The organism is Blastococcus sp. SYSU D00868, assembly GCF_054050575.1.
Genome location: NZ_JBJGZO010000002.1, coordinates 1 through 55702, shown reverse-complemented (window position 1 = coordinate 55702; position 55702 = coordinate 1). Strand labels below are relative to the sequence as shown.

At 76.5% G+C, this 55702-nt stretch carries 56 protein-coding genes (1 of these 56 cut by a window edge); 27 read left to right on the top strand and 29 right to left on the bottom strand.

Features of this window, described 5'->3' with window-relative positions; all coding sequences use genetic code 11:
• The 8 genes from ACI79F_RS02005 to ACI79F_RS01970 form a co-directional block, all read left to right on the top strand.
• On the top strand, positions 1-601 hold the 3' portion of the coding sequence (locus tag ACI79F_RS02005) for a helix-turn-helix transcriptional regulator (protein ID WP_456543561.1). Its footprint begins 377 nt before the window's first position; 601 of the gene's 978 nt are visible here — the last part of the coding sequence; its start codon lies off the left edge, out of view; it ends in the stop codon at positions 599-601.
• Entirely contained in the window at positions 598-1575 is a 978-nt protein-coding gene (locus ACI79F_RS02000) for a helix-turn-helix transcriptional regulator (RefSeq protein ID WP_456543562.1), read from the top strand. The genes ACI79F_RS02005 and ACI79F_RS02000 overlap by 4 nt, the downstream gene beginning before the upstream one ends.
• A gap of 10 nt (positions 1576-1585) precedes the next feature.
• Positions 1586-1810 carry a hypothetical protein gene (locus ACI79F_RS01995; protein ID WP_456543563.1) on the top strand — a complete coding sequence of 75 codons (225 nt, stop codon included), beginning with the start codon at positions 1586-1588 and terminating at the stop codon, positions 1808-1810.
• Between the two features lie 76 nt (positions 1811-1886).
• On the top strand, positions 1887-2201 hold the full coding sequence (tatA, locus tag ACI79F_RS01990; RefSeq protein WP_456543564.1) for a Sec-independent protein translocase subunit TatA: 315 nt from the start codon (positions 1887-1889) through the stop codon (positions 2199-2201).
• 82 nt (positions 2202-2283) lie between these two features.
• A complete protein-coding gene (gene tatC / locus ACI79F_RS01985) occupies positions 2284-3159 on the top strand; it encodes a twin-arginine translocase subunit TatC (RefSeq protein WP_456543565.1) in 876 nt (291 codons plus the stop codon).
• Positions 3160-3167: 8 nt separating this feature from the next.
• On the top strand, positions 3168-4103 hold the full coding sequence (locus ACI79F_RS01980; RefSeq protein ID WP_456543566.1) for a diacylglycerol kinase family protein: 936 nt from the start codon (positions 3168-3170) through the stop codon (positions 4101-4103).
• A gap of 333 nt (positions 4104-4436) precedes the next feature.
• Positions 4437-7304 carry a DEAD/DEAH box helicase gene (locus tag ACI79F_RS01975; RefSeq protein WP_456543567.1) on the top strand — a complete coding sequence of 956 codons (2868 nt, stop codon included), beginning with the start codon at positions 4437-4439 and terminating at the stop codon, positions 7302-7304.
• A gap of 127 nt (positions 7305-7431) precedes the next feature.
• Positions 7432-8097 (top strand): DUF4333 domain-containing protein, encoded by a 666-nt coding sequence (locus ACI79F_RS01970; RefSeq protein ID WP_456543568.1) that lies wholly within the window; start codon positions 7432-7434, stop codon positions 8095-8097.
• Positions 8098-8118: 21 nt separating this feature from the next.
• On the opposite strand, the gene ACI79F_RS01965 is transcribed toward ACI79F_RS01970, so the two are convergent.
• Positions 8119-9036 carry a 5'-3' exonuclease gene (locus ACI79F_RS01965; protein ID WP_456543620.1) on the bottom strand — a complete coding sequence of 306 codons (918 nt, stop codon included), beginning with the start codon at positions 9034-9036 and terminating at the stop codon, positions 8119-8121.
• Between the two features lie 90 nt (positions 9037-9126).
• Between ACI79F_RS01965 and ACI79F_RS01960 the strand changes: the two genes are divergently transcribed.
• Both ACI79F_RS01960 and ACI79F_RS01955 read left to right on the top strand, forming a co-directional pair.
• Positions 9127-10266 (top strand): M24 family metallopeptidase, encoded by a 1140-nt coding sequence (locus ACI79F_RS01960; RefSeq protein ID WP_456543569.1) that lies wholly within the window; start codon positions 9127-9129, stop codon positions 10264-10266.
• Positions 10241-10705 carry an Lrp/AsnC family transcriptional regulator gene (locus ACI79F_RS01955; protein WP_456543570.1) on the top strand — a complete coding sequence of 155 codons (465 nt, stop codon included), beginning with the start codon at positions 10241-10243 and terminating at the stop codon, positions 10703-10705. The genes ACI79F_RS01960 and ACI79F_RS01955 overlap by 26 nt, the downstream gene beginning before the upstream one ends.
• A gap of 20 nt (positions 10706-10725) precedes the next feature.
• Here the strand turns inward: ACI79F_RS01955 and ACI79F_RS01950 are convergent, their stop codons facing one another.
• Positions 10726-10974, bottom strand: coding sequence for a glutaredoxin family protein (locus tag ACI79F_RS01950; RefSeq protein ID WP_456543571.1), 249 nt, complete (start codon positions 10972-10974; stop codon positions 10726-10728).
• Positions 10975-11098: 124 nt separating this feature from the next.
• Between ACI79F_RS01950 and ACI79F_RS01945 the strand changes: the two genes are divergently transcribed.
• Together ACI79F_RS01945 and ACI79F_RS01940 are read left to right on the top strand one after the other, a co-directional pair.
• Positions 11099-11509: a nitroreductase/quinone reductase family protein gene (locus ACI79F_RS01945; protein WP_456543572.1), complete on the top strand. Its 411-nt coding sequence runs from the start codon at positions 11099-11101 to the stop codon at positions 11507-11509.
• A gap of 48 nt (positions 11510-11557) precedes the next feature.
• The gene (locus tag ACI79F_RS01940) at positions 11558-13711 is read left to right on the top strand and encodes an intein-containing Rv2578c family radical SAM protein (RefSeq protein ID WP_456543573.1); all 2154 of its coding nucleotides are present in this window, start codon (positions 11558-11560) and stop codon (positions 13709-13711) included.
• Here the strand turns inward: ACI79F_RS01940 and ACI79F_RS01935 are convergent, their stop codons facing one another.
• Positions 13712-14557 (bottom strand): hypothetical protein, encoded by an 846-nt coding sequence (locus ACI79F_RS01935; protein WP_456543574.1) that lies wholly within the window; start codon positions 14555-14557, stop codon positions 13712-13714.
• A gap of 143 nt (positions 14558-14700) precedes the next feature.
• On the opposite strand from ACI79F_RS01935, the gene ACI79F_RS01930 reads away from it, so the two are divergent.
• Positions 14701-15861: a carboxylate-amine ligase gene (locus ACI79F_RS01930; protein ID WP_456543575.1), complete on the top strand. Its 1161-nt coding sequence runs from the start codon at positions 14701-14703 to the stop codon at positions 15859-15861.
• A 44-nt stretch (positions 15862-15905) separates the two neighbouring features.
• Positions 15906-16766: a lysophospholipid acyltransferase family protein gene (locus ACI79F_RS01925; protein ID WP_456543576.1), complete on the top strand. Its 861-nt coding sequence runs from the start codon at positions 15906-15908 to the stop codon at positions 16764-16766.
• A 4-nt stretch (positions 16767-16770) separates the two neighbouring features.
• On the opposite strand, the gene ACI79F_RS01920 is transcribed toward ACI79F_RS01925, so the two are convergent.
• Entirely contained in the window at positions 16771-17301 is a 531-nt protein-coding gene (locus ACI79F_RS01920; protein ID WP_456543577.1) for a GNAT family N-acetyltransferase, read from the bottom strand.
• Between the two features lie 63 nt (positions 17302-17364).
• On the opposite strand from ACI79F_RS01920, the gene ACI79F_RS01915 reads away from it, so the two are divergent.
• The 3 genes from ACI79F_RS01915 (at position 17365) to ACI79F_RS01905 (ending at position 21578) form a co-directional block, all read left to right on the top strand.
• Positions 17365-18885 (top strand): amidohydrolase, encoded by a 1521-nt coding sequence (locus tag ACI79F_RS01915; protein ID WP_456543578.1) that lies wholly within the window; start codon positions 17365-17367, stop codon positions 18883-18885.
• Between the two features lie 468 nt (positions 18886-19353).
• Positions 19354-21000 (top strand): apolipoprotein N-acyltransferase, encoded by a 1647-nt coding sequence (lnt, locus tag ACI79F_RS01910; RefSeq protein WP_456543579.1) that lies wholly within the window; start codon positions 19354-19356, stop codon positions 20998-21000.
• 77 nt (positions 21001-21077) lie between these two features.
• On the top strand, positions 21078-21578 hold the full coding sequence (locus ACI79F_RS01905) for an FxsA family protein (RefSeq protein ID WP_456543580.1): 501 nt from the start codon (positions 21078-21080) through the stop codon (positions 21576-21578).
• Between the two features lie 93 nt (positions 21579-21671).
• Here ACI79F_RS01905 and ACI79F_RS01900 read toward each other — a convergent pair whose 3' ends face one another.
• The 5 genes from ACI79F_RS01900 to ACI79F_RS01880 form a co-directional block, all read right to left on the bottom strand.
• Complete coding sequence (locus ACI79F_RS01900) at positions 21672-22016, bottom strand: RNA polymerase-binding protein RbpA (protein ID WP_456543581.1); 345 nt, start codon at positions 22014-22016, stop codon at positions 21672-21674.
• A gap of 184 nt (positions 22017-22200) precedes the next feature.
• Complete coding sequence (locus ACI79F_RS01895; RefSeq protein ID WP_456543582.1) at positions 22201-22968, bottom strand: thymidine kinase; 768 nt, start codon at positions 22966-22968, stop codon at positions 22201-22203.
• Positions 22965-24320, bottom strand: coding sequence for an MFS transporter (locus ACI79F_RS01890; RefSeq protein WP_456543583.1), 1356 nt, complete (start codon positions 24318-24320; stop codon positions 22965-22967). The genes ACI79F_RS01895 and ACI79F_RS01890 overlap by 4 nt, the downstream gene beginning before the upstream one ends.
• Before the next feature lie 25 nt (positions 24321-24345).
• Entirely contained in the window at positions 24346-25224 is an 879-nt protein-coding gene (locus tag ACI79F_RS01885) for a lysophospholipid acyltransferase family protein (protein WP_456543584.1), read from the bottom strand.
• The gene (locus ACI79F_RS01880) at positions 25221-25997 is read right to left on the bottom strand and encodes a glycerophosphodiester phosphodiesterase (RefSeq protein ID WP_456543585.1); all 777 of its coding nucleotides are present in this window, start codon (positions 25995-25997) and stop codon (positions 25221-25223) included. The genes ACI79F_RS01885 and ACI79F_RS01880 overlap by 4 nt, the downstream gene beginning before the upstream one ends.
• A 149-nt stretch (positions 25998-26146) precedes the next feature.
• On the opposite strand from ACI79F_RS01880, the gene ACI79F_RS01875 reads away from it, so the two are divergent.
• Positions 26147-26557, top strand: a complete 411-nt coding sequence (locus ACI79F_RS01875; protein WP_456543586.1) for a hypothetical protein — start codon at positions 26147-26149, stop codon at positions 26555-26557.
• 7 nt (positions 26558-26564) lie between these two features.
• Here ACI79F_RS01875 and ACI79F_RS01870 read toward each other — a convergent pair whose 3' ends face one another.
• Positions 26565-26789, bottom strand: coding sequence for a hypothetical protein (locus ACI79F_RS01870; RefSeq protein WP_456543587.1), 225 nt, complete (start codon positions 26787-26789; stop codon positions 26565-26567).
• A 969-nt stretch (positions 26790-27758) separates the two neighbouring features.
• On the opposite strand from ACI79F_RS01870, the gene ACI79F_RS01865 reads away from it, so the two are divergent.
• Entirely contained in the window at positions 27759-29258 is a 1500-nt protein-coding gene (locus ACI79F_RS01865) for a DHA2 family efflux MFS transporter permease subunit (RefSeq protein ID WP_456543588.1), read from the top strand.
• Entirely contained in the window at positions 29255-31438 is a 2184-nt protein-coding gene (gene helR / locus ACI79F_RS01860) for an RNA polymerase recycling motor ATPase HelR (RefSeq protein ID WP_456543589.1), read from the top strand. The genes ACI79F_RS01865 and helR overlap by 4 nt, the downstream gene beginning before the upstream one ends.
• Here helR and ACI79F_RS01855 read toward each other — a convergent pair.
• Complete coding sequence (locus ACI79F_RS01855) at positions 31383-32027, bottom strand: CGNR zinc finger domain-containing protein (protein WP_456543590.1); 645 nt, start codon at positions 32025-32027, stop codon at positions 31383-31385. The genes helR and ACI79F_RS01855 overlap by 56 nt on opposite strands.
• Positions 32028-32079: 52 nt before the next feature.
• Between ACI79F_RS01855 and ACI79F_RS01850 the strand changes: the two genes are divergently transcribed.
• On the top strand, positions 32080-33468 hold the full coding sequence (locus ACI79F_RS01850; protein WP_456543591.1) for an MFS transporter: 1389 nt from the start codon (positions 32080-32082) through the stop codon (positions 33466-33468).
• Here ACI79F_RS01850 and ACI79F_RS01845 read toward each other — a convergent pair.
• Genes ACI79F_RS01845 through ACI79F_RS01835 form a run of 3 tightly spaced genes read right to left on the bottom strand, consistent with a single transcriptional unit; the run spans position 33452 to position 34712 of the window.
• Positions 33452-33895 (bottom strand): SRPBCC family protein, encoded by a 444-nt coding sequence (locus ACI79F_RS01845; RefSeq protein WP_456543592.1) that lies wholly within the window; start codon positions 33893-33895, stop codon positions 33452-33454. The genes ACI79F_RS01850 and ACI79F_RS01845 overlap by 17 nt on opposite strands.
• A gap of 14 nt (positions 33896-33909) precedes the next feature.
• Positions 33910-34257 carry an ArsR/SmtB family transcription factor gene (locus tag ACI79F_RS01840; RefSeq protein ID WP_456543593.1) on the bottom strand — a complete coding sequence of 116 codons (348 nt, stop codon included), beginning with the start codon at positions 34255-34257 and terminating at the stop codon, positions 33910-33912.
• Entirely contained in the window at positions 34254-34712 is a 459-nt protein-coding gene (locus ACI79F_RS01835; protein WP_456543594.1) for an SRPBCC domain-containing protein, read from the bottom strand. The genes ACI79F_RS01840 and ACI79F_RS01835 overlap by 4 nt, the downstream gene beginning before the upstream one ends.
• 136 nt (positions 34713-34848) lie before the next feature.
• Here ACI79F_RS01835 and ACI79F_RS01830 point away from each other — a divergent pair, with 136 nt between their 5' ends.
• Together ACI79F_RS01830 and ACI79F_RS01825 are read left to right on the top strand one after the other, a co-directional pair.
• Positions 34849-35691, top strand: a complete 843-nt coding sequence (locus tag ACI79F_RS01830; protein WP_456543595.1) for a helix-turn-helix domain-containing protein — start codon at positions 34849-34851, stop codon at positions 35689-35691.
• Positions 35688-36284 carry a TIGR03086 family metal-binding protein gene (locus tag ACI79F_RS01825; protein ID WP_456543596.1) on the top strand — a complete coding sequence of 199 codons (597 nt, stop codon included), beginning with the start codon at positions 35688-35690 and terminating at the stop codon, positions 36282-36284. Before ACI79F_RS01830 ends, ACI79F_RS01825 begins: the two co-directional genes overlap by 4 nt.
• Before the next feature lie 5 nt (positions 36285-36289).
• On the opposite strand, the gene ACI79F_RS01820 is transcribed toward ACI79F_RS01825, so the two are convergent.
• Both ACI79F_RS01820 and ACI79F_RS01815 read right to left on the bottom strand, forming a co-directional pair.
• The gene (locus tag ACI79F_RS01820; RefSeq protein WP_456543597.1) at positions 36290-36937 is read right to left on the bottom strand and encodes a LysE family translocator; all 648 of its coding nucleotides are present in this window, start codon (positions 36935-36937) and stop codon (positions 36290-36292) included.
• 55 nt (positions 36938-36992) lie between these two features.
• A complete protein-coding gene (locus ACI79F_RS01815; protein WP_456543598.1) occupies positions 36993-38396 on the bottom strand; it encodes an alkaline phosphatase PhoX in 1404 nt (467 codons plus the stop codon).
• Positions 38397-38628: 232 nt separating this feature from the next.
• Between ACI79F_RS01815 and ACI79F_RS01810 the strand changes: the two genes are divergently transcribed.
• Positions 38629-39336, top strand: a complete 708-nt coding sequence (locus ACI79F_RS01810; RefSeq protein WP_456543599.1) for a M50 family metallopeptidase — start codon at positions 38629-38631, stop codon at positions 39334-39336.
• 17 nt (positions 39337-39353) lie between these two features.
• Here ACI79F_RS01810 and ACI79F_RS01805 read toward each other — a convergent pair whose 3' ends face one another.
• Both ACI79F_RS01805 and ACI79F_RS01800 read right to left on the bottom strand, forming a co-directional pair.
• On the bottom strand, positions 39354-41717 hold the full coding sequence (locus ACI79F_RS01805) for a glycoside hydrolase family 65 protein (RefSeq protein ID WP_456543600.1): 2364 nt from the start codon (positions 41715-41717) through the stop codon (positions 39354-39356).
• Between the two features lie 73 nt (positions 41718-41790).
• Positions 41791-42534, bottom strand: coding sequence for a beta-phosphoglucomutase family hydrolase (locus ACI79F_RS01800; RefSeq protein ID WP_456543601.1), 744 nt, complete (start codon positions 42532-42534; stop codon positions 41791-41793).
• Between the two features lie 167 nt (positions 42535-42701).
• Here ACI79F_RS01800 and ACI79F_RS01795 point away from each other — a divergent pair, with 167 nt between their 5' ends.
• Positions 42702-43247, top strand: coding sequence for a YbhB/YbcL family Raf kinase inhibitor-like protein (locus ACI79F_RS01795; protein WP_456543602.1), 546 nt, complete (start codon positions 42702-42704; stop codon positions 43245-43247).
• Between the two features lie 3 nt (positions 43248-43250).
• Here ACI79F_RS01795 and ACI79F_RS01790 read toward each other — a convergent pair whose 3' ends face one another.
• Positions 43251-44051, bottom strand: coding sequence for a GNAT family N-acetyltransferase (locus ACI79F_RS01790; RefSeq protein ID WP_456578865.1), 801 nt, complete (start codon positions 44049-44051; stop codon positions 43251-43253).
• A gap of 115 nt (positions 44052-44166) precedes the next feature.
• Between ACI79F_RS01790 and coaA the strand changes: the two genes are divergently transcribed.
• Positions 44167-45126: a type I pantothenate kinase gene (coaA, locus tag ACI79F_RS01785; RefSeq protein WP_456543621.1), complete on the top strand. Its 960-nt coding sequence runs from the start codon at positions 44167-44169 to the stop codon at positions 45124-45126.
• A 622-nt stretch (positions 45127-45748) separates the two neighbouring features.
• On the top strand, positions 45749-45949 hold the full coding sequence (locus ACI79F_RS01780; RefSeq protein WP_456543604.1) for a DUF5999 family protein: 201 nt from the start codon (positions 45749-45751) through the stop codon (positions 45947-45949).
• A 43-nt stretch (positions 45950-45992) separates the two neighbouring features.
• On the opposite strand, the gene gcvP is transcribed toward ACI79F_RS01780, so the two are convergent.
• From gcvP to ACI79F_RS01730, 10 genes are all read right to left on the bottom strand, one after another.
• Positions 45993-49022 (bottom strand): aminomethyl-transferring glycine dehydrogenase, encoded by a 3030-nt coding sequence (gene gcvP / locus ACI79F_RS01775; RefSeq protein ID WP_456543605.1) that lies wholly within the window; start codon positions 49020-49022, stop codon positions 45993-45995.
• Positions 49023-49160: 138 nt separating this feature from the next.
• A complete protein-coding gene (locus tag ACI79F_RS01770) occupies positions 49161-49730 on the bottom strand; it encodes a MerR family transcriptional regulator (protein WP_456543606.1) in 570 nt (189 codons plus the stop codon).
• A gap of 260 nt (positions 49731-49990) precedes the next feature.
• A complete protein-coding gene (locus ACI79F_RS01765) occupies positions 49991-50476 on the bottom strand; it encodes a bifunctional nuclease family protein (RefSeq protein ID WP_456543607.1) in 486 nt (161 codons plus the stop codon).
• A 116-nt stretch (positions 50477-50592) separates the two neighbouring features.
• The gene (ftsR, locus tag ACI79F_RS01760) at positions 50593-51336 is read right to left on the bottom strand and encodes a transcriptional regulator FtsR (RefSeq protein ID WP_456543608.1); all 744 of its coding nucleotides are present in this window, start codon (positions 51334-51336) and stop codon (positions 50593-50595) included.
• A 5-nt stretch (positions 51337-51341) separates the two neighbouring features.
• Positions 51342-51890: an oxoglutarate dehydrogenase inhibitor Odhl gene (gene odhI / locus ACI79F_RS01755; protein ID WP_456543609.1), complete on the bottom strand. Its 549-nt coding sequence runs from the start codon at positions 51888-51890 to the stop codon at positions 51342-51344.
• A 290-nt stretch (positions 51891-52180) separates the two neighbouring features.
• Complete coding sequence (gene gcvH, locus ACI79F_RS01750) at positions 52181-52585, bottom strand: glycine cleavage system protein GcvH (RefSeq protein ID WP_456543610.1); 405 nt, start codon at positions 52583-52585, stop codon at positions 52181-52183.
• A 57-nt stretch (positions 52586-52642) separates the two neighbouring features.
• Entirely contained in the window at positions 52643-53515 is an 873-nt protein-coding gene (locus ACI79F_RS01745) for a DUF881 domain-containing protein (RefSeq protein ID WP_456543611.1), read from the bottom strand.
• Complete coding sequence (locus ACI79F_RS01740; protein ID WP_456543612.1) at positions 53512-53844, bottom strand: small basic family protein; 333 nt, start codon at positions 53842-53844, stop codon at positions 53512-53514. The genes ACI79F_RS01745 and ACI79F_RS01740 overlap by 4 nt, the downstream gene beginning before the upstream one ends.
• 3 nt (positions 53845-53847) lie before the next feature.
• Positions 53848-54831, bottom strand: coding sequence for a DUF881 domain-containing protein (locus ACI79F_RS01735; RefSeq protein ID WP_456543613.1), 984 nt, complete (start codon positions 54829-54831; stop codon positions 53848-53850).
• Entirely contained in the window at positions 54828-55472 is a 645-nt protein-coding gene (locus ACI79F_RS01730) for a CDP-alcohol phosphatidyltransferase family protein (protein ID WP_456543614.1), read from the bottom strand. Before ACI79F_RS01730 ends, ACI79F_RS01735 begins: the two co-directional genes overlap by 4 nt.
• Between the last annotated feature and the right edge of the window lie 230 nt (positions 55473-55702).

Here is a 55702-nt window from a genome sequence, read left to right as displayed (position 1 = left end):
GGCCGCCGGCGTGGACGTCGACCCCGGCCGGGCGCTGCCGCTGCGCCCGCGGCTGGACTCCGACGAGCCCGCCTTCGAGCCCTGCTACGCCGCCGCCCGCGACCGCCGGCTCGTCGAGTTCGACTACCGGCGTCCCGACGAGGGCGCGCCGGCCCGCCGCCGGGTGCAGCCGTGGGGCGTGGTGGCCTGGCACGGCCGCTGGTACCTGGCCGGCCACGACCTCGACCGGCAGGCGCCCCGGGTGTTCCGGCTCTCCCGGGTGGCCGGCGCGCCGCGGGTCGTCGGCCCGCCCGGCGCGTTCGAGCCGCCGCCGGACCTCGACCTGGCCGCCCTCGTCGCCCGCCAGGACGGCGGCGAGGAGCAGCTGGTCGTCGTCCGCGCCCGCCCCGGGACGGCGATCGGGCTCCGCCGCCACGCCGTCCCGCTCGGGCCCGCCGCGGACGGCGACGACCTGCTGCAGCTGCGCACCACCGATCCGCGGCGGCTGGCCGACGAGCTGGCCGCCTACGGCGCCGACGTGCTGGTCGAGTCCCCGCAGGCGGTCCGCGAGGCCGTCGTCGAGCGGCTGACCCGGCTGGCCGCCATGGGGGAGCCGCGATGAGCGCGCCGGGCACCACCGAGCGGATGACCCGGCTGCTGTCGCTGGTCCCGTACCTGACCGCGCGCCCGGACGGCGTCCCGCTGGCCGAGGCCGCCCGCGACTTCGGCGTCCCGGAGCGGCAGCTGCGGCGCGACCTCGAGCTGCTGTGGATGTGCGGGCTGCCCGGCTACGGGCCCGGCGACCTGATCGACCTGTCCTTCGAGGGCGACCGGGTGCGGGTCACCTTCACCGCCGGGATGGTCCGGCCGCTGCGGCTGACCACCGACGAGGCGGTGGCGCTGGTGGTCGCGCTGCGGGCCCTGCTGGAGTCGCCGGGCCTGGCCGAACGGGAGGCCGTCAGCCGGGCGCTGGCCAAGGTCTCCGCCGTCGCCGGCCACGCCGGGGAGCGGGTCACCCCGGTGGCGCTGTCGGTCGACGCCCGCGAGCAGGCCCTCACCGTCGTCCGGGACGCCCTGGAGCGCCGCCGCGCGCTGCACCTGCACTACTACGTGCCCACCCGGGACGAGCGGACCGAGCGCACCGTCGACCCGATGCGGCTGCTGCTGGTCGACGGCCACACCTACCTGGAGGCGTGGTGCCGCCGCGCCGAGGGGGTCCGGCTGTTCCGCCTGGACCGGGTGGACGACGTCGAGGTGCTCGACGAGCCCGCCGCCCCGCCGCCGGAGGCGCACGAGCGGGACGTCGAGGGCGGCGTCTACCGGCCCGGCCCCGAGGCGTCGCTGGTCCGGCTGCGGCTGGCCGGCAGCGCCCGCTGGGTCGCCGAGTACTACCCGGTCGACGACGTCCGCGAGGTCGACGACCCGCCGGGCGGCCTCGCCGTCGCCGTCCGCACGGCCGACCTCGCCTGGGCCCGCCGGCTGGTGGCCTCCCTGGGCGGCGGCGCGGTCGTCGACGAGCCGGCCGAGCTCGCCGCGGCGGTCGCCGCCGACGCCCGGGCCGCGCTCGCCCGGTACGGGGCCGGCGCCGGCGGCTAGGGTCGGCGCCGTGCTGCTGGTCGTCTGGATCGCCGTCCCGGTGCTGTGCCTGCTCGTGCTCGCCGGGCTGGCCTACGGCGCGTTCGGCGCGCTGCAGCGGCTGGGCCGGGAGGCGCAGGCCCTGGAGCGCGAGGTCGCCCCGCTGATGGCCGAGGTCCAGGCGGTGCAGGCCCGCGCGGCGGCGAGCCGGAGCGGGGAGGAGGAGCAGCGACCCCCCGATGTGAACACCCGGTGACCCCCCAGGCGAGGGGCTGGTCCGGGCCCCGCCCCGGCGTAGCATCTGTGCAGTCGCCCACCCCTGGAGGAACCCGATGAACCTCGGCCCCGTGGAGATCGGTCTGATCGTCCTGGCCGTCCTGCTGCTCTTCGGGTACAAGAAGCTGCCCGACGCCTCACGCTCGCTCGGCCGCTCGCTGCGCATCTTCAAGGGCGAGATGAAGGGCATGAAGGACGACGACGTCCGCAGCAAGGCGCCGGCGCAGACGTCGGCCCCGGTCCGCGGCGAGATCGTCACCCCCGACCCCGCGGCCCAGCTCGAGGCCGAGGCGCAGGCCGCCGAGGCGCGCGCGGCGGAGCTGCGGGCGAGGGCCGCCGAGGCCTCCCGCCCCGCCGACACCTCGCGCTGAGCCCGTCGGCACGGCACCGGTGAGCGAGGCCGCCCCCCGGCGTACCCGCAGGCGCCGCCCGCCGCGCGACGCGGCGGCGACGATGTCGCTCATCGCGCACCTCACGGAGCTGCGCAACCGCGTCGGCAAGGCGCTGCTGGCGCTGCTGATCGCCGCGGGCTTCTGCTTCTGGTGGTACGAGCACGGCCTCGGGGAGTTCATCCGGGCGCCGTACTGCGGGCTGGACCCCGACCTGCGCTACGGCGACGCCGACAGCGGCTGCGGGCTGCTGATCACCGACGTCTTCGGTGGCGTGTTCATCCGCCTCAAGGTGAGCCTGCTCGCCGGCGTCGTGATCTCGGCGCCGGTCTGGCTCTACCAGCTGTGGGCCTTCGTCACCCCCGGGCTCAAGCGGAACGAGAAGCGCTACGGCATCAGCTTCGTGGCGGCCTCCACGCTGCTGTTCGCCCTGGGCGCCGTGCTCGCCTACATCTCGCTGTCGGCCGGCCTGAAGCTGCTGCTCAGCCTCGCCGGCGACGGCGTGGTCGTGGCGCTGACCGCGCAGGACTACATCGGCTTCGTCCTGTCGCTGCTGGTCGCCTTCGGGGTCAGCTTCGAGCTGCCGCTGTTCGCCGTCATGCTCAACGCCGTCGGCGTGCTGAGCTACGAGGCGCTCAGCAAGAGCCGCCGGTGGATCTTCTTCCTCACGATCGTCTTCGCGGCGTTCGTCACGCCCACCCAGGACCCGTTCACCATGCTCCTGATGGCCGGGCCGATGATCGTGCTGTTCGAGATCGCGATCCAGATCGCCCGCATCGTCGACAGGCGCCGGGCCAAGCGGGCGGCCGTCGAGCACTTCCACGACCTGGACGACGACGCGGCCTCCCCGCTGGACGCCTCCCCGTCGGCGCTGGACGACCAGCCCTCGGCCCTGGACGACGAGCCCGTCGCCGGCCCGGCCGGCCCGCCCGCCCGCTGACGGGCCGGGTGGGCACTTCCGGGCTGCACGCGGCCGTCCTCGTCAGCCCCGCCGCCGGTCGCGGCCGGGCCCGGGCGGCGGCCGCGGGCGTGCTCGACGTCCTCCGCGACGCCGGCGTCGCACCGCAGGTGCTGCCGGCGACCACCCGGGCGGAGGCCGAGCGCCAGGCCGCGGCCGCGGTGGCCGCCGGGACGGCCGCCGTCGTCGCGGTCGGCGGGGACGGCGCCGCGCACGCCGGCCTGCAGGCCGTGGCGGGCACCGCGACGCCGCTGGCCGTCGTCCCCGCGGGGACGGGCAACGACCTCGCGCTGGCGCTCGGCGTGCCGGTCGACCCGGCCGCGGCCGCGCGGGCCGCGGCCGAGGACCTGCGGGCCGGGGCGGCGGTGACCGTCGACGCGGGTCGCACGGGGGAGCGGTGGTGGGCCACCGTGCTGTGCTGCGGCTTCGACTCCGCCGTCACCGACCGGGCCAACCGGCTGCGCTGGCCGCGCGGGCCGCGGCGCTACGACGTCGCGATCCTCGCCGAGCTCGCCCGGCTGCGGCCGCGGGAGCTGGTGCTCACGCTGGACGGCGAGGCCCGGACGGTGCCGGTCACGCTGGTCGCCGTCGGCAACACCGCCTGGTACGGCGGGGGGATGCGCGTCTGCCCGGCGGCCGACCCGGCCGACGGCCGCTTCGACGTCACCGTCGTCGGCCCGGTCAGCCGCCGGGAGCTGGTGCGCACCCGGCCGCGGCTCACCGCCGGCACCCACGTCGAGCACCCGGCGGTCGCGGTGCACCGCGCCGCCCGGGTCGAGCTCGCCGTCGCCCCGGGGGGCCCGGGCCTCACCACCTACGCCGACGGCGAGCGGGTGGCCGCGCTGCCCGTGGTCGCCGAGTGCGTCCCCGGGGCGCTGCGCGTGCTCGGGGCCGGGCGGCGCGCTGCCGCCGCCGGCGCGGCGTGACCGCCGCCGCCGAGTGGGGCCGGGACGTGGACGGCGGCCCGGGCCTCGGCGGCCCGCGGCAGGACTGAGCCGGCCCGGCCCGACCGGCGGCGGGCTCGCTCGCCGACCACGGGCGCTGTGCGGTGCGCGACCACTCCGGGACCGGGACGGTCAGCGGCCGCACAGCGCTCGACGTCCTCGGTCCAGCGGCTGAGACGACAACCGTTATCCCCAACACTGTCGCCGCCCATGGCGGCCCGGCACGTCGGGCCGCGGGGGAGGGGCGCCGACGCGGGAGGCACCCCCGGCCCGGTCCCGCTGAGGACGGCGCCGCGAACGCCTACCGTGGGAGGCATGTCCAGCCCCGCTGAGCGGTACGCGGCTGCCCGGCGGCGGAACGCGCACCCGGCGCTCGCCGACTTCACGGCCGAGCTCGGGTTCTCCCTCGACCCGTTCCAGGTGGAGGCGTGCGAGGCGCTCGACGCGGGCGCCGGCGTGCTGGTCTGCGCGCCGACGGGCGCCGGCAAGACGGTCGTCGGCGAGTTCGCCGTGCACAAGGCGCTGACCGAGGGCCGGAAGGCGTTCTACACGACGCCGATCAAGGCGCTGTCGAACCAGAAGTACGCCGACCTCGTCCAGCGGTACGGGGCCGACCGGGTGGGGCTGCTCACCGGGGACAACGCGGTCAACGGCGACGCCCCGGTCGTCGTCATGACCACCGAGGTCCTGCGGAACATGCTCTACGCCGAGTCCCCGGCACTGAGCGGGCTCGGCTACGTCGTCATGGACGAGGTGCACTACCTCGCCGACCGGTTCCGCGGCGCGGTCTGGGAGGAGGTGATCATCCACCTCCCGCAGTCGGTGACCCTCGTGTCGCTGTCGGCGACGGTGAGCAACGCCGAGGAGTTCGCCGACTGGCTGGTCACCGTCCGCGGCCACACCTCGGTCGTGGTCAGCGAGGTCCGGCCGATCCCGCTGTGGCAGCACATGCTGGTCGGCAACCGGGTGTTCGACCTGTTCTCGCTGCGCCCGGCCGCGCACGCCGCCGAGCAGGGGGCGCTGCCGCGCGAGCAGTCCACCCGCGAGCGCGGCGCCTCCGTCGTCGACCCGGAGCTGGTCCGGTACGTCCGGGAGTACGAGCGGCGGCTGGACACCTGGGGCGGCGGGGGCGGCGGCAACGGCCGCCGCCGGGAGGGCGGCGAGTTCCGCCCGCGGTTCCGGCCGCCGGCCCGCCCCGACGTGATCGAGCGGCTGGACCGGGCCGCGCTGCTGCCGGCGATCACCTTCGTGTTCAGCCGCAACGGCTGCGACGCCGCCGTCGACCAGTGCCTGCGGGCCGGGCTGCGGCTGACCGACGAGGCCGAGCGGGCCGAGATCGCCGCGATCGTCGACGAGCGCACCGGCAGCCTGCCGGAGCAGGACCTGCACGTGCTGGGCTTCTGGGAGTGGCGCGAGGGCCTGCTCGCCGGGATCGCCGCGCACCACGCCGGGCTGGTGCCGGCGTTCAAGGAGACGGTCGAGGAGTGCTTCGTCCGCGGCCTGGTGAAGGCGGTGTTCGCCACCGAGACGCTCGCCCTGGGCATCAACATGCCCGCCCGCACCGTGGTGCTCGAGCGGCTGGTCAAGTGGAACGGCGAGGCGCACGTCGACGTCACGCCGGGGGAGTACACGCAGCTGACCGGCCGGGCCGGGCGCCGCGGGATCGACGTCGAGGGGCACGCGGTCGTCGTCTGGGCGCCGGGCATGGACCCCTCGGTGGTCGCCGGGCTGGCCAGCACCCGCACCTACCCGCTGCGGTCGTCGTTCCGGCCCAGCTACAACATGGCCGTCAACCTGGTCGGCAGCCACGGCCGCGCCCGCGCCCGCGAGCTGCTGGCCTCCTCGTTCGCGCAGTTCCAGGCCGACCGCTCGGTGGTCGGCCTGGCCCGGTCGGCGGCGCGGCACGAGCGCGACGCCGAGCGGTTCGCCGCGGAGATGGCCAGCGCGGGCGGGGACGTCGCGGAGTACGTGCAGCTGCGGCGGCAGATCTCCGACCGGGAGAAGGAGCTGTCCCGCGACTCGCAGGCCAAGCGCCGGCTCGAGGCGGCCGAGGCGCTGGCGGCGCTGCGGCCGGGCGACGTGATCCGGGTGCCGTCGGGCCGGCGCCAGGGCCTGGCCGTCGTCCTGGACCCCGGGGTGCCCGACGCGGGGCTGTCCGGCGACGGCGAGCCGCGGCCGCTGGTGGTCACCGAGGACAAGTGGGCCGGCCGGCTCGGGCCCATCGACTTCCCGACGCCGGTGACCGCGCTGGCCCGCGTCCGGGTGCCGCGCAACTTCAACCACCGCAGCCCGCACGCCCGCCGCGACCTGGCCGCCACCCTGCGCAACGCCCGCCTGGAGCACGACCTCGGCGCGCGCCGGGTCAAGCACCGCTCCGCCGCCGCCGACGACCCCGTGCTGCACGACCTGCGCCGCGCGCTCAAGGCGCACCCGGTGCACGGGCTGCCCGACCGCGAGGAGCGGGTCCGCGCCGCCGAGCGCTGGCTGCGGGCGGTGTCGGAGGCCGACGCCCTGCAGCGGCGGATGGCCGACCGCACCGGCTCGCTCACCCGGCAGTTCGACCGGACCTGCGACGTCCTGGAGGAGCTGGGCTACCTGGTCCCCGAGGCCGCCCCGCTGGTGCCGGCCGACACGACCGTCGTCCCCGCGGTGGACGACGTCCCCGTGGTGACCGACGAGGGCCGCCGCCTGGCCCGCATCTGGTCGGAGGCCGACCTGCTCGTGGCCGAGTGCCTGCGCTCGGGCGCCTGGCGCGGCCTGACCCCGGCCGAGCTCGCCGCCGTCGTCTCCACGCTGGTGTTCGAGGCCCGCCGGGAGACGCCGGTGCAGCCCGCCGTCCCCGCCGGCAAGGTGGCCGCCGCGATCGCCGAGATGCGCCGGATCCGTGTCCGGCTGGCCGACGTCGAGGCCGACCACGGGGTCCCGCACAGCCGGGACCTGGACCTCGGGTTCGCCTGGGCGGCCTACCGCTGGGCCGACGGGCAGGACCTGGACCGGGTGCTGGCCGGCGCCGAGCAGGCCGGCACCGAGCTGTCCGGCGGCGACTTCGTGCGCTGGGCGCGGCAGCTGCTCGACCTGCTCGACCAGCTGGCGAAGGTGGCCGACGACGCGGTGGCGGCGACCGCGCGGGCGGCGGTGACCCGGGTCCGCCGCGGGGTGGTGGCCGTCGCCGTCGACGGGTGACCGCCCGGGAACCCGGCCGGATGACCTGCGCGCTGCCTGCCCGCCTGCGGCACGGCAGTGGTGCACAATGCCCCCGCCCCGTTCCGTGGGGCCCTCCGCAGCGAATCGACCCCGACCGGGAGAGACGATGACCAACCCACCGCAGGGTGGCAACCAGCCGGGCCAGTACGGGCAGCCGGGCCAGCAGTACGGGCAGCCCCAGTACGGCCAGCCGGCGCCCGGCGGGTACGGCGGTCAGCAGGGCGGGCAGCCCGGCTACGGCCAGCAGCCCGGTCAGCCGCAGGGCCAGCCGTACGGCCAGCCCGGGCAGCAGTACGGCCAGCCCGGCTACGGCCAGGGTGGCCAGCCGGGCTACGGCCAGCAGGGCGGGCAGCCCGGCTACGGGCAGCAGGGCCAGTACGGGCAGGGCCAGTACGGCCAGCAGGGCCAGTACGGGCCGGGCTACGGGCAGCAGGGCCAGTACGGCCAGCCGCCGAAGAAGTCGAAGACGGGCCTGATCGTCGGCCTGGTCGTGCTCGGCCTGGTGATCGTCGCCGCGGCGATCATCCTGCCGCTGTTCGTGCTCGACAAGACGGTGCTCGACACCGCCGCGGTGCAGTCGGCGGTCAGCCAGCAGTACGGCGAGCAGTACGCGACGACGCTCAGCGACCTCAGCTGCCCCGACGACATGGAGGTCGAGGTCGGCGCCACCTACGAGTGCACGGGCACCGAGGAGGGGCAGGGCGACGTGACGATCACCCTCGAGATCACCAGCGACGACGGCGCCTACACCTGGAGCCCGTCCGGCGAGTGAGGCCCGGCCGGCCGGCGCGGCTCAGTCGAGCGCGTCGGCCGGCCAGCCCAGCGCCGCGCCCAGCCGGCGCAGCGACGACCCGATCCCGTGCGCCTCGGCCAGCGCGGCCAGCGCCGCCGGGTCCGCCGGGCGGCGGGGGAGGTCGCCCTCCACGGGCGGCAGGTCGATGTCCCGGGCCACCGCCACCACCACCGGCGCCGCGTCCAGGTACTCCGCGCCGGCGTGCAGCTTCTTCAGCACCGCGGCGGTCAGCGGCGGCTTCGGGACGACGGTGCGCGCCGCCGCGGCCCGGATGCCGGCGAGGTCGCCGAACTCGGTGATCAGCGCCGCCGCCGTCTTCGCCCCGATCCCGGCGACGCCGGGCAGGCCGTCGCTGGGGTCGCCCCGCAGGACGGCGAAGTCCGCGTAGGCGCGGCCCGGGATCGCGTACTTCGCCGCGACGGCGGCCTCGTCGACGACCTCGATGTCCATGATCCCGCGGGCGGTGTACAGCACCCGCACCCCGCGCGCGTCGTCGACCAGCTGGAACAGGTCCCGGTCGCCGGTGACGACGTCGACCGGGCCGCGCGCCCGGGTGGCCAGCGTGCCGATCACGTCGTCGGCCTCGTAGCCGGGGGCGCCCACCCGGGCCAGGCCGGCGGCCGCGAGGACCTCCACGAGCACCGGCACCTGCGGGCTCAGCTCGTCGGGCACCTCCTCGCCGCCGCCGGGGGAGAGCCGGTGCGCCTTGTACGACGGGAGCGCCTCGACGCGGAACGCCGGCCGCCAGTCGTCGTCCCAGCAGGCCACCCAGCGGTCCGGGCCGTGCGTGGTGATCAGCCGGGCGGTCATGTCCAGGAACCCGCGGACGGCGTTGACGGGGCGGCCGTCCGGGGAGGTCACGCTCGTCGGTACTCCGTAGAAGGCCCGGAAGTACAGGCTGGCCGCGTCCAGCAGCATCGTCGTCACGACCGGGCACGGTAACGGCCCGCGCCGACGGCGGGCGGAATCCGGGCGAGATCGGTAGTGCGCCGCCGATATCCTCCGGGGGTGACGGGTGACGCGGGGGCTCTGGTGACCATCGAGCGGGTGCACGCCGCGCGGGACGTGGCCGGGGAGGTGGGCCTGGACCTGCTGGTGGTGACGCCGGGGTCGGACCTGCGCTACCTCAGCGGCTACGACGCCCACGCGATGGAGCGGCTCACCGCCCTGGCCGTGCCGCGGCGCGGCGAACCCTTCCTGGTCGTGCCGCGGCTGGAGGCGCCCATGGTCGACGCCAGCCCGGCCGGCGCGCTGGGCCTCGACGTGCTCGCCTGGGACGAGACCGACGACGCGTTCGCCCTGCTGGCGCGGGCGGCGATCGACCGGCTCGGCGCCGCCCCGGTGCGCGTCGCCGTCGGGGCCCGCACCTGGGCCGAGCACGCGCTCGGCGTGCAGCGGGCGCTGCCGGGCTCTGCGCTGGAGCTGGCCGGGCCGGTGCTGGACCGGCTGCGGATGGTCAAGACGCCGGCCGAGGTCGAGGAGCTGGCCGCCGCCGGCGCCGCGATCGACCGGGTGCACGCCCGGATGGGCGAGTTCCTCCGGGTGGGGCGCACCGAGGCCGAGGCGGGCGCCGACATCGCCGCGGCGATCCTGGCCGAGGGGCACGTCGCCGTCGACTTCACCATCGTCGGCTCCGGGCCCAACGGCGCCAGCCCGCACCACGAGCTCTCCGGCCGCACCGTGCAGGCCGGCGACCTGGTCGTCGTCGACATCGGCGGCGAGCTGCCCAGCGGGTACCGCTCGGACTGCACCCGCACCTACGTGGTCGGCGGCGAGCCCGACGCGGAGACGGCGGAGTGGTACGCGGTGCTGCAGGAGGCCCAGCGGGCCGCCTGCGCCGCCGTCCGGCCCGGCATCGCGGCCGAGGAGGTGGACGCGGTCGCCCGCCGCGTCATCACCGAGGCCGGCTGGGGCGAGCACTTCATCCACCGCACCGGGCACGGCATCGGGCTCGACACCCACGAGGCGCCCTACATCGTGGCCGGCAACGAGCTGACCCTGGTGCCGGGGATGGCCTTCTCCGTCGAGCCGGGCATCTACCTCGCCGGGCGCTGCGGCGCGCGGATCGAGGACATCGTCGTCTGCACCGCCGACGGCGTCCGGTCGGTCAACTCCGGTCCCCGTGAACTCGTCCGACTCCCCGGCTGAGCCGGCCGACGTCGACCGGGCCCTGCTCGCCGCGCTGGCCCGCGACGGCCGCGCCAGCTACACCGACCTGGCGGAGCGGGTCGGGTTGTCGGTGTCGGCGGTGCACCAGCGGGTGCGGCGGCTGGAGCAGCGCGGGCTGATCACGGGGTACCGGGCGACCCTGGACGCGTCCGCGCTGGGGCTGGGCCTGACCGCGTTCGTCGCGATCACGCCCATCGACGTGGCCCGGGCGGAGGAGGCGCCGGGCAATCTGGCCCACCTCGCCGCGATCGAGGCCTGCCACTCGGTCGCGGGGGAGGAGAGCTACGTGCTCAAGGTCCGCGTCGCCTCGACCGAGGCGCTGGAGGACCTGCTCCGCGAGATCCGCTCGCAGGCCAACGTGAGCACGCGGACGACCGTGGTGCTGTCCACCGTGTTCGAGGACCGGCCCCCGATCTAGGGCCGCGGCGGTCCCGCCGGTCAGCGGGAGGCCATCGCCTCGCGCACCTGCCGCACCGACGGGTTCGTCAGGTACCGGCCCCCCACGAGCACGGTCGGGGAGATCTCGTGGCCACGCTCGTGGTGGGCGCGGACGGCCGCCGCCGCGTCCTCGTCGTCGCGGAAGCGCACCGCACGGTGCGGGATCCGCAGGAGGGTCAGCCGGCCGCGCAGCGCGGCCGAGTACGGGCAGCCCGGCGTGTAGTACACGATCGGGGTGTCGTCGGGCATGGGAAGCCTCCTGCCGAACGGCTGGGAGCGCCACGGTGCCTCCGGGACGATGCCTCCGGCAACGGCCCTTCGGCCCGCCGCCGAACGGGGCGCGGGCCGCGGTCGCGGCGCTAGCCTGCCGTCCGTGTCCAGGGGCTTCGCGGCGACCAACCGGCTGGCCAACCCGGTGCTGCGGCGGCTGCTGCGGTCCCCGCTGGGCGCCGGGCCTGGCCGGCGGCTGGCGGTGCTGCGCTACCGCGGACGGCGCACGGGCCGCCCGCACGAGGTCGTGGTCCAGTACGCGCGGGCCGAATCGGCCGTGTGGGTGCTCGTCGGCGCGGCGGAGCGCAAGACCTGGTGGCGCAACCTCACCGAGCCGGCCGAGGTGGAGCTGTGGCTGGGCGGGGAGCACCGCCGGGCGCGCGCCGGGGTGGTCGCCGGCGACACGGACCCGCAGGCGTGCGCGGCCGGCCTGGCCGTCTACCGCCGGGTGCTGCCCTCGGCGCCGGCGGACCCGGCCGGCGTGGTGATGGTGCGGGCCGACGTCGTCCCCTGACGCCGTGTCCCGCTGGACAGGCCCTCGAACGTGTGTTCGCATGTGTCCGTGCGGTGGGACGCCCAGCGGCTAGACCTCGAGGAGCCGACGACGCTGCCCGGCATGCCCTCGATCCGCGGCCTGCTGCGCAGCGTGCAGGCCGCGGAGTTCCCCGGGCTGACGTTCCACGAGGTGCGCGCCCGGTCGGCGCTCAACGCCGTCCCGGCCGACTCGGCGATGCCGTTCCGGCACACGATCAACCCGTACCGCGGCTGCAGCCATGCCTGTGCCTACTGCCTGGCTGGGGACACGCTGGTGCTCATGGCAGACGGGCGCCAGAAGCCCATCGCGGACCTCAGGATCGGGGACCGGATCGTGGGCACGGAGCGGCGCGGCACCTACCGGCACTACGTCACCACAGAGGTGCTCGCGCACTGGTCCACGGTCAAGCCGGGCCATCGGATCACCCTGGCGGACGGGACGGAGATCGTCGCGAGCGGCGACCACCGCTTCCTGAGCGGCCGCGGGTGGAAGCACGTCACCGGAGCGATGGGCGGATCCGCCCAGCGCCCGCACCTGACGACGAACGACGAGTTGCTCGGCTTCGGCCGGTCGGCGGACCCGGTGGCGGCCGGTGCGGACTACCGACGGGGGTACCTCACCGGGATGATCCGGGGCGACGCGCACCTGAAGGTGTACCGCTACAGCAGGCCGGGGCGCCGCCACGCGGACCAGTACCGCTTCCGGCTCGCTCTCGCGGACGTCGAGGGACTCGACCGGACCCGTGAGTACCTGGCACAGGTCGGCATCCGCACGGACACGTTCGTCTTCTCCGCCGCCTCGGAGACCCGACGGGCGATGACCGCGATCCGGACGTCGGCCGCGGCCTCGGTCACCGCCATCCAGGAGCTCGTCGAGTGGCCGGGTGCGCCGTCGCCGGCCTGGCAGCGAGGCTTCCTGGCCGGGATCTTCGACGCGGAGGGCAGCCGGAGCGGGCACGTGCTGCGGATCTGCAACACCGACACCGCCATGCTGGCCCACACCCAGGCCGCCCTGGCCGCGCTCGGTTTCGACTGCGTGCTGGAGGACCGCCGGCTACCCAACGGGGTCAAGAACGTGCGCGTCCGCGGCGGGCTGCGGGAGCACCTCCGCTTCCTCCACGCGGTCGACCCCGCGATCCGGCGCACGTGCGGTGTCGAGGGGATCGCGGTCAAGAGCGACGCCGACCTCCGTGTGGTGGGCATCGAACCGCTCGGTCTCGAGCTGCCGATGTTCGACATCACGACGGGGACCGGCGACTTCGTCGCCAACGGGGTGATCAGTCACAACTGCTTCGCCCGCGGCTCGCACGAGTGGCTCGGGTTCGACAGCGGGCGCGACTTCGACACGCAGGTCGTCGTCAAGACCAACCTCGTCGACGTCCTGCGCAAGGAGCTGTCGCGGCCCTCGTGGCGGCGCGAGCACGTCGCGCTGGGCACCAACACCGACCCGTACCAGCGGGCCGAGGGCCGGTACCGGCTGATGCCCGGGGTGATCGGCGCGCTGGCCGGCTCCGGCACGCCGTTCTCGATCCTCACCAAGGGCACGCTGCTGCGCCGCGACGTCCGGCAGCTGGCCGCGGCCGCGCGGGACGTGCCGGTCGGCCTGGGCGTCTCCATGGCCATCTGGGACGAGGAGCTGCACGCCGCGCTCGAGCCCGGCGTGCCCTCCCCGCGGGCCCGGCTCGACCTGGTCCGCGCGCTGGCCGACGCGGGGCTGCCGTGCGGGGTGTTCCTCGCGCCGGTGCTGCCGGGGCTGACCGACCGGCTGGCCGACCTGGACGCCGCGATCGGCGCGATCGCCGCCGCCGGCGCCACGGGTGTGACCGTGGTGCCGCTGCACCTGCGCCCCGGCGCGCGGGAGTGGTTCACGGCCTGGCTGGCCCGCGAGCACCCGCAGCTGGTGCCGCGCTACCGGCAGCTGTACGGCCGCGGCGCGTACGTGCCGGCCGAGTACCGCCGCTGGCTGGCCGGCCGGGTCGGCCCGCTGCTCGCCGCGCACGGGCTGGACCGGCAGGCCGGGGGAGCGGCGCGCGGGATCGGCGTCCCCGACGACGACGAGGCGTCCTTCCCGGCCGGCAGCCTCCCCGAGCGGCGCGAGGACCCCGCGGCCGCTCTGCCCGGCGCCGCCGCCGGGCCGACCGACCGGCCGGCGGCGGCGCCGGAGCAGCTGTCGCTGCTGTGATCAGCCGGCCCGGCGGGCCTCGCGGGCCACGGCACGCTCGGCCCGCACCACGCCGCGGCTGCTGACCGGGGGCGCCCCGGCGGCCAGCGCGAGGCGCCGGTAGGAGTCGTAGGACAGCTCCCGGTAGGCCTCCGCCAGCGCCGCGGCCCGGTCCCGCCCGCGCGGGGCCGCGGTCGCCCGCAGGTGGTGGCCGGTGCCGACGGCGTGCTTGGTGAACGTCACCTGCAGCGCCTGGTTGGACAGCCGGCCCCCGATCCGCGAGTCCAGGCCGGGCCCGCGCCGCAGCGCCGGCAGCACCCAGGGGCTGGACGCCAGGGCCGGGAAGCGGCCGCGCACGGTCTCCCAGGCGTGCCAGGCCGTCGTGGCCCCCGGCACCGACCACTCGCCGTCGTCGGTCCGCACCACCAGCCGGCCCGCGGACGGGGAGACCTGCTCGCGGCGCAGCGACCGGAACTGCCCCACGGCCGCCGGCCAGCCCAGCGCCAGCGCGCACCAGACGACGGCGCGCAGGTGCTCCGGGTCCTCGCTGCGGATCTCGGTCAGCGGCCGCAGGTCCAGCGTCGGGGGATCGGGCTCCGGCGTCTTGGGCACGGGCAGCGCGACGCCGCCGTACCGGGCGACCTTGCTGTACAGCGTCACCGTCGCCGGCCGCCAGCCGCGGGCCACCGCCACCGGTTCCAGCCCGTCCTCGGCGAGGTCGTCGGGGCCCAGCCCCAGCTCCAGGGCGGCGTCGACCAGCCGCCGCCACTGCGGTTCGTACCCCTCGGGCGCCGTCAGCCGCCGCCAGGCCCGCTCGGGCGGTGGCGCCGGCATCTCGGGCAGGGGGAGCTGCCACTCACGAGCCATTGCGGAAGTCTACCGTTATCCCCAACAACATCGCACGATTTTCCCGGCAGGGACCGCCGTTGACAGGTACGGCGCCTCCGGCGCCGGTGCACCGATCGGGCGACCCCGGCATGGCCCGGCGCCCGGCTGGGGACGATGGGCGCGTGCGGACCCTGGGCGTCGAGGAGGAACTGCTGGTCGTGGACCCGTCGGGGGTCCCGGTCCCGCTCGGACCGCAGGCGCTGGAGGCCGCCGCCCGGTGGGGCGAAGCCGAGACGGTCGGTGAGCACGACCGGGAGACCCGCGGCGAGGGCGGGGGAGGGGACGACGGGGGCGACGACCCCGTCGGCCACCTGGTCCCCGAGCTGAAGGCCCAGCAGATCGAGCTGGGCACCCGGGTGTGCCGCGATCTGGCGGGTGTCACCGAGGAGCTGCGGCACTGGCGGGGGCGGGCCGACGCCGCCGCGCGGGCCGTCGGCGCCCGGGTCGCGGCCCTGGCCAGCTCGCCGGTGCGGGTCGAGCCGGTCACCACGCCGGGGGAGCGGTACGCCGACATGACCGAGACCTTCGGGCTGACCGCGCTCGAGCAGCTCACCTGCGGCTGCCACGTGCACGTCTCGGTCGCCGACCGGGAGGAGGGCGTCGCCGTCCTCAACCGCATCCGGGTCTGGCTGCCGGTGCTCACCGCGCTGACCAGCAACTCGCCGTTCTGGCTGGGCCGCGACAGCGGCTACGCCAGCTTCCGCTCGCAGGCCTGGAACCGGTGGCCCTCGTCGGGGCCGACGGAGCTGTTCGCCGACGCCGCGGACTACGACCGGGTGGTGGCCGGCCTGGTCGCGACCCGGACGATCGTCGACGCGGGGATGGTCTACTTCGACGCCCGCCTGTCCGAGACCTGGCCCACCGTCGAGGTGCGCACCGCCGACGTCGCCCTGCGCGTGGAGGACGCCGTCACCCACGCCGGGCTGGTCCGCGGCCTGGTGGAGACCGCGGCGCGGGAGTGGCGGGACGGGGTACCGGCTCCGCAGGTGCGCACGGAGCTCGTCCGGGTGGCCGGGTGGCGCGCGGCCCGCTCGGGGCTGGGCGGTGAGCTGGTGTCCCCGCTGGACGGCCGCCCGGCCCCCGCGGCCGACGTCGTCGCCGCGCTGCTGGAGCACGTGCGCCCCGCGCTCGCCGACACGGGGGACGAGGAACGGGTCGCCGCGGGCGTCGCGGCGGTCCTCGACCGCGGCACCGGCGCCGCCCGGCAGCGCGCCGTGTACCGGGAGACCGGCGACCTCGCCGCCGTCGTCCGGGCCGCGGTCGAGGTCACGACCGCGGACTGACCGGTCCCAGGCGGCGTCCGGTCAGCCCGGTTAGGGTCCGGCACATGCAGATCGCTCGCTGGCGCGACGTCGTCCGGCCCGACCTGTACGGGTCGCACCCGGATCGGCGCGACCGGCCGTACCGGTTCGTCGTCCGCCTCGCGCTGGTCGTCTTCCGGCTGTTCGGCTTCCGCTTCGACGTCCGCGGCGCCGAGCACGTGCCGGCCTCCGGCGGAGCGATCATCTGCAGCAACCACGTCAGCTACCTGGACTTCACCTTCCTCGGCCTCGGCGCGCTCCCGGCCGGGCGGCTGGTGCGGTTCATGGCCAAGGCGTCGGTGTTCGGGCACTGGTTCGCCGGGCCGTTCATGCGGGCGATGGGCCACATCCCGGTGGACCGCCGGGCCGGGGCCGCCGCGTTCGAGGCGGCGGTGCGGGCGCTCAAGGACGGCGAGGTGGTCGGGATCTTCCCCGAGGCCACCATCAGCAGCAGCTTCACGGTCAAGGAGCTCAAGGCCGGCGCCGCGCGGATGGCGATCGACGCCGGCGTGCCGATCGTCCCGGCCGCGGTGTGGGGCGGGCAGCGGATCACCACCAAGCACCACAAGCCCCAGCTGCGCCGCGGCGTCGCGGTCACCGTCCTGCTCGGCGAGCCGATCCTGCCGGCGCCGGGCGAGGCGGTCGACGCGCTGCTGGCCCGCACCCGCGCGGCGATGGAGCAGCTGCTGGACCGCGCGCAGCGCGAGTACCCGCAGCAGCCGGCCGGCCCCGAGGACCTGTGGTGGCAGCCGGCCCACCTGGGCGGCAGGGCGCCGACGCCGGAGGAGGCGAAGGCGCTCGACCTCGCCGACTACACCGGCACGCGGAAGAAGGTGCGGCCGCCGCACCCGCTCGCGCGGCTGCGCCGGCTGGTGCGCCGGCGCTGAGCGCTCACTCGACCACGACCGGCGCCATCAGCCGGAAGGCGTCCAGCTCGACGTCGTACCACCGGCGCAGCCGGCCCAGCGGCGTCATGCCCAGCCGCCGGCACACGGCCACGGACGCGTCGTTCCCGGGCCGGACGACGGCGTAGACCTCCGGCACCCCGGCCCGGAACGCCCGCCCGATCACGGCGCCGGCCGCCTCCGTGGCGTACCCGTGCCCCCACGAGTCGGGGTGCAGGTGCCAGCCGACCTCCACCTCACCCACCCCGTCGGGCAGCGGCTTGAGCAGCACCGTGCCGGCGATCCCCGCTGGCCGGCCCGTCTCGATCGCCCAGCAGCCGTACCGCGGGTCGGCGTCGCTCACCCGGTGCCAGCGGGCGACGAGCTCGACCGGGGTGACCGACGGCCCGCCGCCCAGCCAGCGGGTCACCTCCGGGCGGGCGTAGAGGTCGGTCAGCCGGGCGAGGTCGTCGCGCCGGGTGGTCCACGGCCGCACCCGGAGCCGCTCGGTGCACGGCAGCGGCTCGGGAGACGTCATCCCCGATGCCTACCGGCAGGGGTCCTCGGCGGCCACCCGGACCGGGCGGTCATGCTCGTCGGCATGAGCCTCCTGCTGACCGACGTGACCGTCGGCGACCGGCCGGGCCGTGCGGTGCACGTCGTCGACGGCCGGATCGCCTGGCTGGGCGCCGCCGCCGACGCCCCGCGGGCCGCTCGGACGGTCACGGAGGAGGGGGCGCTGCTGACCCCGGCGTTCGTCGACGCCCACGTGCACGCCACGGCCACCGGGCTGGCGCTGACCGGTCTCGACCTCCACGGGAGGTCGAGCCTCGCCGAGGCGGTGGCGTCCGTGGCGGAGCACGTGCGGCGCAGCGCGGACGGCGTCGTGCTCGGCACCGGCTGGGACGAGACCGGCTGGCCCGAGGGCCGCGCCCTCACCCGGGCCGACCTCGACGCGGTCGCCGGCGGCCGGCCGGTCTACCTGGCCCGCGTCGACGTGCACTCGGCCACCGTCTCCACCGCGCTGCTGGACCTGGTCCCCGGCATCGCCGGGCTGCCGGGCTTCGGCGCGGACGGGCGGCTGCGGCTCGACGCGCACCACGCCGCCCGGCAGGCCGCCTTCGGCGCCGTGACCGCCGCGCAGCGGCGGGCGGCCCAGCGGGCGACGCTGGCGGCCGCGGCGGCCCTGGGCATCGGCAGCCTGCACGAGATGGCCGGCCCCGAGGTGTCCAGCGCCGAGGACCTCGCCGACCTGCTCACGCTGGCCCGGGAGGACGCCGGCCCGCGGGTGCTCGGCTACTGGGGCGAGCTGTCCGAGCGCGGCGGCCTCGCGCCGGTGGCGGAGCTGGGGCTGGCCGGCGCGGGGGGCGACCTGTTCTGCGACGGCGCGTTCGGCTCGCACACCGCGGCGCTCGGCGCGCCCTACACCGACCGGCCGGACACCGCCGGGGCGCTGCGGTTCGAGACCGCGTCGCTGGTCGAGCACGTCCGCGCCTGCACCCTGGCCGGCGTGCAGGCCGGGTTCCACTGCATCGGGGACGCCGCCGTGGGCCAGGTGCTCGACGCGATCGGCGTGGTCGTCGAGGAACTGGGCGCCGCCGCCGTCCGCGCCTGCCGGCACCGCCTCGAGCACGTGGAGATGGCCGACCCCGCGGTGGTGGAGCGGATGCGCGCCTGGGACGTCGTGGCCAGCGTGCAGCCGGCCTTCGACGCGGCCTGGGGCGGGCCGGCGGGCATGTACGCCGAGCGGCTCGGGCCCGAGCGGGCGCTGGCCTGCAACCCGTTCGCCGACCTGGCCGACGCCGGGGTGGTCCTCGCGCTGGGCAGCGACGCGCCGGTGACCCCGCTGGACCCGTGGGGCGGTGTGCACGCGGCGGTCGACCACCGCACCCCCGGCTCCGGGCTGCGCCCGTTCGACGCGTTCGATGCCGCCACCCACGGCGGCTGGTACGCCGTCCGCGCCGAGCACCCCGGAGGGCCGCTGGCCGTCGGCGCCCCCGCCGACCTGGCGCTCTGGGCGACCGACGCCACCCTGTCGCGGGTGCTCACCGACCGGGTGCGGCCGTCCTGCCGGGGGCTCGTCGTCGCGGGGGAGCCGCTGCCGGCGGCTCAGCCCCGGTAACGATCCCGTCACGGTCCGACACGGGAAGCTCCCAGCAGCCCGCGGACCCTGTGCGCCTTCCTACAGTCCCTGCAGTTCCGTCCCGAGGCACCGCTCGTGCTCCTCGCCGACGGCGCGCACCCTCCCGGTCGCGCGGGCCCGTCCCGCGCCCAGCCGGGCCGACGGAGGAGGCGTGCCCGGCCGGCGGGGATCGCGGACCGGCTCCCCGGCGAGGACCGGCACGGCCCCGCACGACCCGGACAACGACCCGACGACCGCACCCCGCGGCCGGCCGGATCGGCCCCGGGGTGCGCGCGCCGCCCGCCCGTCCCGCCGGCGCACCCGGGACGGCGGGCCACGACGGCGGCGGTCGCCCGGCGCGGAGTGGGATGCTGGCCCCGGACCGCGGGAACCCCCGCCGGTCCGGGCCGGCGCCCCCGCCGGCGCCCACCGCCCGGATCCCCGGGCCCAGCACCCCCGGAGGCGACGGTGTCGGCAACCGCGACCGGCACCGTGGCGACCCCCGCCGGACGGTCCGAAGGCTCGCCTCCGCGCGGACGGGCCCGCCGGTGGCCGTGGCGCACCGCGCTGGCCGCCGCGGGTGGGCTGGCGCTGCTGCTCGCGTTCCCCGGCTACTCGCTGCACGGCCTCGCCGTCCTCGGCCCGATGGCGCTGGCGCTCGCCGTGCGCGGGGAGCGCGCCCGGTCCGGGGCCTGGCTCGGGCTGGTGTTCGGCCTGGCCTTCCTCGCGCCGCTGCTGTCGTGGACCGGCACCTACGTCGGCGCGTTCCCGTGGCTGGCGCTCGCCGTCTTCCAGGCCACCTACCTGGCGCTGCTCGGCGCCGCGACGGCGGTGGTCTCCGGCCTGCGGTTCTGGCCGCTGTGGACCGCGGCGCTGTGGGTCGCCGACGAGGCGCTGCGCGGCCGCTGGTTCCTCGGCGGCTTCCCCTGGGGGCGGCTGGGGCTGAGCCAGACCGACGGGCCGTTCCTGTCCCTGGCGGCCTACGGCGGGGTGCCGCTGGTCGGCTTCGCCGTCGCGCTCACCGGGACGCTGCTCGCCGCCGCCGTGCTCGCGCTGACCCGGGCCTGGCGCGCCTCCGCCGCCGGGGCGGCCGCGGGGGAGCGGCCGGCCGCGCTGCGGGCTGGGGTGCTCGCCGTCGCCGGGGTGCTGGCCGTCCCGCTGACCGGCGCGGTGGCCTGGCTCCCGCTGGCCGGCCCGTCGCTGACCGAGGGCGGCCCGACCCGGACCGTGGCGGTGATCCAGGGCAACGTGCCGCGGGCGGGCCTGGACTTCAACGCCCAGCGGCGCGCGGTGCTGGACAACCACGTCGCGCAGACCCTGGAGCTCGCCGCGGCCGTGGAGCGGGGCGACGAGCCGCAGCCGGACCTGGTCGTGTGGCCGGAGAACAGCTCCGACATCGACCCCTACACCAACGCCGACGCCGCCCGCGCCATCAGCCGGGCCGCGGAGGCCATCGACGCGCCCGTCCTGGTCGGCGCGGTGGTGGACGGGCCCGGCCGCTACCTGAGCAACACGGCGATCGTGTGGGACCCGGAGACCGGTCCGGGGGAGACCTACGTCAAGCGGCACCCGGTGCCCCTGGCCGAGTACGTGCCCGCCCGGTCGTTCTTCCGGTTCTTCACCGACAAGGTCGACCTCGTGCGCCGCGACTTCCGCGCCGGCGACGAGGTCGGCGTGCTGGACATGGCCGGCGCGCGGATCGGCGACGTCATCTGCTTCGAGGTCGTCTACGACGGGCTGGTCCACGACACCGTCGAGGCCGGCGCGGGGATGCTCGTCGTCCAGACCAACAACGCCACCTTCGGGTTCACCGACGAGAGCGAGCAGCAGCTGGCCGCCAGCCGGCTGCGGGCGGTGGAGTACGGCCGCACCGTCGTGGTCTCGGCCACCAGCGGGATCTCCGCGATCGTCGCGCCCGACGGGTCGCTGGTGCGCCGCTCGCAGCTGTTCACCCCGGCGACCTTCGTCGAGGACATCGCCCAGCGGGACTCGGCGACCGTTGCCGAGCGCCTGGGCGCGGGGCCGGAGTGGGTGCTGACCGCGCTGGGCGTGGGCGCCTTCCTCGCGGTGGCCGTCCCGGGCGTCGCGCGGCGCCGCCGCGCCCGGCGCTCCTGACGCCCAGGAGCATCTCGGGCCGCTCGCGCGTTGCACCTCATGCGGGCCCTCGGAGGTCCGCACCGAGGAGGAGTGTCGTGGGTCGTCGTGTGCGCACCGCGGCCGGCGTGCTGGCGCTGGTCGAGGTCGTCGTCTTCGTGCTCGTCGCCAACTGGATCGGCCTGGGGGCCACGATCCTGCTGACGCTGGCGACCAGCGCGCTGGGTCTGCTGCTGCTGGGCCGGCAGGGCACCCGCGCCCTGGCCGAGCTGCGGGAGCGGGCCGAGGAGCGCCGTCCGGCCGGCCGCGCGCTGGGGGACGCCGGGCTGGTCGCCGTCGGCGGCCTGCTCATGCTGCTGCCCGGGTTCCTGGGCGACCTGGTGGGGCTGCTCTGCCTGCTGCCGCCCACCCGGCCGCTGGTGCGGGGCCTGCTCGGCCGGCTGTTCGTGTCGCGGCTGCCGGCGCACCTGCGGGGCCCGGTGCACGTCCGCAGCGCCCGCGCCGAGAGCGTGCCCGGCCCGGCCTGGGGCCCGGCCGAGCGCCGCCAGCGGCCGCTGGTCATCGAGGGCGAGGTGCTGCGGGAGGACCCGCAGCGCTGACGCCGTCCGGTCCGCCGGGAGACTGGCAGGGCCAAGACGCGGAACGGCCCCGGTGGGGATCCCACCGGGGCCGTTCCTGCGTACGGGGTGCGCTCAGCTGGCGCGGGTGCGGCGCCCACGGAGCACCTCGAGGCGCTCGGCGAGCACCTCCTCGAGGTCCTCGACGGAGCGGCGCTCGAGCAGCATGTCCCAGTGGGTCCGCGGCGGCTTGACCTTCTTGGGGGCCGGCTCGGCGCCACCGACCAGCTTCGCGGCGGAGCCGTCGAACTTGCACTCCCAGGTCTCGGGGACCTCGGCGTCGTCCGCGAAGGGGACGGAGAACAGGTGGCCGGAGGCGCACTTGTACTCGACGTACTGACGCTCGATCGGCGCGGTGTTCCGCTCGGTCTCGTAGCTCACGCTGCCCAGTCGGCTGCCCCGCAGGGAACGCTCGCCCATGGCACACCGTCCTCTCGTGCTGGTGGTGTCGGTCTGACTCGGTCCGTCGCAGCCAGGGCTGTACCCACTGGACGGGGGAGTCGAAAGGACCAACGACAGAACTCTTGATGAGATTCCGCGTCGTCGGCCGTTAATCATCGCATGGAGTGACCCGGCGGGCACCGGCGGCCCCTCGGACGGGGGATCAGGGGAGGGCGAGCTGCCCGGGACCGGCCGCCGTCGGCCCCAGCTGGCCCAGCACGTGGTGCCGCCGGCACAGCACCTGGTAGTGCACGTCGGCCTCGCTGGTGGGCTCGCCCGGGGCCGGCGTGGGGGCGGTGTCGGCGACGACGACGGTCGCGCCGTGCCGGACCATCGCGCCGTCGACGACGCGGGCGTTGAGCAGCCCCGGCAGTCCGCACCAGCACAGCACCTCGACCTGCACCCGCTGCACGTCGTCGGCGACCTCTAGCAGCCGCTGGGTGCCCGGGAACAGCCGGGTGCGGAAGTCGGTGGTCAGGCCGAACGCCCAGACGTCGACGTGCGACTCGTCCACGAGCTCGGCCAGCTGGTCGACCTGCGCCGGCGTGAGGAACTGGGCCTCGTCGACGATCAGGTAGTCCACCCGCCGGCCGTCGGCCCAGTGGCTGCGCACCAGCAACCGCAGGTCGGTCCCCGCGTCGACCTCGACGGCGTCGCGGGTCAGCCCGACGCGGGAGCTGATCCGCGGCCGGCCCGACCGGTCGCCCTGGGTCAGCAGCAGCCCCGACCGGCCCTGCCGGGCCTGGTTGTGGTCGACCTGCAGCGCCAGCGTGGACTTCCCGCAGTCCATGGGGCCGTGGAAGAACCGCAGGTGCGCCGGCGCCGGGTGGCTGCGCCGGTTGCCCGCGGCCGGGACGGCGGTGGGCCGCTGCCGGCGGCGCGGGTCGGGGTCGGGCACGGTCATCGCGACCGCGTCGTCGGTGGGGCTCACAGCCGCTCCGGTGGGGTGTTGCCCGCGGCCAGGACGGCGCGGCGCATCGGCAGGAGGGCCAGCAGCGCGAAGCCGGCCACGAAGAAGACCACGAGGCTCACGATGGCGTACCGGTAGGAGTCGGTGAGCTGGTAGGTCAGCCCGAACGCCAGGGGCCCCAGCCAGCTCGTGCCGCGGTCGGAGATCTCGTAGAAGCCGAAGTACTCCGCCTCCCGGCCGGCGGGGATCAGCTGGCTGAACAGCGACCGGGACAGCGCCTGCGTGCCGCCCTGGACCAGCCCGATGACCGCGGCCAGCGCGTAGAACTGCGCGACCGCTCCGGTCTGCAGCCGGAAGGCGGCGAGCAGCACGCCGATCCAGGCCACCAGCGCCCCCAGGACGACGCGCTTGGCGCCGTACCGGGCGGCGAGCCGGCCCAGGCCGAGCGCGCCGGCGATCGCCACCACCTGCACCATGAGGATCGCGCCGGTGAGCACGTCCTGGCCGAGGTCGAGCTCCTCGCTGGCGTAGGTGGCCGACAGCGAGATCACGGTCTGCACACCGTCGTTGAACAGCAGGTAGGCGCCGAGGAACCACAGGGTCAGCGGGAACGCCCGCAGGCCGCGCAGCGTGGCGGCGAGCTGGCGGAAGCCGCCGCCCGCGCCGGCGGCGCCCGTGCGGACCTCGGCGCGGACCGGGCGGTTGCGCAGCCGGGTCACCGCGAACAGGGCGAACGTGCCCCACCACAGCCCGGCGCTGGCCAGGCAGATGCGGACCGCCTCGCCCTCGGTGAGCCCGAGCGACTCCGCGCTGAGGAACAGCCCCAGGTGGACGGCGAGCAGCAGCGCCCCGCCGACGTACCCGACCGCCCACCCGCGGCTGGAGACGGCGTCCCGCTCGTCGGGCCCGCCGAGGTCGGGCAGCCAGGAGTAGTAGACGACCGTCGCCGCGCCGAAGCTGATGTTGGCGACGACGAACAGCACCCCGCCCAGCAGCCACCGCCCGTCGGCGACGAAGAACAGCCCGGTGGTGGCCAGCGCCCCGAGCAGCGCGAACCCGCCGAGCAGCTCCTTCTTGCGGCCGGTGCGGTCGGCGACGGCCCCGGTCAGCGGCAGCACCAGGACCTGCAGCAGCACCGACGCCGACAGCACGTAGGAGAACCAGCTGCCGGTGGGGACGGTCAGGCCGAGCAGCCGCAGGTCGCCGTCCTCGCCGACCGCCTCGTCGGCGATCTCCTTGAGGTAGGGCCCGAGGAAGACGGTCGTCACCGAGGTGTTGAAGACCGACATCGCCCAGTCGTAGGAGTACCAGCCGACGCGCTCGCGCCGCAGCGCCGGGTCGACCCCCGGGCCGGCGGCCGCGGGGGCGCTCACGGGGCGGTGCCCACGGGACGCCTGCTCACGGGATGTCGTCCGGGACGACGCCTCCCGGGAAGGCGGCGACGGCGGTCGTGGGCCGGGTGGGGTCGACGAAGGCCGGCCGGTCGGGCTCGGCCGCGCGGAGCGGCACCAGGCCGCGGGTGATGGCCGCGGCGATCCGGTAGCGGGCCCGGTTCGCGTCCCCGGTCCGGCCCATCCGCAGGTCGTCCAGCTTCACCGGCGGCCCGACGTGCACCCGCAGCGCGGGCCGGCGCACGGCCGCGCGGGCGAGGGTGCGCAGCTTGCCCCAGTTGTTGGCGTACTGCAGGACCTCGTGCGCGCCCCACTGGCTGACGGGGATCACCGGGACGCCCATGCCCAGCGCCATGCGGGCCATGCCGGTGCGCCCGCGCTCCGGCCAGCCGTCGGCAGCCAGGCCGACCCGGCCCTCGGGATAGGCCACGACGTGTCCGCCGTGCACCAGGGCGACCTCGGTGACCCGGACGGCGTGCCGGGCCAGCTCGGTGCCGCGCTCCACCCGGATGGCGCCGGTCCGCTCGAGCAGCGGCCCGGCCACCGGCGCGCGGAGGATGCCGCCGGTGGCCATGATCCGCGGCGTCACACCGATGCGGTGCAGCGCGACGGCGATGACGAAGGGGTCGAAGTCGCCGATGTGGTTGGCGGCCAGCAGCAGCGGCCCGCCGCGCAGCTCGTCGGGGACGCCGCCGGTGACCTCCACCCGCCCGAAGAGGCTCACCAGCCAGGAGAACCGGCGCAGCACGAACCGCCAGAACCACCACGGCGGGGCCGCGGCGATCGCGAGCTCCCGGGCGAACCAGTCGGGGTCGTCGGGCTTGAGCACCGCCTGCAGGTGGTCCGGCAGCGGCGGGGTCTCCGGCCGCCAGTCGCGCAGGCTCACGGCGCCACCCACTGCCCGCGGCGCTGCAGCACGTCGCGCAGCATCGCCGGTCGGTCGGTCATGATGCCGTCCACGCCGAGGTCGAGCATGGCGTCGGCCTCGTCCTCGGTGTCCACGGTCCAGACGTGCACCTGCAGGCCCCGGTCGTGCGCCGCCGCGATGAACCGCTCGTCGACCAGCGCGCGGCCGCCCAGCCGCAGCGGCACCTGCGCGCAGCCGGCGTCGATGCGCACCAGGCCGGCCGCCCGCGGCGAGTAGGAGGACAGCCGCAGCGCGGCCACCCCGCGCGGCCCCAGCGACGTGCACACCGACGGCCCGAACAGCCGCCGCGCGGCGGCGATGCGGGCGTCGGAGAAGGAACCCAGGCAGATCCGGTCGGTCATCCGCATCCGGCGGACCAGCCGCACCAGCGGGGCCAGGACCCCGGCGGCCTTGATGTCGAGGTTGAAACGCACGTCGGGCCAGGCGTCCAGCAGGTCCTCCAGCCGCAGGATCGGGTCGCGGCCCCCGATGAGCGCCGAGGAGACCTCCGACCAGGGCAGCTGGTCCAGCCGCCCGCTGCGGTCGGTGACGCGGTCCAGCGTGGGGTCGTGGAAGACCACCAGGACGCCGTCCGCGGTCACCTGCACGTCCGTCTCCAGGTACCGGTAGCCCAGGTCCACGCACGCCTGGAACGCCGGCATGGTGTTCTCCACGTGCTCGATCGCCCCGCCCCGGTGGGCCATCGCCAGCGGTGTCGGCGCGTCCAGGAACGCGAAACGGGCCGGGGACACGAGCGACACGCTAGCGGCGGGCGCGGACACGCTGGTCAGGCCCTCGGCAGGGGTGAGTCCGGCGCCCGGCGCGGGGGCGGGCACGGGGACGGCCGGTGTGTCGGGCGTGTCCCCGGAACCTGTCGTCCGCGGCGATTACGGTGCCTCCCGTGGCAGAGCAGCAGGGGTCCGCCGTCGTCCTGGACGACGGGGACCAGCGCCCCGGCGGGCGCCGGGGGAGCGGGGCGGAGCGGCGGTGCGGCTGGTGCCGCCGGGTGCTGCCGCAGCAGGGGTCGGTCGGCCGTCCGCGGCTGTACTGCGGTCAGGCCTGCCGCCAGCGGGCCTACGAGCAGCGCACCGCCACCGCCAAGGCGGGCCTGTCCGGCGACGTCGTCCTGGTGACCCGCTCGGAGCTCGACGGGCTGCAGGACCGGCTGTACCAGCTCCGCTGCGCGCTCGAGGACGTGCAGACGCTGCTGACCGAGCGGCCGACGAAGGCCGAGCTGGAGCGCTCGCTCGCCGAGCTGCTGCGCTCGACCGGCCGCCTCGACCGGCTCTGGGTCTCCGAGCGCTCCAACTGACGCGCGGTCAGTCCGGGTCCTGGTTGTCCTCGCCCTCCTCGACCTCGCGCTCGGGGTCGGAGTAGTTCGGGCCGGGCCCGGGGCCCTGGTTGACCTCGTCGTCGGTCGTCCCGTCGTCGCGGTTGTCGCTCGAGGAACCGCCGGACGGGTCGGCGCAGGCGGTCAGGGTGGCGCTCCCGCCGAACAGCGCGAGGGCGGTCAGGACGGCGGCGACGGGTCGGCGGAGGTGCATACCCCGACCCTAGAGAGATCGGCGCCGAGCCGCCCGTCGGGTCCACCGATGCCGGCGTCATTGCGTCACAGTGACGGAACTCGGGTGGTGTGGCCGGGTGCCGGGGAAGTGGTCCGCGAGGCGACCGGCGGCTGTTTGGTCGGCCGGGTGGGCCTGGACGCGGTGGGCCGGGGTGGCCGAGCGGGGTCGGCGGATCACGATCGACTCAGAGAGAGTCGTGGCCGGGTGAGGCGCCCGAAGCCCAGTGGTCGCAGAGCCTCCACGACGTCGCACCCAAGGGTCGCCGGCGTGGACGTCGCTGCATCGGTCGGCGCGGTGTCTGTCGATTCGCGGCGGTTGGCTTGCGTCGAGGTGGTTGGCCGCGTCGGACGGACATTCGACGGACGGGGGTCCTCGAGGACCCGGAAGCCGGGCGAGACGGGCGTCGTCGCCCCTTCTGGAGCTCATCCGGCTATCGCCGATAATGCACATTATGTCAAGTAGTGCAGAGCTCCGCGGGACTGACGGCCTCCTCCGGCACTGACGGACCGCATCGAGGGCGACGTGGAACCGGCCGGTGCCGACGCCGACCACAACCCCCCGCGGGTCCTCTGCCATTGCCCCGTCCCGGTGGGCACTGACCATCCTCTGCCATTGCCCCGTCCCGGTGGGCACTGACCGAGGAACATGGACGGAACTCGGCGCCCCCGACGGCCCGGCGGCCGAGGCCGTCGGATCCCGCGGCCGGGTGCACGCCGCTCCGGGGCCTCACGACGGGACCGCTGACGGGACGCGGCCGGTGCGCTCGCGGACGGCGGGGCGTCGCCCCTGTCCCCTCCCACTTCAACGTATAGCGCAGCGGGGGGCTTGCGGCAAGACCCCGTCCATGCCGGACACTCGCCCGGCCGAGCCGCTGACCTGCGGAAACACCGCGGTCCCGGACCCGACGGCTCGGCCTGCACCCACCCGCCCCGCACCCCCGGGAGACGCGTGTCCTCGCCGCACACCCGCCCCAGTCCCCTCACCGTCGTCCTCACCGTCGTCGCCGGCACGCTGGTGATCTCGATCGACCTGACCATCGTGGCCGTCGCCCTGGCCCAGCTCTCCGAGGAGACGGGCGCCTCGCTCCCGGTCATCCAGTGGGTGACGACCGGCTACGTCCTCGGCCTCGCCACGGTGATCCCGGCGGCCGCCTGGACCATCGGCCGGTTCGGCGCCCGCACGGTCTTCCTCGGCGCCATCGTCCTGTTCACCCTGGGGTCGGCGCTGGTCGCCGCCTCCTGGGACGTCCCCTCGCTCATCGGCTCGCGCGTGCTGCAGGGCCTCGCCGGCGGGTTCGTGCACCCGGCGGCCCTGGCCCTGGTCCTGACCTCCGCGCCGCCGGAGCGCCGCGGCCGCCTCATGGCGCTGATGGCGCTCCCCGTCCTCGTCGGCCCGGTCCTGGGGCCGGTCCTGGGCGGCTGGCTGCTCGACACGCTGTCCTGGCGCTGGATGTTCCTGGTCAACCTGCCGCTGGGCGTCCTCGCCGTCGCGGTCGGCCGGCGCAACCTCCCCCGGACGGCGTCCGGCCCGCGCCGGCGCCTCGACGTGCGGGGGCTCCTGTTGCTGCCGCCGGCGACGGCGCTGCTCGTGCTGGGGGCGTCGTCGGCCGAGCAGACGCTCGTGTCGGCCGGGGTGCTGCTGCCGGCGGCGGCCGGGCTGGTGCTCGCGGCGGCCTTCGTCCGGCACGCGCTGCGGTCGACCGCTCCCCTGCTCGATCTCCGGCTCCTGGGCCGGCGGGCCACCGGTGCCGGCGCCGCGGTGCTCCTGCTGTTCGGCAGCGGCTTCGGCGTCGTGATGGTCCTCGTCCCGCTGTACTGGCAGGTGGTGCGCGGCGAGAGCGCCACCGCCGCGGGGCTGCTCGTCGCCCCGGCCGGCCTCGCCGCCGGGCTCACCGTGCAGGTCGTCGGCCGGCTTGTCGACCGGCTGCCGCCCGCCCGGGTGATCGCCACGGGGATCACGGTCGCGGTGCTCGCCTACACGGCCCTGGCCCTGCAGCTCAGCGCCGACGTCCCCGCCTGGCGGCTCGTGCTCACCACGGTGCTCGGCACCGTCGGCGCCGGGTGCACGATCCTGCCGACGATGACCGTGGCGACCCGGTCGCTCGAGGGCCCGGCCATCCCCGCCGGGACGACGATCATCGGCGTCCTCAGCCAGGTCTCGGCCGCGATCGGCACCGCCGCCTTCTCGGTGCTGCTCGCCTCGGCGCTGTCCGCCCGCGTGCCCGGCGTGGCCGACGGCGGCGTCGGGACGCTGAACGCCCTGCCGCCCGGCGAGCTGGCCGCACTGGCCCCGGCCGTCGCCGACGCGTTCCGTGCCGCGTTCTGGCTCCCGGTCGCCCTCATGGCCGCCGCCGGCGTCGTCGCTGCCACCGCGCTGCGCGCCCCCCGGACCGCTCCCCGACCACCGCGACCCGCCACGCCCCTCGAGACCTCGGAGCCGCTCCCGTGACCACCTCCACCGGCGTGTTCGACCTGTCCGGGCACCTCTCCCCCAAGGCCGATCCGGCGCTGATCGACCGCGACGAGGCGCACTTCGCGGCGATCGCCGAGAGCCTGCAGCGGACGATCGCCGACCTGACCGACCGGCTCGACGCCGAGCGCCGCGCCACCGGCCGGTCCGGCCAGGCGGCGCTGGACCGCGACCTCGAGGTGCACCGGCTGACCTCCCGGCTGCGCACCCTGCGTCGCTTCGGCCTGGACCTGTGCCTGGGCCGCATGGTCGGCGCCGACGACGGCGAGCCGGTCTACGTCGGCCGGCTCGGCCTCACCGACGGCACCGGCCGCCGGCTGCTCGTCGACTGGCGCTCCCCCGCCGCCGAGCCGTTCTTCGGCGCCACCCACGCCCGGCCGATGGGGCTGGCCAGCCGCCGCCGGTACCGCTGGACCCGCGGCCGGGTCACCGACTACTGGGACGAGGTGTTCACCCCCGGCGCGCTCGAGGGGCACGCGGCGCTGGACGACCAGTCCGCGTTCATCGCCGGCCTGGGCGCCGACCGGTCGGCGCGGATGCGCGACGTCCTGGGCACCATCCAGGCCGACCAGGACGCGATCATCCGCGCGGGCTCCGGCGGGGCCCTGGTCGTGGACGGCGGCCCGGGCACCGGCAAGACCGTCGTCGCGCTGCACCGCGCGGCCTACCTGCTGTACTCCGAGCCCCAACTGGCCTCCCGCGGCGGGGTGCTGTTCGTCGGCCCGCACGAGCCCTACCTGGCCTACGTCGCCGACGTCCTGCCCAGCCTGGGCGAGGAGGGGGTGCGGACCTGCACCCTGCGCGACCTCGTGCCCGAGGGCGCCGCGGCGACCGACGAGCCGGACCCGGAGGTCGCCGCCCTCAAGGCGTCGACCGACCTCGTCGACGCGGTCGAGGCCGCCGTCCGCTTCTACGAGGAGCCGCCACAGGAGGGCCGGACGGTCGCCACGCCGTGGGGTGAGGTCCGGCTGCGCGCCGCCGACTGGGCCGAGGCCTTCACCGCCGCCGATCCGGGGACGCCGCACAACGAGGCCCGCGAGCAGGTGTGGGACGCACTGCTGGACGTCCTGGTCGACGCGCACGACGGGGACGCCGACCCTGAGACGGTCCGCGCCGCCCTGCAGCGCGACCGCGAGCTGCGCCGGGACCTCGAGCGGGCCTGGCCGCTGCTGGACGCCGCCGACGTCGTGGCCGACCTGTGGTCGGTGCCCGCCTACCTGCGCCGGTGCGCCCCCTCGCTGACCGCCGAGCAGGTGCGGCGGCTGCAACGGGCCGAGCCGCGGGCGTGGACGGCGCCGGACCTGCCGCTGCTGGACGCCGCCCGGCTGCGGCTGGGCGACCGGGAGGCGGCGGTGCGCCGGCAGCGGGAGGCCGCGGCCGTGGCCGCCGAGCGCGAGCGCATGTCCCTGGTGATCGACGAGCTGATCGCCGCCGACGACTCCGAGCTGCTGCTGATGACCAGCCTGCGCCACGGCGACCTGCGCGACGCCCTGGTCGACCGGGCGGCGCTGCCTGCCGCGACCCCGGACCGGTTGGCCGGGCCGTTCGCGCACGTCGTCGTGGACGAGGCGCAGGAGCTCACCGACGCCGAGTGGCAGATGCTGCTGCGCCGCTGCCCGTCGGGCAGCCTCACCGTGGTCGGCGACCGCGCCCAGGCCCGGCACGGGTTCGCCGGGACGTGGCAGGAGCGGCTGGGCCGGAACGGCCTGGCCCGGGTGCGGCTGGCGTCGCTGACGGTCAACTACCGGACGCCGGAGGAGGTCATGGCCGTGGCCGAGCCCGTCATCCGGGCGGTGCTGCCCGACGCCAACGTGCCGACCTCGATCCGCCGCGGCGGCGTCCCGGTCCGGTTCGGGCGGCCGGAGCAGCTGGCCGACGTGCTCGAGGCCTGGCAGGCCGCGCACGCCGAGGGCGTCGCCTGCGTCATCGGCGCCCCCGGGTTCGCCGGCTCGCCCCGGGTGCGGTCGCTGACCCCCGTGCTGGCCAAGGGGCTGGAGTTCGACCTGGTCGTCCTCGTGGAGCCGCAGGACCTCGGGGACGGCGTCGCCGGCGCGGTCGACCGCTACGTGGCGATGACCCGGGCGACCCAGCAGCTCGTCGTCCTCACGAGCGCGCCGGCGCGTCCCGCTGCCGCCGCCTCGCCGCCCGGGCCGCGGTGATCCGCTCGATCTTCTGCGCCTGACCGCAGTCGCCCATGTCGCACCACCGGCGGCTGTGGTTGCGGGAGCGGTCGAGGAACAGCCAGGGGCACCGCGCGCAGCGGCTCACCCGGGCCAGGTCGGGGCTGCGGAGCAGGTCGGCGGCGGCCGCGGCCACCGGGTGCAGCAGCTCGGCGAGGTCCTCGGAAGCCGGCCAGCTCCAGGCCGCCGCTCCCCCGGGCCCGGGAGCCAGCCCGGCGGCGGCCACCGCCTCCGTCACGAAGGGACGCAGCCGGCGCCACGGCTCGTCGAGCGGCGTCCCCTCGACGGCGGCGCCGAACACCTCGTTCAGGACGTCGCGGAGCCGGTGCGCACGGCGCACGGCCGCGGCGGCGGCGCGCGGGTGCTCCTCCGCCGCGGCCATCAGCCGGCCGGCTCGCGACTCGTCCACGACGCCGACGCGGCGCGCCCAGGCCACCAGGCCGGCCGGGTCGGCGACGTGGTCGTGCCGCGCCGGGCCCAGCGGGTCGTCGACGGTGTTGGCGAAGTCGAGCGCCAGGTGCCCGCCGACGACCGGCAGCGACCGGGGCACGACCGGTTCCGTTCCCATCGAAACCGTTTATACCGGCATCACGCCCGCCCCGGATGGGCATGTTCCCACCATGAGCGTTGACACCGGTAACAGCCGGGCGCCGTGGCGCACCGTCGCCGCCCTCTGCCTGGTCCAGTTCGTCGACGTGCTGGGCGTGACCGTCGTTGTCACGGCGCTGCCGCGGATGAGCGCCGACCTGGCCGCCTCGGCGGCCGAGGAGACCGCGGTGGTGACCGCGTACGCCATGGCCTTCGGCGGGCTGCTGCTGGTCGCCGCCCGCCTGGGCGACCGGATCGGCCACCGGCGGGTGCTGCTCGCGGCGCTCGCGCTGTTCGGCGTCGCCTCCGCGGTCGGCGCGGGAGCGGCCGGCCCGGTGGTGCTGGCCGCGGCGCGGGGCCTGCAGGGCGTGGCCGCGGCCGCCTCGGTGCCGGCGGCGCTGCGGCTGCTGACGGCGGCGGCGCCCGGGGCGGACCTCCGGCGCCGCGCCCTGGCCGCCTGGAGCGCCGCCGGGGCGGCGGCCGGCGGCGCGGGCTTCCTGGTCGGCGGGCTGGCCATCGAGCTGGTCAGCTGGCGCGCGGTGTTCTGGCTCCAGCTGGCGGCCGCGGGCCTGCTGCTGGTGGCGGTCCGCGCGGCGGTGCCGGCCACCCGGCTGCCGGCCCCGGCCGGCGGGATCGGCGCCCCCTCTGCGGTCGCGCTGGCGGTGGCCGTCGGCGGGGTGGTCACCGGGACGGCGCTGCTCGGCGGGCCCGCCCCCGTGCTCGCCGGGGCGGCGGTCGTCGCGACCGGCGCGCTGGCCGGCGCGGTCTTCGCCGGACTGGAGCGGCGGGCCGCGCACCCGCTGGTCCCCCGGGGCGCGTGGGCGACCCGGGAGCTGCGCTGGGGCGTGCTGGGCTCGGCGGCCAACACGGCGACGACGAGCTCGGCGCTCACCGTGGCGACGCTGCACCTGCAGGGGCCACTGGGCCTGTCGCCGCTGCGCGCCGGCCTGCTGCTGCTCGGCACGAGCGTGCTCGTCGTCGCCGGCTCCGCCGCCGCTCCCCCGGTGGTCGCCCGGCTCGGCTGGGCCGGGGCGCTCGCGACCGGGCTGGGCGGCGTCGCCGCGGCCTGCGCGCTGCTCGTGGCCGCGCCCACCGCACCCGGCATCGGCGCCGCAGCGGCCCTGTGCGGCCTGGGCCTCGGCATCGCCTCGGTGGCCGCGAACGACATGGGGACGTCGGTGCCCGAGCAGCTCGTCGGCACCGCCTCCGGGCTGCTCAACACCGCCGCCCAGCTCGGCACCGCCGTCGGGACCGCCGTCGTCCTGCTGGTCGCCGCGGCCGCGGGCCCGCGGGCGGCCTGGGTCGCCGTCGCCGCGGGCGCCGTCCTCGCGGCCCTCGCCGTGCTGCGCCGGGCGCCGTCCCGGCCGGCGGACCGGCGGCGGGGACGGCGCCCGGCCGACACGATCAGTGCCAGTCGCTGATCCGGACGTCGCGCGGATCGGGTGCGCCCCGGCCGGTCTCCACGAGCTCCTTGAGGCTCATCAGGTAGGTCGCCCACTTCGTGCTGCAGTGGTGCATGAACTCGACCTCCTCCCGCCAGCCCTCGTGCCGGAACAGCACGATCGTCCAGTCGCGGTCCTGACGGATGTCCCACCGGATGCGGGTGCCGACCCACTCGGCCGGCCCGTCGACGACCTCCCAGCGCACCAGCCGCCCGGGATCGAGCTCGTCCACGCGCATGTCGAACCCGCCGGGGCCGAACCGGAACTCGAGCACGCCCCCGGGCTCCGGCTGCCCGGAGGTCCGCTCCGCCCACCAGCCCGACAGGCCGTCGATGCTGGTGAGCGCGTCGTACACCCGCTCCGGCGAGGAGCCCGCCACGCCGATGCGGTGCAGGATGTCGGCCATCTCCGTCGTCCTCCCTAGTCGTCCTTCTCGGTGCCGCCGCGCTCGATCGCCTCGGCGATGTCCTTGATCCGCCGCAGGCGCCCGTCCCACGCGGCGCCCACCTCGGACAGCTGGGCGACGGCGCGGGCCAGCTGGGTCTCGTCCACGCGGAAGTGCCGCTCCCGGCCGGTGCTGGCCGCGTGCACCAGACCCACCCGGTCGAGGACGGCGAGGTGCTTGGCGACGGCCTGCCGCGTCACGGGCAGGTGCTCGCTGAGCGCGGTCGCCGTCGCGCTCCCCCGGCTGAGCAGCAGGTCGAGCAGCCGGCGCCGGGTCGGGTCGCCGACCGCCGACCAGAGGGCGTCGTCCACCGCGACGCTCATGCCCGCGCCCCGACCTCCGCGACGTAGGCCGGGAGCCGCGGCAGGTAGTGGTCCCAGCCGGTCACGTGGTCGGCGTGGTGGGCGGCGACCCGGGCCTCGTCCCAGCCGCGCTCCCTGAAGCCGGTCTCGGTCATCCGCAGGAGGGTCCCCTCCCCTGCCGGCTCCAGCTCGAAGACGACGAGGAACGAGTTGCCGGGGGCGGCGGTCTGCCCCTCCTCGTGGGTCCAGCGGAAGGAGAACAGCCGCGGCGGGACGGCGTCCACGACCGTGAACTGCACCCAGGTGCGCTCCTCGGCCGGGCCGAAGCCGATCCGCCCCGCTCCCCCGGGCACGGCCGGGTACTCCGCCTCGTCCGGCCACCACCGCCGCAGGTGCTCCGGACTGCTGACCACGTCGAAGACCACCTCCGGCGAGGCGTCGACGTGCAGCTGCCGCTCGATCGTGCCGAACTCCATGACCGCTCCTCTCGCAACCACCGGTTGCACGGGACGGTAGTCCGGGACGACGGAATGCGCAACCACCGGTTGCGGATGGGGCTCGACGGCTACGGGGTGGGCCTGACGACCACCCGTCGAGCCGTATGGTCCGGACGTGGGCGACGGCGGGACCCGGGGCATCCTGCGGCCCTCCGCCCTGCCCGAGGCCTTCGCGCTCGACCGGCTGCAGCCCTCGCCGGACCTGGCCGACCTGGTCGCCGTCCACTGGCGGGTGGCCTGGGACCTGCCGCCGGGGCGGCGGCACGAGTCGCTCGTGCTCTCCTACCCCGCCGTCAACGTGTCCTTCGAGCCCGACGGCACCTGGGTCACCGGGCCGGTCTCGGGCACCTACCGGCGGCAGCTGACCGGGCGGTGCGCCGTCGCCGCCGTCCGCTTCCGCCCGGCGGCCTTCCGCTCGCTGGTCGACCGACCCCTGGCCGGCCTCCGCGACCGCGTCCTGCCGGCCGGGGAGGTGCTCCCTCTCGACGACGACCTCGCCCGCCGCGTCCGGGAGGCCCCCGACCTCGCCGCCGCCCGCCCGCTGGTCGAGGGCTGGCTGCGCGCGCTCCCTCGCCGGCCGACGCCGGAGCAGGCCGAGCTCGACGCCGCCGTCGACCTGGTCGAGCGCGACCGGGGGCTGACCCGCGTCGACCAGCTGGCCGACCGCTGCGGCCGGTCCGTGCGGTGGCTGCAGCGGGCCTTCGCCGACGCGGTGGGGCTGCCGGTCAAGCAGGTCATCCGCATGGCCCGGCTGCGGGAGGTCGCCGAGCGCGCGCTGACCGGGGACGTCGACTGGGCCGCCGTCGCCACGGACCTCGGCTACGCCGACCAGGCCCACCTGGTGCGCGACTTCACCGCCGCCGTCGGCACCCCGCCGGGCCGGTACGCCCGCCAGGCGGGCGGTGCGTCGTCTTTCTCCAAGACCGGCGGCGGCGCCGTCGCCAGCATGGGGGCATGACCACCGCGACGACCCTGCCGCCCCTGTACGCCGACCTCGCCGACGCCGCCCGCGCGGCCGCGGCCGTCGCCCGCGGCGCCGCCGGCACGCCGCTGGACGCCCCCACCCCGGCCACCGGCTGGGACCTGCGGACCCTCGTCGACCACTGGGTGCTCCACACCGGCCACGGCCTCGAGCACCGCGCCCGCCGCACGGACCTGCCCGCGGAGCTGGTCGACCGCGACTTCGCCGCGGAGCCCGGCTGGCCGCGGCGGTACGCCGAGCAGCTCGACCGCGCGCTGGCCGCCTGGCGGGACCCGGCCGCCTGGCGGGGCGAGATCGACCTCGGCGGCATGGTGATGCCGGTCGAGGCGGTCGCCGGCATGAACCTGGCCGAGCTCGTCCTGCACGGCTGGGACGTCGCGGCCGCGACCGGGCAGACGATCGAGGTCGCCGAGCCCACCGCCCGCAGCGTGCTGGCGGCGGTCGAGCAGTGCGCCGCGATGATGCGCCAGTACGACGGCTTCGCCGACGCGCTCCCCGTGGACGACGGCGCCCCGCCGCTGGAGCGGGCGCTGCGGCTGTCGGGCCGCGATCCGGACTGGCGCCCCTGAGGGGGTCAGCGGCCGGCCGCGGCGACCCGCAGACCCAGCGCGACGAGCACCGTGCCGCTCGCCACCTCCAGCCGGCGCCGGATCCGCGGCCGCCGGAACCACTCCCCCGCCCGCGCCACTCCCGCGGCCAGCCCCAGGTACAGCGCGGTCTCGACCGCCACCTGCACCGTCGCCAGGGCGGCCGTGGCGGCGAACGGGGAACCGGAGGCGGGCACGAACTGCGGGTAGAAGGCCACCATGAAGACGGCGAGCTTGGGGTTGGCGAGCTGGACGACGACGCCCTCCCCGAACGCCGTCCACCAGCCGCGGCCCGTGGGCGGGGCCACGACCGGCGGGTCGGCCGGCACCCCGGTCCGCCGCTCCCGCCACACCCCCAGCAGCGCGCGGCCGCCGAGGTACAGCAGCACCAGCGCCCCGGCGACCCGCAGCACCAGGTAGGCGACCTCGGAGGCGGCGACCAGGGCGGCGAGGCCCGCGCCGGCCATCAGCGCCCAGAGGAACAGCCCGGCCTCCACGCCCAGGACGGTCGGGACGGCGCCCGGCAGCCCGCGCAGCGCGGCCCGCCGGACGATCAGCGCCATCGCCGGGCCCGGGGAGGCGGCGATGAGCAGCACCGCGGCCAGGAAGGCGGGCAGGGTGCCGATCAGGTCCACCCCGCCAGCCTGGCCCGGCCCGGCCGCCGCGTCGAGCGACTATCCGCCGGCGCGGTCAGGCGAGCGACCCGAACGGGCCCTCGACGAGGAACGTGCAGCCGGGGCCCTGCAGGTTCGCGAACAGCCAGCGGCCGTCGGGTGAGAACACCGGGCCGCAGAACTCGGCGTCCTCGCCCCCGGCCTCGCTGCGGGCCAGCGGGTACACCGCGCCGTCGTCGGTGACGCCGAGCAGGTGCACCGCGCCCAGCCCGTCCTCGGCCACGATCAGCCCGCCGTGCGGCGAGACGGTGATGTTGTCCGGCCCCTCCCCCGGCGCGTCCGGGTCGGCCGCGACGGCCAGGCGCAGCCGCAGGGTGAGCGTCCCGGCCCGCGGGTCGAGGAACCACACCTGACCGTCGTGCTCGACGGCGCTGCCGTCGTCGGCGCGGGCGAACGACGAGACGACGTACGCGCCGCCGCCGGCCTGCCACGCGCCCTCCAGCTTCCGGGCGCGGGTGACCCGGTCGTCGGGCAGCTGCCGGCGCACGGGGGTGGTCGCCGCGTCCCGGTCGGGCACCGGCACCCACTCCACCCGGTAGGTGGTGCCCGGCTCGGTCGCCGCGGAGAGGTCGGGCACGTGCCGCCCGTCGGCGGTGGTGGCCCGCAGCGCCTCGAGCACGCCGGCGTCGGCGGCCAGCCCGCGCAGCGACCCCCGGCCCAGCGGCCGGGCGCCGGGCGGGGCCACCCACCGGTACAGCCCGCCGTTGGGCTCGACGGCGTCCTCGGTCAGGTAGACGACGCCGGCGTCGGCGTCCACCGCGACCGCCTCGTGCGCGAACCGCCCCAGCGCCGTGACCGGCCGCGGGTCGCGGTTGGCCGCCGGATCGTGCGGGTCCACCTCGAACACGTAGCCGTGCCGGCGCTCCCGCACCTCCTCGGTCTCCTCGCAGGTCAGCCACGTCCCCCACGGCGTCCGGCCGCCCGCGCAGTTGTCCAGGGTGCCGGCCAGGCTCACCGCGTGCGACAGGACCTCGCCCTCCGCACCGACCACCAGCGTGGTGGTGCCCCCGTGCGCGGCCGGGTCGTAGACCAGGCCCGGGACGTGCGGGACCGGGTGCGGCTCGTCCCCGCCGACCTCGTGGTTGACCACCAGCACGGCGCCCGGCCCGTCGGGACGGGCGAACGCCGCGGCGCCGTCCGGGTCCGACGGCGCTGGCTCGCCGGAGTCCAGCCGGGTGCTCCCCTCCCGGGCCAGCACCCGGTACCGGAAGCCCTCGGGCAGCGACAGCAGCCCGTCGGGGTCGGCGGCGAGCGAGCCGTACCCCGGCGCCGCGGACGGCGCCGGGCCGCCGGTCGACCGGCCCGTGCCCCCACCGGCGGAGTCGCAGCCGACCAGCAGCAGGCCGGCGCCGGAGCCGAGCCCGGCGAGGAAGGACCGGCGCGACACCGCCGGACCCTCGGGCGAGCGGGCGGCGGACATCGCCGCCGAGGGTAGTGACCGCGCGCGCCGCCGGGACCGTCCGCGGCCGCCGCCCCGGCGGCCGGTCCTCTAGTGTTGTTGCTCCGGTTTCCTTGGTCGGGCGACCACGGTCGAGGGGCGCACACTTGTTGGGGATAACGGTCGAACGTCCGGACGGGGACCGTGGCGCCGCTGCCAGGTCCGTCTGCGAGGCTGGCCGCCGAGCGCCGCCGGGCCGGGAGGGGGGTCGTCCGTGGACGTCGTCGGCCGGTTCTGGGACCGCGTCAGCACGCCGGTCGCCGACCTGCCCGCCGAGTGGGTGCTGGGCGCGGCGGTGGCCGCGCTGCTCGTCGTCCTCTCCCCCGCCCTGTGGCGCCCGGCCCGCAGCGTGGTGACGATCGCGCACGAGGGCGCGCACGGGCTCGCCGCCCTGGCCGCCGGACGGCGGCTGGCCGGCATCCGGCTGCACTCGGACACCTCCGGGCTCACCGTCTCGGCCGGCCGCCCCACCGGCCCCGGCATGGTGCTGACCTGCGCCGCCGGCTACACCGGCCCGGCGCTGTTCGGGCTGGGCGCCGCCGCCCTGTTCGCCGCCGGGCACGCGGTCGGGCTGCTCTGGGCGCTGCTGGCCCTGCTCGCGCTGCTGCTCGTGCAGATCCGCAACTGGTACGGGCTGTGGTCGGTGCTCGCCACGGGCGCGGTGGTGTTCGCCGCGACGTGGTGGCTGCCGCCGACCGGGCAGGCCGTCTTCGCCGCCGCCCTCACCTGGTTCCTGCTGCTGGCCGCGCCGAAGACGGTGGTGGAGCTGCAGCGGGCCCGGCGGCGGCGCGCCGCGCGCGACTCCGACGCCGACCAGCTGGCCCGCCTCACCGGCCTGCCGGCGCTGCTGTGGGTCGGCGTGCTGCTCGCGGTGGACCTGGGCTGCCTCGCCCTCGGCGGCTGGTGGCTGCTCGGCGCCTGACCCCTCGACCCCGGGTGCTAGGCGCGGGCGCGCCGGCGCGGGGCCGCGCCGTGCGGCTGGCGCACCGGCTCCACCTGCGGCGCGGGCGGGATGTCGACGGAGACCGCGCCGTCGTCCACGGTGATCCGCCGGCCGTGGTGGTGCACGTCCAGCGGCTCCCCCTCGACCAGCCGGTAGGTGGCCTGCTCCTTGCCGATCTCCACCTCCAGGATCCGGCCCTGGTAGACCACGCGGAACCGCAGCCGGGTCAGCCGCGCCGGCAGCCGGGGGGCGAACAGCAGGCGCCCGTCGTGGTCGCGCATGCCGCCGAACCCGGCGACGGCGACGGTCCAGCCACCGGCCATCGACGCGATGTGCAGGCCGTGCCCGGAGTTGCCGTGCAGGTTCTGGATGTCGGTGAGCGTGGCCTCGGCCCAGTAGTCGTAGGCGAGCTCCAGGTGCCCGGTCTCCGCGGCCACCACCGCCTGCTGCGCCGCCGACAGCGACGAGTCGCGCACCGTCCGCGCCTCGTAGTAGGCGAAGTCGGCGGCCTTCTCCTCCTGGGTGAAGGCGTCCCCGCGCAGGTGCAGCGCCATCACCAGGTCGGCCTGCTTGATGACCTGCTTGCGGTAGATCTCGAAGTACGGGAAGTGCAGCAGCAGCGGGTAGCAGTCCGGCGGGGTGGCGGCGAAGTCCCACTCCTCGTGGTGGGTGAAGTTCTCCGACTGCATGTGCACGCCCAGGCGGGCGTCGAACGGCACGCGCATCAGCCGCGCGGCCCGCTCCCACACCGCCACCTCGTCCTCCGTGACGTGCAGCCGCCCGGCGACGTCGGGCTGCCGGCCCACCGCCCGGGCCGCCTCGCGCAGGTTCCGCTGCGCCATGAGGTTCGTGTACACGTTGTTGTCCACGACCGCGGTGTACTCGTCCGGGCCGGTCACCCCGTCGATGCGGAAGCCGTCCTCGCTGTCGAAGTGCCCCAGCGAGGCCCACAGCCGGGCGGTCTCGATCAGCAGCTCGGCGCCGAAGTCGCGGTCGAACTCGTCGTCCTGGGTGGCGTGCCAGTACCGGACGACGGCGTCGGCGATGTCGGCGTTGATGTGGAAGGCCGCCGTCCCGGCCGGCCAGTAGCCCGAGGTCTCCTCGCCGCGGATGGTCCGCCACGGGAAGGCCGCGCCGCGCCGACCGAGCTCCCGGGCCCGGTCCTTGGCCAGGTCCAGCGTCGAGTGCCGCCACCGCAGCGCGTCCCGCGCCGCGTGCGGGGCGGTGTAGGTGAGCACCGGCAGCACGTAGGTCTCGGTGTCCCAGAAGGTGTGCCCGTCGTAGCCGGGGCCGGTCAGGCCCTTGGCCGGGATCGGCTGCCGCTCGGCGCGCAGGCCGGCCTGCAGGACGTGGAACAGCCCGACGCGCACCGCCTGCTGCAGCTCGTCGTCCCCCTCCACCTGGACGTCGGCCTGGGCCCAGAACTCGTCGAGCACCGACTTCTGCTCGCTGCACAGCCGCTCGAAGCCGGCCAGCTTGGCGGTGGCCAGCGCGCCCTCGACCTGGTCGCGCACCGCCGCGGCCGACCGGCGCGACGACCAGCCGTAGGCCAGGAACTTGACCAGCTTGAGGCCGCGGCCCTGCGGCAGCCGGGCCGCGAGGGTGAACCGGGCGAGGTCCTCCCCCGCCTCCATGTCCTCGGTGGCGGTGTCGGGCACGTCGACGACGTGGTCCATGCCGGCGGCGACCCGCAGCCCGCTGCGCGCGGTCCGGTGCACCAGCACCGCCCGCTGGCCGCGGCCGACGGCGAGCTCGTTGACCAGCGGACGGCGCAGCGCCGCCGCGGCCCGCGGGTCGTCGGCCTCCATGCCGCTGTCGACCGGCTCGTTGGCCAGCAGGTCCGACTGCAGCGCCACGTACAGGTCGCCGCGGCCGTCGGTGCACTCGACGGTGTACTCGATCGCGGCGATCGACCGGCGGCTCAGCGACACCATCCGGGTGGAGGTGACCGTGACGGTGCGGCCGGCCGGCGAGCGCCACTCGGTGACCCGGCGCAGCGTCCCGCGGCGCAGGTCCAGGGTGCGCCGGTGCTCGACGATCTCCCCGTAGTCCAGGTCCAGCGGGGTGTCGCCCACCAGCAGGCGGATGAGCTTGCCGTCGGTGACGTTGACGACGGTCTGCCCCTGCTCGGGGAACCCGTAACCGGCCTCGGCGTAGGGCAGCGGCCGCTCCTCGAAGAAGCCGTTCAGGTAGGTGCCCGGGACGACGATCGGCTCGCCCTCCTCGAACGACCCGCGCATCCCGATGTGGCCGTTGGCCAGCGCGAACACCGACTCGTGCACGCCCAGGGAGGTGTGGTCCAGGCCGATCTCGGTCAGCGACCACGGCTCGATCGGGAAGGTGGCCCGCCCCTCGGTCACGAGACCTCCTCGCTGGCGCTCGTCGGCGTCGTGACCGACGGTGCCGTGCCCATGGGTGACCTCGCGAGCTCGATCACTTCCGGCTCCCCGGCGTCGTCTCCAGCAGGTCGGCGAGGTCGTCGACGACGACGTCGGCGCCGTGCTCCCGCAGCCCGTCGGCCTGCCCGACCCGGTCCACGCCGACGACGAACCCGAAGTGGCCGGCCCGGCCCGCGGCCACCCCGGCCAGCGCGTCCTCGAAGACGACGGCCTGCGCCGGCTCGACGCCCAGCGCCCGCGCCCCGGCCAGGAAGGTGTCCGGCGCCGGCTTGCCGCGCAGGCCCTCGCGCGCGGCGACGACCCCGTCGACCCGCGCGTCGATCAGGTGCGCGAAGCCGCCGGCGGCCATCACCTGCTCGCCGTTGGCCGACGCGGTGACCACCGCCGTCGCCAGCCCCGCCGCACGCGCCGCCTCCAGGTAGCGCACGGAGCCCGGGTACACCTCCACGCCGTGCTCCTCGAGCTCGCGCAGCAGCAGCACGTTCTTGCGCTGGCCGACGCCGTGCACGGTCTCGGCGTCCGGGCCGTCGTCGCGGCCGCCCTCGGGCAGGGTGATGCAGCGGCTGGCGAGGAAGTCCCGGACGCCGTCGGCCCGCTGCTTGCCGTCGACGTACCGGTTGTAGTCGAGCTGGGTGAACTCGGCCGCCCCCGGGTCGCGGGCGCGCAGGAACTCGTCGAAGGTCCGCTTCCACGCCGCCATGTGGACCGTCGCGGTCCGGGTCAGCACGCCGTCCATGTCGAAGAGACAGGCCCTGATGCCGTCGGGGAGTCCGAGCACGCTGCGACGGTACCGACGCTCCTGTGCCAGTGCCCGCTCGAGACGGCGCACCGGCCTCGTCGCGGAGCTCGCCCCGGGCCTGCGAGGGGTGAGGAGGACGAGGTCCTTCTAGGGTCGGCCCGGGACGCGCCGGCGTCCCCGCCCCGACCTGCGAGGAGAGGACCGACATGGCCGACCGTCCCGTGCCGCCGAGCCCGTACGACTTCCTGCCGCCCGTCCCGTCGTTCGAGGTCACCAGCAGCGACGTCCGCGACGGGGACACGCTGCCGATGCCGCACGTGAGCGGCGTGATGGGCGCCGGCGGCGAGGACCGGTCGCCGCAGCTGTCCTGGTCGGGCTTCCCCGAGGAGACCCGCGGGTTCGCCGTCACCGTCTACGACCCCGACGCCCCCACCGCCAGCGGCTTCTGGCACTGGATCGTCACCGGCATCCCGGCGTCGGTGACCTCGCTGCCCGCCGGCGCCGGCGCCGAGGGCGGCGCCGGCCTGCCCGAGGGCGCCCGCATGCTGCGCAACGACGCCGGGTTCGCCGGCTACGTCGGCGCCGCTCCCCCGTCGGGCCACGGCCCGCACCGCTACTTCGTCGTGGTGCACGCCCTCGACACCGAGGACATGGGGGTGCCCGACGACGCCTCGCCGGCCTACCACGGGTTCAACCTGTTCGGCCACACGCTGGCGCGGGCGGTGCTGGTGGCGACCTACGAGGAGCCCTGACGGTCAGCTGACGGGCAGGTCGGCGACGCCCGTGGTCCCCACCCAGGCGAAGCCGACCCGCTCGTAGACCCGGGCGACGTCGTCGTCGCCGGCGGTGAGGAACACCAGGTCGGCGGTCTCGCGGGCGTGCTCGGCCAGCGCCGAGGTCAGACCCGCCCCGAGGCCGCGGCCGCGCAGCCGCGGCAGCGTGGCCACGCCGGTGATCTCGCTGACCTCGCGGCCGTCGACGTCCAGCGGGTGGTGCGAGCCCACGGCCACCGGCTCGCCGTCCTCGACGGCCACCATGATCACCGTGCGGCCGGTGGCGATCCGCTCCCGGAGCACCTCGGTGCGCGGGCCGGCCTCGACCCGCTCCTCGACCGCCGTCGCGCCGCCGGGACTGCCGGACGGGGTCGCGAAGGCCAGCTCGACCAGCCGCTGGTACCGCGGCAGCTGCGGGTCCTCGGCGCCGACCAGGTAGAGCCGGACGCCGTGCGGCAGCAGCAGCTCGATCGGGGCGTCCAGGACCAGCAGCGGCATGTAGTCGACGGTGAGCCCGGCCGCGCGGGCGGCCGCCGCGACGCCGGCGGTGCGCTCCCAGACCCACTCCAGCGCGACCGGCAGTCCGGCGTCGTCCTGCACGGCCACGGCCGCGCGGACGTCGTCCTCGGTGACCCGCGCGCCGGGCCGCGGGCGGGCCGGGTACGGCCAGGCCGGCGGCACGATCGGGACGTCGAGACCGCCGACCGCCTCGATCCGCCCGTCCGGCAGCGGGGCGGCGGCGTGGTACCGCTCGATGCAGTCGAGCAGGCCGGAGTTCGCCACGCGGCCGACAGTAGACGCCGCCCGCCCGAACGGCGGCGGCTCCCGCACCCGACCGGGGCCGCTGCACCCCGGTCGGGTGACCCGGGGCGCGGGGCGCCCGCCGGCGGACGGCACGATGTGCGGCGTGACGGCAGGAACGCGGGCCATCTCGCCCTACGCGGTGTTCGACCGCACGTCGTGGCGGGCGCTGGCCGCCGGGTCGGCGCTGCCGCTCGACGAGGGGGACCTCGCCGCCCTCAAGAGCCTCGGCGACCGGATCGACCTCGACGAGGTCGCCACCGTCTACCTGCCGCTGGCCCGCCTGCTCGACCTGCACGTGGAGGCCAGCCGCGGGCTGTGGGCGGCGCGGAACCGCTTCCTCGGCGACGCCAGCGCCAAGGTGCCCTACGTGATCGCCGTGGCCGGCAGCGTCGCGGTCGGCAAGAGCACCACCGCCCGGCTGCTGCAGACGCTGCTGGCCGCCGGCCCGGGGTCGCCGCGGGTGGACCTGGTGACCACCGACGGGTTCCTGCTGCCCAACGGCGTCCTGGAGGCCCGGGGCCTGCTCGGCCGGAAGGGGTTCCCGGAGAGCTACGACCGGCGGGCGCTCGTCCGCTTCCTCGCCGAGGTCAAGAGCGGCCGCGGGCGGGTCAGCGCGCCGCTGTACTCGCACCAGTCCTACGACGTCGTGCCCGGCGCCACCCAGGACGTCGACCGGCCCGACGTCCTCGTGCTCGAGGGCCTCAACGTGCTCCAGGCCGGGCGCCGCGCCGACGGCCGGGCGCCGGAGGTGTTCCTCTCCGACTTCTTCGACTTCTCCGTCTACGTCGACGCCGCCGAGGGCGACATCCAGGAGTGGTACGTCGAGCGGTTCCTCGCCCTGCGCCGGACCGCGTTCGCCGACACCGGCGCCTACTTCCACCGGTTCGCCGACCTCAGCGACGAGCAGGCCCGGCAGACCGCCCTGGAGATCTGGCGGTCGGTCAACCTGCCCAACCTGCGGGAGAACATCGTGCCCACCCGCTCGCGGGCGCGGGCGGTGCTGCAGAAGGCCGCCGACCACTCGGTCCGCCGGGTGCTCCTCCGCAAGATCTGACGCCCTCCTCCCCCGCGGGCCGCCGCTCTCCCGTCGGTGCTTCCGTCCTTCGCCACGTCACCAGCGGCCGCCGTCGCGGCAACGCTGTTGGGGATAACGGTCGTCAGTGCGGCAGGGCACGGGCGCTGTGCGCCGAGCGACCGGTCCGGCGCCGGAGTGGGCCCGGGGCGCACACCGCCCGTGCCGAGGCGCCCGGCCCGACCGCGGCGCGCCGGCCCTCCGTCCCGACGTCCCCCGCGCGGGCTCGAGCTGGGCCGGGGCGGGCGCATCCGTCGGGGGGCTCCGCCCCTGCGCCGGGCACCTCCTCCCCCGGCGCCCCCTCCCTCCGGGCCGGCCACGCAGGCGGCGCTGTTGGGGATAACGGTCGTCGGTGCAGCCGGGACGTGGGCGGGGTGCGCCGGACGACCCATCAGGCGCGGCGGCGGGCACCGGGCGCGCGGCATGGTCCGCCGGTCCGATGGGGTCGCGCCATGGCAGGTCTCGACGACCCGGAGGGGTGACTCCGTCGCCCGCGTGCCTGACAGCCGAGGTGACCGGGGGCACACTTCTCCCCGTCCGGTGATCGACCGGACACGAACCGTCACCAGGCGGCCGGCCCGCCGCCGATCAGGAGTGGTCCCCCATGTGCTCCCACGTAGTCCCCTGCCCCGACGCCAGCAGCGACGACCGTGACCTCGCCGCGGTGGTGAGCAGCCACCCGGAGCAGGGGTGGAGCCTGCTGTGCAACGGCGTCGTCCTGTTCGACGACGACGGCGAGCTGCTGCCCGACGGGCGGGCCGTGGCGCACCACCGCGACTTCCCGCCGGTGCTCGTCAGCGCCTGACGGGCCCCGATGGCCGCCGGGGAGCTCTTCGCTGCCCGGCGGCTCAGGCCTGCCCGGCCGCCACGACGTCCCCCGCCGTGCCGAGGTCGTCCGGCGCCCCCTCGCCGCGGTCGGGCACCCGGGCGACGGGGGCCGCGGCCGGCTCCGGCTCGGCGAACGCCTCGGGCGGCGGGCAGGAGCAGACGAGGTTGCGGTCGCCGTAGGCCTGGTCGATCCGCCGCACCGGGCTCAGGTAGCCGCGGCCGACCAGGCCGGGCACCGGGTACACCGCCGCGGAGCGCGGGTAGGGCCGGCCCCACTCCCCCGCCACCATCGCGAGCGTGTGCGGGGCGTTGCGCAGCGGGTTGTCCTCCCGGTCGTACTCGCCGGCGGCCACCTTCCCGATCTCGGCGCGGATGGCGACCATCGCCTCGACGAACCGGTCGAGCTCGCCCAGGTCCTCGCTCTCGGTCGGCTCGACCATCAGCGTCCCGGCCACCGGGAAGCTCATCGTCGGCGCGTGGAACCCAAAGTCGACCAGCCGCTTGGCGATGTCGTCGTTGGTGATCCCGGTGGCCCTGGTGAGCGGCCGGATGTCCAGGATGCACTCGTGCGCGACCAACCCGTCGCGGCCGGTGTAGAGCACCGGGTAGTGCTCGCGCAGCCGGACGGCGAGGTAGTTGGCGGCGAGGATCGCGTGCTCGGTGGCGCGCTGGAGCCCGTCGGGGCCCATCAGCCGCAGGTAGGCCCACGAGATCGGCAGGATGCCGGCCGAGCCCCAGGGCGCCCCGGACACCGTCGGCCCCTGCCCGCCGGTGTCGGCCAGCGGGTGCCCCGGCAGGAACGGGACGAGGTGCTCGCGGACGCCGATCGGCCCGACCCCGGGCCCGCCGCCGCCGTGCGGGATGCAGAACGTCTTGTGCAGGTTGAGGTGGCTGACGTCGGAGCCGAACCGGCCGGGGCGGGCGAGCCCCACCATCGCGTTGAGGTTGGCCCCGTCGACGTAGACCTGCCCGCCGGCGTCGTGGACGGCGGCGCAGATGTCGCGCACCTCGGTCTCGAACACCCCGTGCGTCGACGGGTAGGTGATCATGATCGCGGCGAGCCGGTCGGCGTTCTTCTCGACCTTGGCGCGGAGGTCGGCCAGGTCGACGTTGCCCGCCTCGTCGCAGGCCACGACGACGACGCGCATGCCGGCCATGACGGCGCTGGCGGCGTTCGTGCCGTGCGCGGAGCTGGGGATGAGGCAGACGTCGCGGTGCTCCTCGCCGCGGGAGCGGTGGTAGCCGCGGATCGCCAGCAGCCCGGCGAACTCGCCCTGCGAGCCGGCGTTGGGCTGCACGCTCACGGCCGCGTAGCCGGTGATCTCGGCCAGGCCGGTGCACAGCTCGTCGATGAGCTGCCGGTAGCCGCGGGTCTGCCCGGCCGGGGCGAACGGGTGGATGCCGGCGAACTCCGGCCAGGTGATGGCCGCCATCTCGACGGCCGAGTTGAGCTTCATGGTGCACGAGCCCAGGGGGATCATCGTGCGGTCCAGCGCGAGGTCCTTGTCCGACAGCGACCGCAGGTAGCGCAGCAGCGCCGTCTCCGAGCGGTGCGCGGAGAAGACCGGGTGGGTGAGGTACGGCGTGCGCCGGCGCAGGTCGGCGGGGAGCGCGCCGGCGCCGTCGTCGTCCAGCAGGGCGTCGTCGGCGGCCACCCCGAACGCCTCGGCGACCAGCCGCAGCACCTCCGGCGTCGTCGTCTCGTCGCAGGCGACCGCGACGGTGTCGGCGTTCACCAGGCGCAGGTTGACCCGCCGGTCGGCGGCGGCGCGGACCACCTCGGCCGCCCGCCCGGGGACGGCGACGGTGACGGTGTCGAAGAACTCGCCGTGCACGACCTGCAGGCCTCCGGCGCGCAGCCAGCCGGCGAGGGCGACGGCGCTGCGGTGCACCCGGGCCGCGATCGCGGCCAGCCCCTCCGGGCCGTGGTAGACGGCGTAGGCGCCGGCCATGACGGCGAGCAGCACCTGGGCGGTGCAGATGTTGCTGGTCGCCTTCTCCCGGCGGATGTGCTGCTCGCGGGTCTGCAGCGCCAGCCGGTAGGCCACGGCGCCGTCGGCGTCCACCGAGACGCCGACCAACCGGCCGGGCAGCTGCCGGGCCAGGCCCTCGCGGACGGAGAGGTAGCCGGCGTGCGGGCCGCCGAAGCCGAGCGGGACGCCGAAGCGCTGGCTGCTGCCGCACGCGACGTCGGCGCCCCACTCCCCCGGCGCCTCCAGCAGGGTCAGGGCGAGCAGGTCCGCGGCGACGACGACGGCGGCGCCGGCCTCGTGCGCGGCGGCGGCCAGCGCCCGGTGGTCGCGGACCGCGCCGCTCGCGCCCGGGAAGGACAGCAGCACGCCGAACGCGCCGGCCTCGGGCAGGTCGGGAGGCCACCCGGCGGAGAGGTCGGCGACGTGCAGCCGGATGCCCAGCGGCTCGGCGCGGGTCCGGAGCACCGCGAGGGTCTGCGGCAGGGTGTCGGCGTCCACCACGAACACCGCATCCGGCTTCGCGCGCCCGGCCCGGCGGACCAGCGTCATCGCCTCGGCGGCCGCGGTGGCCTCGTCGAGCATCGAGGCGCCGGCGACCGGCAGGCCGGTCAGGTCGGCGACCATCGTCTGGAAGTTCAGCAGCGCCTCGAGCCGGCCTTGGCTGATCTCGGGCTGGTAGGGCGTGTAGGCGGTGTACCAGGCCGGGTTCTCGAGGATGACCCGCTGGATGACCGCCGGGGTGACCGTGCCGGAGTAGCCCAGGCCGATCATCGAGGTGAACACCTCGTTGGCCGCGGCCCGCTCGCGCAGCGCGGCGAGGACGGCGGACTCGTCGGCCGCGGCGGGCAGGTCGAGCGGGCGGCGGTCGCGCACCGCCTCGGGCACGGTCGCGTCGACCAGGGACTGCAGCGAGTCGTACCCGACCGCGGCGAGCATCGCGGCGGTCTCGGCCGGCCGCGGGCCGATGTGCCGGGCGGCGAACGAGCCGGCCGGGCTCAGCGACCGCAGCGACGGGAGCGGGGCCGACGGGGAGAGCGGCGGCTGGGATTCGGTGGACGCAGACCCAGGGTCGATCACTGAGGGAACGCTACCAGCGGGAGGTCCCGCCGAGCGGCGGCCCGCAGGGTCCCCGCCGGTACCGGCGGCAGGGCTCAGCGCAGCAGGGGCACGGCACCTGGCCGCGGTGTCGTCCGGAGGACGACGGACAGCAGAGCCTCAGACCGCCTTGCGGCGGCGGCGCATCGACAGCTCGTCGTCGCCGTGGTGCACCGGCCCGCCGTCGAGGCGCTCGGCGGGCAGCTCGGCGATGTCGCCGGACAGCTCGCGCAGGGCGCCGGAGACGGCGATGCCGAAGACGCCCTGGCCCCCGGCGAGCAGGTCCACGACCTCCTCGGCGGAGGTGCACTCGTAGACGGTGGCCCCGTCGGAGAACAGGGTGACGTTGGCCAGGTCCTTGATCCCGCGGTTGCGCAGGTGGTCGACGGCCTTGCGGATGTTCTGCAGCGAGACGCCGGTGTCGAGCAGCCGCTTGACGACCTTGAGCACGAGGATGTCGCGGAAGGAGTACAGCCGCTGCGTGCCCGAGCCGGTGGCGCTGCGCACCGAGGGGGCGACCAGCCCGGTACGGGCCCAGTAGTCCAGCTGCCGGTAGGTGATGCCGGCGGCGGCGCAGGCGGTCGGGCCGCGGTAGCCGACGAGGTCGCTGTCGACGTCGTCGTACGAGGGCGCGCCGACGGCGGCGTCGCTGAAGAGCTGACCCTGGGAGCCGTTGCTCTGGTCGCTCACGTCGGCGTCCCTCCTCCGCGTCCCGCCCCGGTCGGGGCGACCACCCCGGTCCTGCACCCACGGAGCGCGGGTGTCACACCGGTGTTGTTCGCCGAACGGTAAGCCGGGCCCTGGGGTGGGTCAACTGAACGGGGCGGCGTGTCGCTGCACTCACCCGAAGGGAGCCTATCGGCGAGACCGGTGCGTGACTGTAGTCGACGGGTGGCCGGTGGGACGCGTGTGACGACTGTTGCCCGTGGGGTCACACCCGCCCCGGGCGTTCAGGCGCCGCCGGACCCGGAGCCCGCGCCGAAGTCCTCCGGGGAGATCTGGTCGAGGAACTCGCGGAACTTCTCGACCTCGTCCTCCTGCTCGTCGGGGATCTCGATCCCCACCTCGTCGAGCAGGGCCTCCGCGCCGAAGATCGGCGCGCCCGTGCGGACGGCGAGCGCGACGGCGTCGGAGGGGCGGGCGCTGACCACGCGGTCCTCGCCGAGCACCAGCTCGGCGATGTAGATGCCGTCGCGCATCTCGGTGATGTTGACGGCCTCGAGCGTGGCCCCGAGCGCGCGGACGACGTCGCGCAGCAGGTCGTGGGTCATCGGCCGCGCCGGCCGCACCCCCTGCTGCTCGAACGCGATCGCGGCGGCCTCGACCGCGCCGATCCAGATCGGGAGGTACCGCTCCCCCTGCGTCTCCTTGAGCAGCAGGATCGGCTGGTTGCCGGGCAGCTCCACCCGGACCCCGACGACTCGCAGTTCCTGCACGGGAGGCTCCTCGGCTGCGCGCTACGGCTGGACGGCGGCTCCCGGGGCGGGTGCGCCGGGTCGGCGCGATCGGGCGGTGCGCGCCCGGGATCCGGTGCGTCCACCGTACGCCCGACCTAGGAGCGCAGGAGGTCCCGGAGTCGCGCCTCGAGCAGGGCGCTGTGCAGTTGGGCCGAGAGCCCGGCGAGCTCGCGCAGCTTCTCCGTGGCGCGGGCCCGGGCGTCGTCCGAGCGGGCCCGCAGCACCGGGGTCACCAGCTGCTCGACCAGCCCGGCCTCCCGCTCGGCGCCGGTGCGGTAGACGCGCAGGTGCCGGGGCTCCAGGCCGTGCCGGGACAGCCCGGCGGCGGCCCGGGCGACGGGCAGGTCCGCGGCCGGGTGCCGGCCGTCGGCGTCCGGGACGAGCAGGCCGAACTGCACGCAGTCGGCCAGCTGGTCGCGGTCCATCCCGGCGGCCGCGGCGAACTCCTCCGGGGTGAGCGCGCCGTCGGCCTGGCCCGCGTCGGCGATCGCCCCCGCGACGACCCCGGCCGCCTCGGCCGCGGAGCCGCCGTTGCCGGGCAGCGGCAGCCCGCGGTCGAGGGCCTCCAGGTGCTCCTTGATGACCCGCAGCGGCAGGTACTGGTCGCGTTGAGCGGCCAGCACGTAGCGCAGCCGCGCGACGTCGGCCGGGGAGAACTTGCGGTACCCCGACGCCGTCCGCTCCGGGTGCACCAGGTCCTCGGACTCGAGGTAACGGATCTTGCTGATCGTCACGTCGGGGAAGTCGTCGCGGAGGACGCTCAGCACCTCCCCGATCGTGAGCCGGGGGGTGTGCTCGTCGGCGCCGTCCCCGGCCGCGCGGGCTCGCGCTCCGGGCACCGGGGTCAGCGGGCGGCGGGCTCGCCGGTCCGCGGGCCGGTGAGGTAGACCAGCCGGAACTTGCCGATCTGCACCTCGTCGCCGCCGGCGAGGGTGGCGACGTCGACCGGCTCGCGGTTGACGTAGGTGCCGTTGAGGCTGCCGACGTCGTGCACGGAGAAGCCGCCGCCCTCGCGGTGGAACTCCACGTGCCGGCGGCTGACGGTGACGTCGTCGAGGAAGATGTCGCTGTCGGGGTGGCGGCCGGCGGTGGTCACGTCCTGGTCGAGCAGGAACCGGCTGCCGGCGTTGGGGCCGCGCTTGACGACCAGCAGGGCCGAGCCGGCCGGCAGCGACTCCACGGCCCCGGCGTGCGCGTCCGCGGCGGTGTCCGCGGCGACCTCGGCGACCTCGCCGGAGTCCTCCCCGCCGACCTTGGGGATCACGCTGGTCGACTCGCCGATCCGCTCCGGGGTGAGGGCCGAGCCGCACTGCGCGCAGAAGCGACTGCCCTCGGGGTTGTTGTGTCCACAACGAGTGCAGTGCACGTCGATCTCCTCCGGTGCAGGGGGCACCGCCGCGGTCCTCGGGAGGTCGCCGCGGGCGGCCGGCGGACGACGGACCGGTCGGTGCCGTCGTGGGTCGGCCGCCGTGCGGGGCACGGCGGGCCGTTGGTCATGGAACCAGCGGCGGACCCGAGGGTCAACCGAAGGTCCAGGGTCACGACCGCGGTCCCGGGAGGCCCCGGGCTGCGGTCGTGCGGACGAGCATAGTGAGCCGCCGCGCCGGGAGGCGCAGGCCCGGCGCACGGTGCGGCGGGGCGTGCGCCGGGGCGTTCCGGCGCTGCCCGGGCGCGCGGCGCCGGTCAGCCGGCGTCGACCAGCGCCTGGTACCCGTCGGCGTCCAGCAGCGCGGCCGTGGGGTCCCCGGCGGCGTCGTCCACCCGGAGGTCGACCAGCCAGCCGGCCCCGTACGGGTCGGCGTTGACCGTCTCCGGGGTGTCGGAGAGCGCGTCGTTGACGGCCACGACGACGCCGGCCACCGGCGCGTAGACGTCGGAGACGGACTTGGTCGACTCCACCTCGCCCATCGGGTCGCCCGCGGCCAGCTCCGCGCCCAGCTCGGGCAGCTGCACGAAGACGATGTCGCCGAGCGCGTCCTGGGCGTGGTCGGTGATGCCCACGCGGACGACGGTCGCCCCGTCGTCCCCGTCCCGCACGAGCGTCCACTCGTGCTGGTCGGTGTAGCGGCGGTCGGCGGGCACGGTCATGCGGCAGGGCTCCCGGGACGGAGGGTGGGGCCGGCCCGGCGACCGTGGTCGCCGGGCTCAGTCGGTGTCCGGCTCAGCGTATTGAGGCGTCTCCAGCGGTCGCAACGCGTCCACCAGCACCGAGTCGGCCTGTGCGATGACGACGGTGCCGCCGCGCCGGCTGACGTTGTCGACGACGCCGCCGGGGATGTTCATCGCCGTCTCGAGGTCCTGCGGCGAGCCGATGACGGCGATCTCGTAGGGGCTGCTGATCGGCTGCCCGTCGATCTGCAGCTCGCCGGGCTCGCCGGTGACCGCGGAGCTCGCCCCGATGCGGACGCCGTCGATCTGCATCGTCTCGGCGCCGGCGCCGCGCAGCTCCTGGATGGCGTCGAGCACGTCGGCGACCCGCACCTCGCCCTCGGGGTCGCGGATGCTCATCAGCAGCCCGGGGCCCTCGGCGGCGACGGTGCCGTTGAGGATGGCGAGCGCGTCGGCGCGCTGCTGCGCCTCCTCGAGGGCGGCGTCGGCGCGGCTGTCGGTGTCGTTGAGGTCGCGCAGGGCGGCGCGCTGGTCGGCCAGCTGCGAGCGCAGCCGGGCCTCCTCGGCCTCCAGCTCGTCGAGGATGCGGACGAGGTCCTCCTCGCGGGCCCCGGTCAGGGCCTGGTCGGTGTCGGTGGCGCGGACCTGGACGGCGAAGGCGAAGCCGAGCAGCAGGGTCAGCACGCCGATGAGGGCGGCCGCCAGCGGATCGCGGCGGCGGCGCCGGGCGGCCGGCGGGGCGCCGTCCGCCGGCTGGTCGGCGGGCTCCGGTCCGGGGTCGGCGGCGGGCTCGGGGTCGGCGGCGGGCCCGGCGGCCGCGGCGTCCGCGCGCGGGCGGTCCGGCCCGGCGGGGCGCTCGTCGTCGGGGGCCGGGTCCGGCGTCCCCCCGGGGCGCGGGTCGCCGCTCATGCCCGGAAGACGTGCCGGCGGATGGCCGCCGCGTTGCCGAAGATGCGGATGCCGAGCACCACGACCACCGCGGTGGACAGCTGCGCGCCCACCCCGAGCTGGTCGCCGAGGAAGACGATCAGCGCCGCGACGACGACGTTGGACACGAACGAGATGACGAACACCTTCGCGTCGAAGATCCCGTCGAGCCGCGCGCGGACGCCACCGAACACCGCGTCGAGGGCGGCGACGACGGCGATCGGCAGGTAGGGCTGCAGCCACAGCGGGACGGTCGGGTCGAGCACGAGGCCGAGCACCACCCCGACGGCCAGGCCGAGGACGGGGATCACGGATCAGCCTCCGGGGTCCGGGTCGGGGGTGGGGCCGGCGGGGTCGCCGGGATCGGCGGGGTCGGCGGCGTCGGTGCCGCCGGGTGGCGCCGATCCCCCGGACGGCGTCGCGGCGTCGTCCGGGGGGACGGGGCCGGCGGAGCGCAGCTGGCCGCCGTGGCCGGCGGGCAGCTCGAGATCGTCGCGCTGGGCGAGCTCGAAGGTCAGCCCGAAGGACTCGAGGACCCCGGCGAGGGCGACGACCTGGGCGTTGCCCAGGAAGGCCGAGCGCAGCGTGGCGGGGTCGCCGATCGCCCGGATCTCGTAGGGGTTGGTGACCGGCCGGAAGTCGACGAGCACCGCCTCGCCGGCGAACCGGATCGCGGTGGTCGGCCCGAGTCGCTGGTCGTCCACGCTCACCGCCTCGGCACCGGCGGCCCACAGCGCGTTGACCACGATCTGGATGTCGTCGTCGCGCACCTGGCCGCGGGGGTCGACCTCGGCGTCGCCGCCGACCGGGTCGTCCTGCGCCGCGGCCTCGGCGTCGGCGAGGGTGATGAGCAGCCCGGGCCCGGTGACGGCCACGGTGCCGGCCATCTGCTCGGCCGCGTCCAGCTCGTCGAGCGCCTGCCGGCCCTCGTCGGAGGCCGCCAGGGCCGCCTCGCGGGCGTCGGCGACCTCGGCGCGGACCCGCTCGAGCTCGCCGGCCAGGCCGTCGGTGACCTGCTGCGCGTCGCCGATGTCGTCGACCAGGGCGGCGCGGATCTCCTGCCGGCCCTCGGCGCCCGCGGCGGTCAGGTGGTAGGTCACCGCGGCGAGCAGGCCGGCGACGACCATCACCAGCGCCACCGCGCCCCGGCGGCCGGCGCGGCGGGCGGGCGAGGGCTCCGGCCGGCCCGCGCGGGCGCGGGCGGCGTCCACGTAGGCGGGGTCGAGGGTCTCGGCCAGCACCTGGTCCAGCAGGGAGGCGCCCGCCGCGCGCAGACCGCCCCGGGGGGCGGCGGTCACGGCACCGCCCGGGCCGCGGCGGCCCGGCGCTCGGCGGCGACGATGCCCAGCACCTGCACGACGTAGAGCACGCCGGCGGCCACGTAGAGCACGCCGCCCCAGATGGTCAGCGCCCAGGCGACCGGCTGGGCGACCGCGACGAGCGGGCCGTCGCCGTCGGCGAGCAGCAGCAGCGGGAAGGCGTACAGCAGGATGAAGGTCGCGGCCTTGCCCAGGTAGTGCACCTGCAGGGGCGGGTAGCCGTACCGGCGCAGCACCAGCAGCATGACCCCGAGCACCAGCTCCCGGCCCACCAGCACCGCCACCACCCAGAACGGGACGACGTCGCGCAGCACGAACGCGACGAGCGTGGCGACGATGTAGAGCCGGTCGGCGGCCGGGTCGAGCACCGCGCCGAGGCGGCTGTACTGCCGCAGCCGGCGGGCGACGGCGCCGTCGGCCCAGTCGGTGACGCCGGAGACCATGAGGACGACGACCGCCCACCCGTCGGCCTCCGGGCCGAGCAGCAGCCACAGGAACAGCGGCACGCCGAGCAGCCGCAGCACCGACAGCGCGTTGGGGATCGTCCAGACCCGGTCGGGCAGCTCGTTGCGGTCGGTCACCCGGTCCACGGACAGCGGGGACGACGCGGACGGCGGCACGGGGACAGGCGACCCGTGCGACGACGTCACCGATCCTCCCGCCCCGACCGACCCGCTGGACTCCCCGGCCGAGGCTAGTGTCCCCCGTCCCGGGTCCGGCAGGCGGCGCACCGTGCCGGCCGCGGCGGGCCCTCCTCCCTCACCGCAGCGGGGGGGGGGGGGGGGGGGCGGGCGGGGGGGGGGGGGGGGGGGGGGGGGGGGGGGGGGGGGGGGGGGGGGGGGGGGGGGGG

Bases quoted from the DNA above. Each gene is read 5' to 3' on its own strand.
- ACI79F_RS01835 (WP_456543594.1), bottom strand. From the start codon at position 34,712: ATGGAGTTCGGCACGATCGAGCGGCAGCTGCACGTCGACGCCTCGCCG.
- ACI79F_RS01795 (WP_456543602.1), top strand. From the start codon at position 42,702: ATGGCCGACCGTCCCGTGCCGCCGAGCCCGTACGACTTCCTGCCGCCC.
- ACI79F_RS01950 (WP_456543571.1), bottom strand. From the start codon at position 10,974: ATGCCCGACGACACCCCGATCGTGTACTACACGCCGGGCTGCCCGTAC.
- ACI79F_RS01915 (WP_456543578.1), top strand. From the start codon at position 17,365: ATGAGCCTCCTGCTGACCGACGTGACCGTCGGCGACCGGCCGGGCCGT.
- ACI79F_RS01870 (WP_456543587.1), bottom strand. From the start codon at position 26,789: ATGCACCTCCGCCGACCCGTCGCCGCCGTCCTGACCGCCCTCGCGCTG.
- gcvH (WP_456543610.1), bottom strand. From the start codon at position 52,585: ATGACCGTGCCCGCCGACCGCCGCTACACCGACCAGCACGAGTGGACG.
- ACI79F_RS02000 (WP_456543562.1), top strand. From the start codon at position 598: ATGAGCGCGCCGGGCACCACCGAGCGGATGACCCGGCTGCTGTCGCTG.
- ACI79F_RS01935 (WP_456543574.1), bottom strand. From the start codon at position 14,557: ATGGCTCGTGAGTGGCAGCTCCCCCTGCCCGAGATGCCGGCGCCACCG.
- ACI79F_RS01925 (WP_456543576.1), top strand. From the start codon at position 15,906: ATGCAGATCGCTCGCTGGCGCGACGTCGTCCGGCCCGACCTGTACGGG.
- ACI79F_RS01840 (WP_456543593.1), bottom strand. From the start codon at position 34,257: ATGAGCGTCGCGGTGGACGACGCCCTCTGGTCGGCGGTCGGCGACCCG.
- ACI79F_RS01965 (WP_456543620.1), bottom strand. From the start codon at position 9,036: ATGCTGCTGGACGCGGCCAGCCTGTACTTCCGGGCCTTCTACGGAGTA.
- ACI79F_RS01920 (WP_456543577.1), bottom strand. From the start codon at position 17,301: ATGACGTCTCCCGAGCCGCTGCCGTGCACCGAGCGGCTCCGGGTGCGG.
- ACI79F_RS01815 (WP_456543598.1), bottom strand. From the start codon at position 38,396: ATGTCCGCCGCCCGCTCGCCCGAGGGTCCGGCGGTGTCGCGCCGGTCC.
- ACI79F_RS01970 (WP_456543568.1), top strand. From the start codon at position 7,432: ATGACCAACCCACCGCAGGGTGGCAACCAGCCGGGCCAGTACGGGCAG.
- ACI79F_RS01745 (WP_456543611.1), bottom strand. From the start codon at position 53,515: ATGAGCGGCGACCCGCGCCCCGGGGGGACGCCGGACCCGGCCCCCGAC.
- tatA (WP_456543564.1), top strand. From the start codon at position 1,887: ATGAACCTCGGCCCCGTGGAGATCGGTCTGATCGTCCTGGCCGTCCTG.
- tatC (WP_456543565.1), top strand. From the start codon at position 2,284: ATGTCGCTCATCGCGCACCTCACGGAGCTGCGCAACCGCGTCGGCAAG.
- ACI79F_RS01850 (WP_456543591.1), top strand. From the start codon at position 32,080: ATGAGCGTTGACACCGGTAACAGCCGGGCGCCGTGGCGCACCGTCGCC.
- ACI79F_RS01900 (WP_456543581.1), bottom strand. From the start codon at position 22,016: ATGGGCGAGCGTTCCCTGCGGGGCAGCCGACTGGGCAGCGTGAGCTAC.
- ACI79F_RS01975 (WP_456543567.1), top strand. From the start codon at position 4,437: ATGTCCAGCCCCGCTGAGCGGTACGCGGCTGCCCGGCGGCGGAACGCG.
- ACI79F_RS01855 (WP_456543590.1), bottom strand. From the start codon at position 32,027: ATGGGAACGGAACCGGTCGTGCCCCGGTCGCTGCCGGTCGTCGGCGGG.
- ACI79F_RS01825 (WP_456543596.1), top strand. From the start codon at position 35,688: ATGACCACCGCGACGACCCTGCCGCCCCTGTACGCCGACCTCGCCGAC.
- ACI79F_RS01845 (WP_456543592.1), bottom strand. From the start codon at position 33,895: ATGGCCGACATCCTGCACCGCATCGGCGTGGCGGGCTCCTCGCCGGAG.
- coaA (WP_456543621.1), top strand. From the start codon at position 44,167: ATGTGCGGCGTGACGGCAGGAACGCGGGCCATCTCGCCCTACGCGGTG.
- ACI79F_RS01780 (WP_456543604.1), top strand. From the start codon at position 45,749: ATGTGCTCCCACGTAGTCCCCTGCCCCGACGCCAGCAGCGACGACCGT.